A 55,641-nucleotide genomic window follows, 5' to 3' on the forward strand; every position below is an offset into this window, starting at 1 on the left:
CCTGCGCCCGGGTGGCCACCCATGAGTACGGCAGAGCCTTCCACAAGACCGCCGCCCAGTACCCGGTCGAATTCCTGCATGCCGGTGCTGATGCGGGCCTGTTCGGCCAGGCTGACTTCGTCCAGGCTTTTGACTGCCGACAGGCTGCCGGCGTAGCCTTCGAACCTGGCGCTACGGGCGCCTTTACCCGGGCCGGATACCCCGCGCACTTCGCTGATGGTGTTCCATTCATGGCAGGCCGTGCACTGGCCCTGCCACTTGGAATAGTCCGCACCGCATTCGGTGCAGACGTAGGCGGTTTTTACCTTTGCCATCAGGCCAGCTTCTTGTACTTCATGCGCTTGGGCTGCATGGCAGAATCCCCTTTGCGCTTCTTGAAGTCGGCATCGTAGTCGGTGAAGTTGCCTTCGAAGTAGACTACTTCGCCGTCGTCTTCGAACGCCAGGATGTGGGTGGCCACGCGGTCCAGGAACCAGCGGTCGTGCGAGATTACCAGGGCGGAGCCCGGGAAATTCAGCAACGCTTCTTCCAGGGCGCGCAGGGTTTCCACGTCCAGGTCGTTGGTGGGTTCGTCCAGCAGCAATACGTTGCCGCCCTGTTTCAGCAGCTTGGCCAGGTGCAGGCGGTTGCGCTCACCACCGGACAGGTCGCCCACCCGCTTCTGCTGGTCGGTGCCCTTGAAGTTGAAACGGCCCACGTAGGCGCGGGATGGCGTCTCGTAGTTGCCTACCTTGATGATGTCCTGGCCATCCGACAGTTCTTCCCACACGGTCTTGCTGCCGTCCAGGTCGCGCATCTGGTCCACATAGGCCAGTTCCACGGTTTCGCCCACGGTGATGGTGCCGGAGTCCGGCTTGTCCATGCCCGCGATCATCTTGAACAGGGTGGACTTACCGGCGCCGTTACCGCCGATAATGCCGACAATGGCACCGGCCGGTACGTTGAGTGAGACGTTTTCATACAGCAGACGGTCACCGAAGGCCTTGCTGATACCGTCTACTTCGATCACCTTGTCGCCCAAGCGAGGTCCGGGCGGGATGTACAGTTCGTTGGTTTCGTTGCGCTTCTGGAATTCCTGGGAGCTCATTTCCTCGAAGCGTGCCATGCGGGCCTTGCTCTTGGACTGGCGGCCCTTGGCGTTGGAGCGAACCCACTCCAGCTCCTGTTTGATGGCCTTCTGGTGCGCGGCCTCCTGCTTGGATTCCATCTCCAGGCGCTTCTCTTTGTTCTCCAGCCACTGGCTGTAGTTGCCTTCGAACGGAATGCCCTGGCCACGGTCCAGTTCCAGGATCCAGCCGGCTACGTTGTCAAGGAAGTAACGGTCGTGGGTGATGGCAACCACGGTGCCATCGTAATCGTGCAGGAAGCGCTCCAGCCAGGCTACGGATTCGGCGTCCAGGTGGTTGGTAGGCTCGTCCAGCAGCAGCATGTCCGGGCCGGACAGCAGCAGGCGGCACAGGGCCACGCGGCGGCGCTCACCACCGGACAGTACTTTCACCTTCTGGTCCCAGGCCGGCAGGCGCAGGGCGTCTGCAGCGACTTCCATCTTGCGTTCGATATCGTGGCCGTCGGTGGCCTGGATGATCGCTTCCAGCTCGCCCTGTTTCTTAGCCAGCTCGTCAAAGTCGGCATCCGGCTCGGCGTAGGCGGCGTATACCTTGTCCAATTCAGCCAGGGCGTTGTGAACATGGGCTACGGACTCGTCCACGATTTCCTTTACGGTCTTCTCTTCATCCAGCTCCGGCTCCTGGGGCAGGTAGCCCACATTGATTCCGGGCTGGGGCCGGGCTTCGCCGATGTAGTCCTGGTCCACGCCCGCCATGATACGCAGCAGGGTCGATTTACCGGAGCCGTTCAGACCCAGCACGCCAATCTTGGCGCCCGGGAAGAAGCTCAGGGAAATGTCTTTAAGAATCTCCCGCTTGGGCGGAACCACCTTGCCCACGCGGTTCATGCTAAATACGTACTGGGCCATCTTGGCTTAAACCTCTTTTTGCTGGGTTTTGCCACGGAAGAACACGGAAGGACACGGAAAAATTAAAGACAAATACTTTTTGCCACGAAATCCACGAAAGAACACGAAAATTAACTGCATAAAAGAAAAGCTTTTTATCTTTTCCTTTCGTGTCATTTAGTGGATTTCGTGGCAAAACTATCTTTAATCTTCTTTCCGTGTCCTTCCGTGGATTCCGTGGCAAAAGTCACTAAGGCAGGTCCACTCACAACCTGCCTGAAAACAGAACCCCGTAAGGTATCTAAACCCCAAAGGGATAGCAATTGAGCAAAAACCGGGATCACCGGTGTGCCGGTATCTGCGGACGGCATAAAGGATGATTTTTAACCCGCATTCGCGATAGAATAGCGGCCCAAAATTTCAGGGGTTACGGCATGCACAGGGGCAGCGCCGGGCCAGCATACAGACAGGGGCAGCACATCCATGTTTAATCGTGATATGAAAATCGCCGGATTCGATGACGCATTGTGGAACGCCATGCAGGCGGAAGAGAAGCGTCAGGAAGCGCACATCGAGCTGATCGCATCCGAAAACTACACCAGCCCTCGGGTGATGGAAGCCCAGGGCAGCGTGCTGACCAACAAATACGCCGAAGGCTACCCCGGCAAGCGCTACTACGGTGGCTGCGAGTTTGTCGATATTGCCGAGCAGCTGGCCATTGACCGTGCCAAGGAACTGTTTGGTGCCGCCTACGCCAACGTGCAGCCGCACTCCGGCTCCCAGGCTAACTCCGCCGTATTCATGGCGCTGCTCAAGCCCGGCGACACCGTTCTGGGTATGAGCCTGGCCCACGGCGGTCACCTGACCCACGGTGCCAGCGTGAACTTCTCCGGCAAGATCTACCACGCCGTCCAGTATGGCCTCAACCCGGAAACCGGCCTGATCGATTACGACGAAGTGGAAGCCCTGGCCGTTGAGAACAAGCCGAAGATGATCATTGCCGGTTTCTCTGCCTACTCCCAGGAGCTGGACTTTGCCCGCTTCCGCGCCATTGCAGACAAAGTGGGCGCCTACCTGTTCGTAGACATGGCCCACGTGGCTGGCCTGGTTGCCGCTGGCGTGTATCCGGACCCGGTGCCCCACGCCCACGTAGTGGCGACCACTACCCACAAGACCCTGCGCGGTCCCCGTGGCGGCCTGATTCTGGCCTGCGACGACGAAGACCTGCACAAGAAACTGAACTCCGCCGTATTCCCTGGCGGTCAGGGTGGCCCGCTGATGCACGTCATCGCCGCCAAGGCTGTGTGCTTCAAGGAAGCCATGAGCGACGAATTCAAGGCCTACCAGCAGCAGGTAGTCAAGAACGCTGCCGCCATGGCCGAAGTGTTCATCGAGCGCGGCTTTGACGTGGTTTCCGGTGGCACCAAAAACCACCTGTTCCTGGTCAGCCTGATCAAGCAGGACATCACCGGTAAAGATGCCGACGCCGCCCTGGGCCGCGCCCACATCACCGTGAACAAGAACGCCGTTCCGAACGATCCGCGTTCGCCGTTCGTCACCTCCGGCCTGCGTATCGGTACCCCGGCGGTTACCACTCGCGGCTTTGGTGAGCAGGAGTGCCGTGACCTGGCCGGCTGGATGTGCGACATCCTCGACAACCTTGAAGACGACGCCGTGATCAGCCGCGTGCGTGAACAGGTTGAAGCGGTGTGTGCCCGCTTCCCGGTTTACGGCTGAAACGCACGGTAGTGTGCCTGCCCGGGTGCTCCGCAAGGACCACCCGGGTTCTTCCTTTCCGGAGCCTGTGAATTATGCATTGTCCTTTCTGTGGTGAAGCCGATACCAAGGTGATTGATTCACGTCTGGTGGCCGAGGGCGACCAGGTGCGCCGCCGCAGGGAGTGCTTGTCCTGCCACGAGCGTTTTACCACCTTTGAAACCGCCGAACTGGTGATGCCCCGGGTGGTCAAGCAGGACGGCACCCGTCAGCCCTTTGATGAAGAAAAACTGCGGGCAGGGCTGATGAAGGCACTGGAAAAACGGCCGGTGAGCATCGAGCAGATCGATGCTGCCCTGAACCGGATCAAATACCGCCTGAGAGCCACCGGCGAGCGTGAAGTAAAATCCATGCAGCTGGGCGAAGAAGTAATGACCGAACTGCGCCAGCTCGACAAAGTGGCCTATGTACGCTTTGCCTCGGTATATCGCAGCTTTCAGGACATCAACGAGTTCAAGGAAGAAATCGAGCGCTTGTCTCAGGGCAATGGCGATGCCGCCGTGGATGTTGCCCGTGTGCTGGCGGATAACCAGTCAGACAAAGGCAAAGAATGATTTCAGACCGTGACCGGGCAATGATGGCCCGGGCCATCCAGCTGGCCTGGCGCGGCCGTTATTCCACCCATCCGAACCCCAGGGTTGGCTGCGTGATCGCCAGGGGTAACCGGATTGTTGGTGAAGGCTGGCACGAGCGGGCCGGCGAGGCCCATGCGGAAGTGCGGGCCCTGAGCCAGGCCGGGTATGAAGCCCGGGGCGCTACGGCCTACGTTACCCTTGAGCCCTGCAGCCACTACGGCCGCACGCCGCCCTGTGCGAAGGCGCTGATAGAGGCCGGAGTTGCCCAGGTGTTTGCGGCAACGACAGACCCCAACCCCTCGGTGTCTGGCCGGGGGCTGGATATGCTGCGGGACGCCGGTATCCGGGTTACTGAAGGCCTGATGGGGGATGAAGCCGCCCGCCTGAATCCGGGTTTCATGAAACGTATGCGCACCGGACGGCCCTGGGTACGGCTTAAGATGGCCGCGAGCCTGGATGGCCGCACCGCTATGGCTTCCGGTGAAAGCCAGTGGATTACCGGGCCCGAGGCACGGCAAGACGTGCAAAGGCTGCGGGCCATGAGTGATGCTATTCTGACAGGTGTCGGTACGGTTTTGGCCGATGATCCGTCCCTGACGGTGCGTCGGGACGAAATGGGCGATATCGGCGAAGCCACTGATCCGTCGCGTCAGCCGCTGCGGGTGATTGCAGACCGCGATGCCCGTACACCGTCCACAGCCCGGATTCTTCGGGGTGGTAACGTGCAGGTGTTCTGTGCCAGCTCCACCCTGGCCACCGGCCCGGCGCAGGATTTGGCGGCACTGGGTGTTCGCCTCACCGGCGTGGCCTGGAAAGACAACGGCGTGGATGTCTCCGAGTTGCTGGATGCCCTGGGTGAGCTGGGCATCAACGAATTACTGGTAGAGGCCGGCCCGACACTGGCAGGCACCTTTATCAACGAGAACCTGGTAGACGAACTCTGGCTCTACCAGGCACCGGTTTTTCTGGGCAGTACCGGGCGCCCGACCGCCCACCTGCCCATCGAAGTCATGGCAGACAAAGTGCAATGGAAGGTGCTGGATCGCCGCCAGGTAGGAGAGGATCAGCGATTGATCCTGGCCCGCCACTAAACATTCAATTCATTCCTCCGTGCCTTCAATGGTGAGGGCAGGAGTGACAGGGTGCGGAACCGTATGGCACTGAACAGTATTGAAGAGATAATCGAAGATATCCGTCAGGGCAAGATGGTTATCCTGATGGACGACGAAGATCGCGAAAACGAAGGCGACCTGGTAATGGCAGCAGAACACTGCACGCCGGAAGCCATCAACTTTATGGCGAGGTTCGGCCGCGGCCTGATCTGCATGCCCATGACCCGGCAGCGTTGCGAACAGCTGGGCCTGCCACTGATGGTTCAGCAGAACGCCTCCGGCTTCGGCACCAAGTTCACGCTGTCTATCGAAGCCCGTGAAGGCGTCACCACCGGCATCTCGGCCGCTGACCGCGCCCGCACCGTACAGGCTGCCGTAGCGCGCGATGCCAAGGCGTCTGACCTGGTTCAGCCGGGCCATATCTTCCCGCTGATGTCCGATCCCGGCGGTGTATTGAGCCGTGCCGGCCACACCGAAGCCTCCTGTGACCTGGCCGCCCTGGCCGGTTGCGAGCCAGCCGGTGTGATCTGCGAGATCATGAACGACGATGGCTCCATGGCCCGCCGTGAAGACCTGGAACGCTTTGCCGAAGAGCACGGACTTAAGGTCGGCACCATCGCAGACCTGATCCACTACCGCACCATGAACGAGAAAACCGTGGAGTGTGTGGAAGAGCACGAGCTGGATACCGAATATGGTGTGTTCAAGTTGCGCACCTACCGGGACAATGTTCAGGGTGCCACCCACCTGGCCATGGTGATGGGCGACATCAGCCCGGATGAGCCGGTGTTTGTGCGGGTACATATTACCGACACCCTGCGCGACCTGCTGGGTGCCCGGCGCAAGGATTCCCGCAGCTGGCCGCTGCACCATGCCCTTGAAAAAGTGGCCACTGAAGGGCGCGGCGTGGTGGTTCTGCTCAACAGCGCGGAAGACACCTACAACCTAGAAGACCGTATCCAGGAATTCTACGACCAGGGCCCGAAGTCAGCAGGCAAGGGCAGCTCCGGTGTGTACTTTACCGTGGGTACCGGTTCGCAGATTCTGCGTGACATCGGCGTGGGCAAAATGCGCCTGCTGAGCCCGCCGGTGAAATTCTCCGCCATCTCCGGTTTCGACCTGGAAGTGGTGGAATACGTACCCTATACCCACGAATGATCAACCCGGCTGCCGCCCTGATTCCGGCAGCCCGAGAAGGAGCCCGAGATGGCAGATATCAAAGTAATTGAAGGTGATTTTACCCAGTGCAGCGGCCGTTACGCGCTGGTGGTTGGCCGGTTTAACGGCTTTGTTGTAGAAAGCCTGGTGGAAGGTGCGGTAGATACCCTGCGCCGCCACGGTATTGCCGATGACGACATCACCATTATCCGCGTACCGGGTGCCTACGAAATGCCGCTGGCGGTCAAGCGTGTGGCGGAAACCTCCGACTACGACGCCATCATCGCCCTGGGCGCAGTGATTCGTGGTGGTACTCCACACTTTGAATACGTAGCCGGTGAAGCCTCCAGTGGCCTGGGCGCTGTCAGCCTGGAAACCGACGTGCCGGTCACCTTCGGTGTACTGACCGTGGATTCTATCGAGCAGGCCATCGAGCGCTCCGGCACTAAGGCCGGTAACAAAGGTGCGGAAGCTGCGATTACTGCCCTGGAAATGGTCAGTCTGTTCAAAAAGTTGGGTGAGTAATGAGCGAAGCGGGTGATACCTCTCCCCAACCGGGGAAAACCAGCCAGCCAAAAGCCGGCGACCGCCGCCGGGCACGGGCCCTTGCTATGCAGGGCCTGTATCAGCGGCACTTCAGCAAGTCTCCGATCTCTGATATTGAAGCCGAGTTCATGGTTGATAACGACATGAGCAAGGTGGATATCATGTACTTCCGCGACCTGCTGCGGGGCGTACACCGGGAGCAGGCTGAACTGGACAGGCTGATCGAGCCGTTCCTCGACCGTCCCCTGAAAGAAGTGGACCCGGTTGAACTGGCCATCGTGCGCCTGGGTGCCTACGAGCTGAAATGCCGTATCGATGTGCCCTATAAAGTGGTGATCAACGAAGGGATCGAAATGACCAAGCGCTTTGGCGGTACTGAAGGCCACAAGTTCGTGAACAGTGTGCTGGACAAACTGAGCCGCCGCCTGCGGCTGGCCGAAACCCGTCCACGCTGATTCATGGGTGAATTCGAGCTGATCCGGCAATACTTCCAGCCGCTGGCAAGCAACGCCAGGAACGATCAGCTTGTGCTTGGCCCCGGCGATGACTGCGCCATCCAGCGGGTGCCGCCGGGCCGCGACCTGGTGTTTTCAGTGGATACCCTGGTAGAGGGTGTCCACTTCCCCCCTCACTATGCTCCTTCCCACCTTGGTTGGCGGTCACTGGCAGTAGCCGTCAGTGACCTGGCGGCCATGGGCGCCGAGCCTGTTTGCTTTACCCTGGCCCTGAGCCTGCCGGAAGCAGATTCCGACTGGTTGGCGGGCTTTGCCGAAGGGCTGTCCCGGGCCAGCCAGGCGTTCAGTATTACCTTGGCCGGCGGTGATACCACCCGAGGCCCGTTAACGATCACTATCCAGGTTCATGGCACCGTAAAGGCCGGCCAGGCTTTGTTGCGCTCCGGCGCCCGAGAGGGTGACCGGGTATGCGTAACCGGCCCGCTGGGCAATGCCGGTGCTGCGCTGGACTATCTTGACGATCCGGAACCGGGCGCACGGCAAAAAGCCCTGCTGGCCAGTTACCATAGCCCGCAACCCCAACTGAAACTCGGGGCAAGCCTGGCCGGTAAGGCCAGCGCAGCTATCGATATTTCTGACGGCCTGCTGGCAGACTTACAGCACATTCTGGAGGCGTCTGGTGTGGGCGCCGAACTGGATGTGGCCAGCATTCCGATGTCGGAAGAGCTCAGGCAGTTGCAGGGAGTGCGGGCGCTGGACCTGGCCCTGACCGCCGGTGACGACTACCAGCTGTGCCTGACCATCGCCCCGGAAGCACTGGCCGCGCTGCCTGCGCGAGTCCGTGAACAACTGACGGTGATCGGCCGGATTGTGCCGGAGCCGGGGCTGACGTTAGCAGGCGCGCCTGCCGGCTACCAAACCCAGGGATATGACCATTTCGGGAGGTCTGATTGACAGACGATAACTTGATGCATGAACCGGATGCTCCGGCCGCCATCCTGCCGCCGGGCTTTCTGCGCCATCCGGTGCATTTTCTGGCCTTCGGCTTTGGCAGTGGTGCTGCGCCAAAGGCACCTGGCACCTGGGGTAGCCTGGCCGCTATTCCTGTTTGGTATGCGTTCGCCTGGTTGCCACCGATGGCCTACTGGCTGGTGGTATTGGCTGCATTTGTGGTGGGGATCTGGCTGTGCGGTAAAACCGCCGACGACCTGAAGGTGCACGACCACGGTGGCATTGTATGGGACGAGTTTGTGGGTATGTGGATTGCCCTGGGGCTGTTCCCGGACCAGATTTACGGCGTGCTGATGGCGTTCATGCTGTTCCGCTTCTTTGATGTGCTCAAGCCCTGGCCTATAAACTGGCTGGATACCCGGCTACCCGGCGGGCTGGGAATTATGGTGGATGACGTCGTCGCAGGCATCATGGCGCTGGCCTGCCTGTGGGGAATCGACACCTGGGTGATGCCCTATATCGTCTAACGGTGCTGTTCAGTGCAGCTGCGGCTCGTCTGGCAGCATACGCACCACGTGCAGGAACCGCTTCAGCCCGATTTCCGCTCGCTCACGGGTGGCGAAGGGGCCGCTGTCAAAGCCTTCCCGGGTGGTGAAATACCACTTGCTGCCAACACAGAAAAATCGGCTGCTGCGAAAGGGTGGTGGTCCGTCTTCTCCGGTTCTTCGCTGGGTGTCCATGGTAACCTCCCGAGCTTTGATTGCGCAGTTTAAGGTTTGACGTTCTTGCCCTGAGCCCCGAGTATGTTCAGAATGCTTGGCAGTTGTCAGTCACGTGTCCTGGCCCACTGAAGGGCCGTCCTATGGAAAAGGAGCTAAATGAGTATGTGTCACGTTCGCGGGTTTTTCAAGCTGGTGGTTTTAATGCTCAGCGTCACCCTGGTGGGCTGTGCTTCCTCCCTTGCGCGCATTGATACCTGGCAGGGTGATCCCGCCGAAGCTGCAGATGCTGCGGTGCTGAAGTCGCCCGGAGAAATCACCGTTGTGCAGGTGAACGGTCGCGAAATGACCAACTTTCTGATGGACGACCTGGCGCTGGATTACGGCTTGCTGCCGGGCCAGAATCAGGTGGTGTTTACCTATAAAACCATCTGGGCCAAGGCCGGCGTGGTTGATAACGGCGAGTCCAAGGTGCACATCGTTGAAAGCAAGCCGCAGCAGGTGAGCTTTAATGCGGTAGCCGGCGAAGAATATCGGTTCAGTTTCACCAGGCCGTCCAGTCGCCAGGAAGCCGAGACGCTGATGGAAGACTTCTCAGCCGATCTGGTGAATCGCAGCGGCGAAGTGGTTGCCAGTTCAGGCGAGTGGGATGCGCAGGCCGCACGCAAGGCTGCCCGCACCCCGGTTCCGGCGGGTAGTGGCGTGAGCGGTGATGCGCAATCCGGATCAACGCTGGACCGGATGAAGGCCCTGTGGGGCGACGCCACTGAAGAAGAAAAGCGTGAGTTCCTGCGCTGGGCGTTCGAATAAGTTCGCAAAAGGCCGGGCACAGTTCCCGGCCTTTTCACTTAGCGTTTGAAGCGCTTCAGACCATTCTTCAGAAAACCTTCCATGTAGTTCATCAGTTCGTCAGTCAGGCTCTGGCTGCCGCTCGCCGGCAACTCGTTACCTTCATCCGGGCCCAGTGAGGCGACCGCCTCTTCTATGCTGGCCAGGCTTTCCTCGGTTAACGCTTTAAATGCATCGCCATCCGCCACCACATCCGGGCACAGGGTGAAGTTGAGGGTCAGCTGGCCCTGATAGCTCACCGCAACAATTACCAGCCCCATGCTGTCGAACAGCGGTGCACTGTTGAACTGCTGTACCAGCCTGGCGCCTTGCAGGAACAGTGGCACCTGTGGGCCAGGTACATTGGTAATGGGCAGGTTGAACAGGGGCTGGTAGCGCTGGGCCACCTGCAGTTCCGAATACAGCCGGGCCGAGAGCGCCAGCAGGGTAGAGGGCAGCAGTTCGGTGAGCCGGTCGGCGGCAATGGCTTCGCGGTAGGGTTCCGAATCCACCGCGTTGCGGTGAATGCGGCGAATCCGCGCTGCCGGGTTTGGCTCGGTGGTGGCCAGGTCCAGCAGCATGGCAGACATCTGGTTGCCGGTAGCCCGTCGCAGACTACTGGAGCGCACGGAGATGGGGGTCATGGCAACCAGTGAGCGGTCGGTGCCGTTATCCTGCGCAAGCAGGTAGCGGCGCAGGATTTCGGCACACAGGCCCAGAACCACATCGTTCAGGGTTACGTCAGCCAGGCTGGATTTGATGGCTTTCAGCCGGGACAGACTTACCTGGGTGGAAACCAGCCGCCGGTTGGCGGTGATCTGCCGGTTAAACGGGCTGTGGGGTGCGGTGAACAGGGGTAGCGGCAAGGGCAGCTTGCGAAGCTGCCTGTGGACGAGCCCGCGAGCGGTGACTTCGGCGGCATTGTAAGCCAGCGAGGCAAACTGCATCGGGGTTTTCAGCATATTGGCGCCGGCCTGCAGAAATACCCGTTCTTCAGACGGTTCCGGCCGGGGCAGCCAGGGCCGGGGCTGGGGAATGGCGCGCGGCTCTGGCGTGTATTCCAGCAGCTTGCCCATGATTTCCTCGCCACTGAAGGCATCGATAGCCGCGTGGTGCAGCTTTACGATCAGGGCAAAGCCTTCTTTCTCGCCTTCCCGGTCGTCCAGCTTGAAGCCATCCACGAAGGTGATATGCCACAGCGGGCGGTCCCGTTTCAGGGGTTCTTCCAGGATTTTGGAGGCCAGCGACATCAGGCTCGACTGCTTGCCATGTTCGCCCAGGTTCACATAGGCCAGGTGCCGCTCGATGCTGAAATCCGGGTCATCAATCCAGTAGGGGCGCCCCAGGCGCAGGGGGATTTCCTTGAGCTTCTGGCGGAACAGGGGAACCACGTGCAGGCGGCTGCTCAGATACGCGACAAAGGTGCTGAATGCCAGGGGGTATTGCAGGTCGCTGGCGTCGAACAGATACACGCCGCCAATATGCATGGGCGTGGTTTCCGACTCCAGGTACAGGAACGAGGCATCCAGTTCCGACAGCTGACGCATTGAGCGCACTCCCTTGTGTGTCACTTTTAAAGATGCGGGTGGCCGAGTATATCGCAAACACCCGGGCTGCCGGTTGGCCAGGCTGCCCGGGATTTATTCCGGCTGAAGCCAGTTCTGGATGCCGTTGTCATTGCCCAGGTAATCCCAGAACCACATCAGGGCCTTGCCCTTGTCTTCGCTGTGCCGAGCCAGGTGGATGGCAATGGCCGGCCTTGGTTCGTGCACTTCCTTGGCAACCAGTGAACCACGGGCAAGCTGTTCTCGGATGCGGGGCACCGGTAACCAGCCTACCCCCAGTTCGGCCTCTTGGGCCGCAATTTTCTGATCAATATTACTGACCGTAAGCGTTCGCTGCCTGCGGAAAATACCCGCATGGCCGGGTGGTAGTGACAGGGAAGTATCTGCCGCAACGGCGGCCGGATACGGTGCAATATCCGCCTCTGCCAGAGGCTCTTTCGCGTTTGCCAGCGGATGGTTGGCGGCCACCGCAAACACAAACGGCACCTCGCCCAGCGCCTTGGTAGTAAAACTGCCGGCCGGCTTGCTGAGCTGGTCTGCACCCACAATCATATCCACCCGCCGGCTTTGAAGGGCATCCCAGGCACCGGCGAAAACCTCTTCCACAATCTGCACATCCACCGGCACGCCCAGCTGGTAAAAGGCCTCGATGGCGGGAAACAGGCAGTCTGCCGGCATCAGTGAGTTAAACCCGATCCGCAACCGCGTTTCCCAGCCTTCAGCCACCTGGCGGGTGGAGTGGGCCAGGTTCTCCGCTGCCTCAAGCAAAGACCGTCCTTCCTCCAGAAGGTAACGCCCCGCCGGAGTCAGCACAGCTTTGTGGCCGCTACGGTCAAAGATACTGACGTTGAGATCTTCTTCGAGCTTCTGAACCGTGTAACTGATGGCCGAAGGCACCCGGAACAACTCCCCCGCCGCCCCGGCAAAACTGCCCTTGCGGTCAATGGCGTCCAGTACTTTAAGTGCGTCTATGGTGATGGCTGTATGCATGTTCGAATAATCTGAAAGTGTTTGCCAGAAATGCTTGCTATCAGCGTAGCAGGGCAGGGGTTAGTCTGTCCTCAGGTTGTAGAAATTCTTTGCCACGGAATCCACGGAAGGACACGGAAAAAAGAAAAATGATTTGCCACGAAATCCACGAAAGAACACGAAAGGAAAGGACAAAGACTTTATGTGCTTTTAGTCAGTAATCTTTGTTCGTGTTTTTTCGTGGATTTCGTGGCAAAAAAATCTTTAAGTCTTTTCTTTCCGTGTCCTTCCGTGGATTCCGTGGCCAAAAACAAGGAGTCCCATATGGGCTTACTAGTAGACGGCAAATGGCACGACCAGTGGTACGACACTGGCAAAACCGGCGGCAAGTTCGAGCGTGAGGCTGCCCGCTTCCGGAACTGGGTCACCGCAGACGGCTCCGCCGGGGCGGTAGGTGAGGGTGGCTTTGCCGCCGAGAGTGGGCGTTATCACCTGTATGTGTCCATGGCCTGCCCCTGGGCGCACCGGACCTTGATCTTCCGCAAACTCAAGGGCCTGGAGCCGCACATCGGTGTGTCTGTGGTACACCCGGATATGGTCGAGAACGGCTGGGAATTCCGGCCCGGGGATGCGGAGCATCAGGACCACCTGTACAACTCGGATTTCATGCACCAGATATACACCCGCGCGGCGGCAGATTATTCAGGGCGGGTGACGGTGCCGGTGCTGTGGGATAAGCAGCAGGAAACCATCGTCAGCAATGAATCCGCCGATATCATTCGCATGTTCAATTCGGCGTTTAATGAGCTGGATGGCGTGAATGCCGAGCTGGACCTGTATCCTGAAAGCCTGCGCAGTGAAATCGACGCAGTAAACGAGCGGGTGTACGACACGGTCAACAATGGCGTATACAAGGCCGGTTTCGCCACCGCCCAGGATAAATACGAAGAGGCCTACAAGGCGCTGTTTGAATCACTGGACTGGCTGGAAGCGAAACTGGAGAGCCAGCGCTATGTCACTGGCAGCCAGATCACCGAAGCTGACTGGCGCTTGTTCACCACGCTGATCCGGTTTGATGCGGTGTATTACAGCCACTTCAAATGCAATCGCCAGCAGATTCGTGATTATCCGAAACTGTCCGGCTATTTGCGGGAGCTGTATCAGGTGCCGGGCGTGGCGGAGACCGTGGACATCCGCCAGATCAAGCAGCATTACTACGTGAGCCAGCGCACCATCAACCCCACCCAGATCGTGCCGGTGGGGCCGGAGCTGGATTTTAGTTCGCCGCATGGGCGTGATGGTTTGAACTGAGCTTACTGAGAAATAAGCGCGTGGGGCTCTCGCAGCTCAGCTGACCCGGGCAACAGCCACTTCGGTCAGCAGCTCCAGTGATTGCCGGTGCTCGGTCTCCGGCAGGCAGGCCAGCAGGTCTTTCGCGATCTGCGCCTGCTCTTTCGCTTTCGCCATGGTGTATTCAATGGCGCCGGAGGCCTTCACGATGTCCAGAACCTTCGGCAAGTCGTCCAGTCCACCCTTGCGAATAGCCTGGCGAATCAGCTGTCGCTCTTCGTCGCTGCCGTTGGCCATGGCGTAAATCAGGGGCAGGGTGGTCTTGCCTTCGGCCAGGTCATCGCCCACGTTCTTGCCCATGGCTTCGGCATCGCCCAGGTAATCCAGTACGTCGTCCACCAACTGGAATGCCAGGCCCAGGTGCTTGCCGTAGTCTTTCAGGGCGGCTTCCTGTTCCGGGTCCGCTCCGGCCAGCAGTGCGCCGGTGTGGGAAGAGGCTTCGAACAGCATGGCCGTCTTGTTATGGATAACCACCATGTACTGGTCTTCGGTGAGGTCCGGGTTCTTCACGTTCATCAGCTGCATCACCTCGCCCTCGGCAATCACCGCCGTGGCGTGGGACAGCACGTTCATGATCGGCAGGCTTTCCAGCTCCACCATCATCTCGAAGGCCCGGGCATACAGGAAATCACCTACCAGCACGCTCGGGGCGTTGCCCCACTTGGCGTTGGCGGTACTGCGGCCCCGGCGCATGTCGGAGGTGTCCACAACGTCGTCGTGCAGCAGGGTGGCGGTGTGCAGGAATTCAATGACAGCTGCCAGCTTCAGATGGTCGTCCTGGCCGTAGCCCGCGGCCCGGCTGGACAGCAAAACCAGTAAGGGCCTCAAACGCTTACCGCCACTCTCAATAATATAGTGGGCGATTTTCTCCACCATCGGGACATCCGAGGCAAGCCGCTTGATAATCAGGTCATTAACGCGGCTGAAGTCATCCGCCACGGTGTCATGGATACGCTGGGCTGTCATCGGGCTGAAACGTCCCTTGCTGGTGTTTTCGTTGAGTTTTCGGGCAGGTCGCGGCAATGCTAGGTATTGCTGCCTACAGTGTCAACTTGAACCGGAATCCGGCTTGTATTGCCCGGCGGCTTTTCGTACAATCACGCGCCCAACTCATCCCAACCTGCGCTCCCTGCAATAGGGTCGCCAGAGCGCTTCCCTTAGAACCAGGTGGATAAGAGCAGGGATGGGTCAATCGCGGAGACTATGAATGTACGCAGTTATTGTTAGCGGTGGTAAGCAGCACCGTGTAAAGGAAGGCGAAACTCTGAAGCTGGAAAAGCTGGAAGTTGAAACCGGCGGCTCTGTTGAGTTCGATCGTGTTCTTCTGGTTGCCAACGGCGACGACGTAAAAGTTGGCGCTCCGGTAGTTGAAGGCGCCAAGGTTACCGCTGAAGTGGTTAGCCATGGTCGTCACGACAAGATCAACATCATCAAGTTCCGTCGTCGTAAGCACCACATGAAGCGTCAGGGCCACCGTCAGTGGTTTACTGAAGTAAAGATCACGGGTATCCAGGGCTAAGCTCTCGAATAACCCCTTAATGAAGGAGGCTGGTAATGGCTCATAAAAAGGCAGCAGGTAGTACCCGTAACGGTCGCGATTCCGAGTCTAAACGACTTGGTGTCAAGCGCTACGGCGGCGAGACTGTAACTGCAGGCAGCATCATCATCCGTCAGCGTGGCACTCGTTTCCACGCTGGCAGCAACGTAGGCATTGGCAAGGACCACACCCTGTTCGCGAAAGCGGAAGGTCAGGTGAAGTTCGAAACCAAAGGCCCGCAGAACCGCAAGTTCGTAAGCATCGTTCCGGCTGCGTAAGCAGCGGCGATCCGGTTCTGTCGAACCTTGGGTTTGCCTGATATGCTGATCTGATCAGCCCTCAGGTGAATCCGGAGCCCCGCAAAGCTTCCATGAGGCTGCGGGGCTTTTTAGTTTATGCAAAGGCAATTGGCGTATGAAATTTGTAGACGAAGCCACCATCATTGTTGAAGCCGGCAAGGGCGGCCATGGCTGCCTGAGTTTCAGGCGGGAAAAATACGTGCCGAAAGGCGGCCCGGACGGCGGCGACGGCGGGGATGGCGGTTCCGTCTATCTGGAAGCAGACAGCGCCCTGAACACGCTGATCGATTACCGCTTCCAGCGCAAACACAAGGCCCAGAACGGCGAGCCCGGCTCCGGCCGCAACTGCACCGGCACCAAGGGCGAAGACCTTGTGTTGCCGGTACCGGTTGGTACTACCGTGGTGGATATGGACACCCACGAAGTTCTGGGTGACCTCACCAAGGAAGGCCAGCGCCTGAAAGTGGCGCAGGGTGGTTTTCACGGCCTGGGCAATACCCGCTTCAAGTCATCGGTTAACCGCGCGCCGCGCCAGACCTCCAAGGGCTCTGAAGGCGAGTTGCGCAACCTGCGCCTGGAGCTGAAAGTGCTGGCGGATGTTGGTTTGCTGGGTTTGCCCAATGCCGGTAAGTCCACCTTTATTCGCTCTGTTTCTGCGGCCCGTCCGAAAGTGGCGGATTATCCGTTCACCACACTGGTTCCCAATCTGGGCGTGGTCAGTGTGCAGGCGCACCAGAGTTTCGTGATTGCCGATATTCCGGGCCTGATTGAAGGTGCCGCTGAAGGTGCCGGCCTGGGTATCCGATTCCTGAAACACCTGGTGCGTACCCGCTTGCTGTTGCACCTGGTGGATGTGGCTCCCTATGACGGCTCCTCGCCGGTTGAAGCGGTAAGGGCCATCGCCCACGAGCTGGAAAAGTTCAGCGAAACCCTGGCCAGCCGCCCGCGCTGGCTGGTGCTGAACAAAGTGGACATGGTGCAGGAAGAAGACCGCGAAGCGCACTGCAAGGCTATCGTGGATGAGCTTGGCTGGGATGGCCCGGTGTTCTGGATTTCCGCGTTGACCGGAGAAGGCACCAAACCCCTGGTTCAGGCGGTGATGCGCTGGATTGAAGAACAAGCAGAAGCCGAGGCCGAAAACCCGGACTTCGCCGAGCAGGAAGCGGCCCGTCGTCGCCGTATGGACGAAGAAGCCCGCGCCAAGATTGAAGCAGACCGCAAGGCTCGTCGTGCTGCCCGTGAAGACGATGAGGATGACGACTTTGACGACGACGATTACGACGTTGAAGTGGTCTACGCCCCCGAGTAACAATCTGAAGAGACAGTACCGCTACCATGAGTGAACGCCTCCAGCTCCGAAAGGCCCGTCGCCTGGTTATCAAGATCGGCAGTGCCTTGCTTACCAACGACGGAAAAGGGCTGGATGTGGCAGCCCTGGGGCTGTGGGTAGACCAGATCGCTGAACTGATCGGCGAAGGTGTCGAAGTGGTGGTGGTGTCTTCCGGTTCGGTGGCCGAAGGCATGAGTCGTCTGGGCTGGGCAACCCGGCCTCAGCACCTGCATGAACTACAGGCTGCCGCGGCAGTCGGCCAGATGGGTCTGGTGCAAACCTGGGAAGCCCAGTTCAAGCGCCACGACATCCATACCGCCCAGATTTTGCTCACCCACGACGATCTTTCCGACCGTAAACGCTACCTGAACGGCCGCAGCACCCTGCGCACCCTGCTGGATTACGGCGTGGTGCCCATCGTGAACGAAAACGACACGGTGGTGACCGACGAAATCCGTTTTGGTGACAACGACACTTTGGGCGCGCTGGTGGCTAACCTGATCGAGGCGGATGGGCTGATCATCCTGACCGACCAGCTGGGCCTGTTCAACAAAGACCCCCGCAAGCACGAAGACGCCGAGCTGGTAACCGAGCGCAAGGCCGAAGACCGGGAGCTGGATGCCATGGCTGGCGGCGGTGCCGGTGCGCTTGGGCGTGGTGGCATGCTCACCAAGTTGCGGGCGGCAAGGCTGGCGGCCCGTTCCGGTGCCTTTACCGTGATTGTCGGTGGTCGTATCGAGCACGCCATTGCCCGCCTGCGCCAGGGCGATGTGATCGGTACCCTGTTGCTACCGGAGCAGGGCAGAATGGCCGCCCGCAAACAGTGGATTGCCAGCCACCTGCAAACCCGGGGCAAGCTGACCCTGGATGACGGTGCGGTAAAGGTGTTGCGCCAGGGCGGCCGCAGTTTGTTGCCGGTCGGTGTGAAAGCCGTCACCGGGCAGTTCCGGCGGGGCGAGATGGTGTCTTGTGTTGATCTGAATGGTAAAGAGATTGCCCGTGGGCTGGTCAATTACGATGCGGACGAAGCTAGGGCGATTGCCGGTCGCTCAAGTGATCGCATTGCCGAGGTGCTGGGTTACATCTCCGATGAAGAGATGATTCACCGGGATAACCTGGTGGTGGTCTAGTGTCCCGTCTGGCTAATTCCTTAATCTACTGAGCTTCTGAGAAGCCGAAGAGCTAGGCGTGCTGGTGAAGGTTTGGTGGTTCCAAATCGAGACAGCAGAACGACGCTTTTCGGCTTCTCAGAGTCCTCAGAGGCAAGCAGTAGATTAAGGAATTAGCCAGACGGGACACTAGGCTTTTCCGGCGCTTCAGCCGGATTCCAGGCACAAAAAAACCGGCGCGAGGCCGGTTTTTTTATGAGCGCAAGATTCAGGCAGCTTTCAGGGCCTTGATCTTGGCGTTCAGGCGGCTCTTATGACGAGCAACCTTGTTCTTGGCGAAGATGCCTTTGTTAACCATGCTGTCCAGAACGGGCTGGGCCTGCTTCAGGGCGGCCTGGGCACCTTCGTAGTCGCCAGCTTTGATCTGGGCGTCTACTTTCTTCATGTAAGTACGTGCCATGGAACGCAGGCTGGCGTTGTGCTTGCGGTTTTTCTCGTTCTGACGAGCGCGCTTTTTGGCTTGCGGGGAATTTGCCACCGTAAAACTCCTGAAATTCGTTGCTAAAAAATCGAATATGTTTAGATCGCGGGCGCGCCAAAACCAGCGCGTCGAAATAAATGACGCGGAACTATGCCGCTGAACGCCCGAAATGTCAAGGCCGAAGCCGCCGGTAATCCCTCTGCTCCGGAGGCCTGTGGTACACTCCCGCATCGTCTCACGGGGCCTGGGCCCGCAACAAGCCCCGCCTTGTGGATTACCGAAACGCCAGCCCGGCGCGAACCCAGAATTCCGGACCCCAAAACCATGCCTTCGGAACCCCGACCAACAGAACAGCAGCCTTCCGTTCAGGAACCCCCGAAAGCGCCGGGCTTACTGCGCTCGTCCGGCGTGGTCGGTATTATGACCATGCTGTCCCGGGTGCTGGGGCTGGTGCGGGATATGGTGATTGCCCGCTATTTCGGAGCGGGAGCCGGGGCCGATGCCTTCTTCGTGGCGTTCAAGATTCCCAATTTCCTGCGCCGTTTGTTCGCTGAAGGGGCGTTCTCCCAGGCCTTTGTGCCGGTGTTGTCGTCCTACCGGGAGAACCAGGATATCTCCGAGGTAAAGCGCCTGGTGGATGCCGTGGCCGGCTCCCTCGGGCTGGTGTTGCTGGCGGTCACGCTGGTGGCCATGCTCGGTGCGCCGGTACTGACCGCGGTGTTTGCGCCGGGGTTCCTGGATGATGACGTCAAATTCGCCCTGACCAGCGACATGCTGCGCATTACCTTTCCGTACCTGTTGCTGATTTCACTGACCGCCTTTGCCGGCGGCATCCTGAACAGTTACGACCGGTTCGCGGTACCTGCGTTTACCCCGGTGTTGCTGAACCTGGCCATGATCGCTGCCGCCATTTTCCTGACTCCGGTAATGGATGAGCCGGTAATGGCGCTGGCCTGGGGTGTGTTCATTGCTGGCGCCCTGCAGCTGTTCTTCCAGTTACCGTTCCTGATGCGCCTGGGCCTGCTGCCAAGGCCCCGGGTGGATTACAAACACGAGGGTGTCAGCCGGATTCTCAAGTTGATGGCCCCGGCGCTTTTCGGTGTGTCGGTCAGCCAGATCAACCTGTTGCTGGACACGGTGCTGGCGTCGTTCCTGCAAACCGGCAGCGTGTCCTGGCTGTATTACTCAGACCGGCTGTCTGAGCTGCCGCTGGGTGTGTTCGGTATTGCCATCGCTACGGTCATTCTGCCCAGCTTATCCCGCAAGCACGCAGCGGCTTCGGAAGACCAGTTTGCCGCCACCCTCGACTGGGCCGTGCGGGCCGTTCTGCTGATCGGCCTGCCGGCGGCGGTGGCCCTGGCCCTGCTGGCGGAGCCCCTGATCGCCACGCTGTTCCATTACGGCGAAGTGACCGACCGGGATGTGGCGATGTCGGCCCAGAGTCTTCGAGCGTATTCGGCGGGGCTTTTGGCCTTCATGTTGATCAAGGTGCTGGCGCCGGGCTTTTTCTCCCGGGAAGACACCAAAACCCCGGTAAAAATCGGGGTGATTGCCATGGTGGCGAATATGGCCTTCAATCTGGCGTTGATCGTGCCGCTGGCGCATGCGGGCCTGGCCCTGGCTACCTCGTTGTCAGCCTGGTTAAACGGCTACCTGCTCTGGCGCGGCTTGCGCAAGGAAGGTGCATGGAAGAGCCAGCCCGGCTGGCCGAAGTTTCTGTTACAACTTGCTGTCGCCAATGGCGCGCTGGCCGCAGTCATTCTCTGGCTGAATGTTCCAGTCAGCCAGTGGCTGGCCCTTGGTGGCCTGCAAAGGGCTACGGAAATGACCATTCTGGTGGCCGCGGGTGTGCTGGCTTATTTTGTGGCGTTGGCCGTTGCCGGCGTGCGGATACGGCAATTCCGCCAGAAGTAAGGCGCTGTGATTTCTACCACACCCGCTCCTGGGGTATAATCGCGCGTTTTCTCACCAGCGTATCGCCTCTCGGGCCGGTGCGCCAAAAAGCCAGCTGGCAAGTTAAGGTTCGCAGTACATGCGTCTGATTCGAGGCCTGACCAATCTTAAGCGCCTGTCCGGGCAAGCGGGTTCCCCGCTGGCCGGCGGCTGCGTGGCCACCATCGGCAACTTCGATGGCGTGCACCTGGGCCATAAAACCATTATTGATCAGGTCAAACAGAAAGCTTCGCAGCTGGGCGTGCCTGCGGTGGTGATGATTTTCGAACCGCAGCCCCGGGAATTCTTCGAAGGCGCGGAAGCGCCGCCCCGGTTGATGCCGTTTCGCCAGAAGTTCGAGGCCCTGCTGGCCGAAGGCGTGGATGTGGTGCTGTGCATCCGGTTCGATGAAACCTTCCGCAGCTATTCCGGCATGGGCTTTATTGAAGATGTGCTGATCAGCGGTCTGGGCGTTCGCCACCTGGTGGTAGGCGACGACTTCCGATTCGGTTGCGACCGGGCTGGCGACTTCAAGCTGCTGGAAAGTGTGGGGCAGGAGCGGGGCTTTACGGTGGAGAACACCCGTACAGTGACCGTTGATGGCGAACGTGTCAGCAGTACCCGGGTGCGCAATGCCTTGAATGTGAATGGCCTGGAAGAGGCCGAGCGCCTGCTTGGGCATCCTTACCGCATCCATGGCCGCATTGTTTATGGCCGCCAGTTAGGCCGGCAACTCAACGCGCCCACCGCCAACATTTTGCTGAACCAGATGCCGGCACTGCGGGGCGTTTACGTGGTGCGGGCCCGTCTGGAAACCGGCGAATGGTGCGATGGTGTAGCCAACATCGGCCTGCGCCCCACGGTCGACGGCAAGCGGCCGTCGCTGGAAGTGCACCTGTTCGACTTTGCTGGCACACTTTATGGCCAGCACCTGGAAGTGGTGTTCCGCCATGGCCTGCGGGACGAAGTGAAATTCGACTCTGTTGACGAACTCCGCCAACAGATCGCCCGGGATTTTGACAATGCCCGGGCCTGGCTGGCGGATAACCCCGCCACGCCGGAAACCTGATTCAACTGACCAACCAAGAGTACGCACAAAGACATGAGCGACTACAAGCATACCCTGAATCTGCCGGAAACCGCGTTTCCCATGCGCGGTAACCTGGCCAAGCGCGAGCCGGACATGCTCAAGCACTGGCAGGACCTGAACGTATACGGCAACCTGCGCAAGCAGCGCGAAGGCCGGGAAAAGTTCATCCTGCACGATGGCCCTCCCTACGCCAACGGCAGCATTCACATCGGGCATGCGGTCAACAAGATCCTGAAAGACATGATCGTGAAATCCCGCAGCTTTATGGGCTTTGACGCACCCTACGTGCCCGGCTGGGATTGCCACGGTCTGCCCATCGAACACAAGGTAGAGCAGGAAATCGGCAAAGCCGGTGTGAAGGTGGACTATAAAACCTTCCGCCAGGCCTGTCGCGATTACGCCTCCAAGCAGATCGAAGGCCAGAAAGCCGACTTTATCCGCCTGGGCGTGATGGGCGAGTGGGACAAGCCCTACCTGACCATGGACCCGAAAGTAGAAGCGGGCATCGTGCGGGCGCTGGGCAAGATCGTGGCCAAGGGCCACCTGGTGCGTGGATTCAAGCCGGTTTACTGGAGTGTGGTTGGTCAGTCCGCACTGGCAGAAGCCGAAGTTGAATACCAGGACAAAACTTCTACCCAGATCGACGTGCGTTTCGCCGCCGTGGATCAGGACGCCGTGCTGAACACCTTCGGAACCAGCGAAGGCGAGGGCGATGTCTCCCTGGTGATCTGGACCACCACCCCCTGGACCATCCCCGCCAACCAGGCGGTGTCCATCGGTGCCGATATCGAATACGCACTGGTACAGGTCGATGTGGGCCACGGCGCCGAGCGCATGATCCTGGCCACCGACATGGTGCAGGGCATCATGTCTCGCTGGGGCGTGGAAGACTACAAGGTGCTGGCCAACGTGGCCGGTTCTGCCCTGGAAAACCAGCTGCTGCACCATCCGGTGTACGACAAGCAGGTGCCGGTGCTGTTGGGCGACCACGTCTCCCTGGACGCCGGTACCGGTGCGGTACACACCGCGCCAGACCACGGTATGGAAGACTTCGTGGTGGGCAAGGAATACGGCATTGGCACCCTCAACCTGGTGAAGGCTGACGGCACCTACACCGAAGCCGCTGGCGAATTTGCCGGGGTGCACGTGTACAAGGCCGACGAGCCGGTTTGTGCCGCCCTGGAGCGTGAAGGCAAACTGGTGCGCTCCGAGAAATTCCGCCACAGCTACCCGCACTGCTGGCGTACCAAGACCCCGCTGATCTACCGGGCCACCCCTCAGTGGTTCATCAGCATGGACAAGCTCAACCTGCGCGCCGATGCCCTGGAAGCCATCAAGGGCATCCGCTGGGTGCCGGGTTGGGGCCAGAACCGTATCGAAGCCATGTTCGAGCAGAGCCCGGACTGGTGTATCTCCCGTCAGCGCACCTGGGGTGTGCCGATCACCCTGTTTATCCACAAGGAAACCCAGGAGCTGCACCCGAACACCCAGGAGCTGATCGAGAAAGTCGCCCAGGCGGTGGAAACCGGCGGCATCGACGCCTGGTACGACATCGACCAGAACGAACTGCTGGGCGCAGACGCCGACCAGTACGAAAAAGTCCTGGATACCCTGGATGTCTGGTTTGATTCCGGCGTCACCCACGACTCCGTACTCCGGGTACGCGAAGAACTGGGCCAGTTCCCGGCCGATATGTACCTGGAAGGCTCTGACCAGCACCGTGGCTGGTTCCAGTCGTCCCTGAAAACCTCCATCGCCATGAATGGCGTGGCCCCGTACAAGCAGGTGCTGACCCACGGCTTCACCGTGGACGGCAAGGGCCACAAGATGTCCAAATCCATGGGCAACGTAATCGCCCCCCAGGAAGTGATGAACGAACTGGGCGCAGACATCCTGCGTTTGTGGGTATCTGCCACCGACTACAGCGGCGAGATGACCGTTTCCAAGGACATCCTGCGCCAGACGGCAGACGGCTACCGCCGTATCCGGAACACCGCCCGCTTCCTGCTGAGCAACCTGACCGGGTTTGATCCCGAACAGCACATGGTAGCTCCGGAAGACATGATTGCCTTGGACCGCTGGATGGTAGACCGTGCCCTGCAGCTTCAGAACGAACTGCACGAAGACTACGGCAACTATGCCTTCCTGCGGATTTACCAGAAGGTGTACAACTTCTGCGAAGCCACCCTGGGCGGCTTCTACCTGGACATCATCAAAGACCGCCAGTACACCACCCAGGCCGACAGCCTGGCGCGGCGGTCCTGCCAGACCGCGCTGTACCATGTGGCCGAAGCCCTGGTGCGCTGGATTGCCCCGATCCTGAGCTTCACCGCCGACGAAATCTGGCAGCACCTGCCGGGCAAGCGTGGCGACACCGTGTTCTACGAAACCTGGTACGAAGGCCTGACGGCGCTGCCGGAAGACTTCGAGCTGGGCCGCGACTACTGGCGTGAGATCTACGCCGTGAAAGAAGCGGTTAACAAGTGCCTGGAAGAGGCCCGTGCCCGTGGCGAGATCAAAGGCTCTTTGAGTGCGGAAGTCACCCTGTACTGCGAAGGTAGCCTGGCCGAGCGCCTGAACCACCTGGGTGAAGAACTGCGCTTTGTGCTGATCACCTCCGAAGCCACCGTGAAGCCGGTGAGCGAAGCGGCCGGCGTGGAGCAAACCAACGTGGAAGGCCTGCTGGTGAAAGTAATCCCGGCTTCCCACGCCAAGTGCGAGCGCTGCTGGCACCACCGTGAAGACGTGGGCCAGAACGAGCAGCACAGCGACCTGTGTGGCCGCTGCGTCACCAACGTGGAAGGCCCGGGCGAAACCCGCGCCTACGCCTGATGGACGCTGTCATGACTGAGGGCAGGGCAGGCAGCAAACTGAAGTGGTTGTGGCTGGCGGTACTGGTGGTCGCCATCGACCTGGGTACCAAGGCCATGGCCACCGCCATGCTCACCTACGGTAACCCGGTACCGGTGCTGCCCAGCTTCAACCTGACCCTGCTGCACAACACCGGCGCCGCGTTCAGCTTCCTGGCAGACGCCGCCGGCTGGCAGCGCTGGTTCTTCGTGACCCTGGCTGTTGTGGTCAGCGTGGTGCTGGTGGGCTGGCTGAGAAAACTCAAAGCCCATGAAACCTGGACCGCCATCGCCATCGTATTGATCCTCGGTGGCGCCATCGGCAACGTATACGACCGGGTGGTGCATGGCTACGTGGTGGACTTCCTGCATTTCTACTGGCAGGACTGGCACTTCCCGGCCTTCAACCTGGCCGACACTGCCATCACCATCGGCGCTGCCATGATGATCATCGACGCATTCCGCAAACCCGCTGACAACAGCGGCGATGCCGACAGGAGCAACTGATTCCCATGAAAGAACTGCCCATCGACAAGGGAACCCGTGTAAAACTGCACTTCGCCCTCAAGTTTGAAGACGGCGAAACCGTGGACACCACCTTCGACAAAGAACCGGCCACCCTGGAAATCGGCGACGAAAACCTGCCGGAGAACTTTGAAGCCTACCTGATGGGCCTGAAAGCCGGTGACCACAAAACCTTTGAAGTACCGCCGGAAAAAGCCTTCGGCCAGCACAACCCCAGCAACGTGCAGACCTTCAAGCGCCATGAATTCAGCGCCGACATGGTGCTGGAGCCAGGCGTAGTGGTCTCCTTCGCCGACGCCCGCCAGCAGGAACTGCCCGGCGTGGTCAAACGGGTGGAAGGTGACCAGGTGGATGTGGACTTTAATCACCCGCTGGCAGGGCATACACTGCAGTTTGAAGTGCAGATTATCGACGTTGAACCAGCAGGGCCGACACACTGACTATGCAAATCCGACTCGCTAACCCCCGTGGCTTCTGTGCCGGCGTAGACCGCGCCATAGAAATCGTAAACCGCGCGCTGGACGTGTTCGGGGCGCCCATCTACGTGCGCCACGAAGTGGTCCACAACAAGTTCGTGGTGAGCAACCTGCGGGAGCGCGGCGCGATCTTTGTGGACGAGTTGGACGAAGTGCCGGATGACAAACTGGTGATCTTCAGTGCCCATGGCGTCTCCCAGGCGGTACAGAACGAAGCCGCCCGCCGCGGCCTGAAAGTATTCGACGCCACCTGCCCGCTGGTCACCAAGGTGCATATGGAAGTGATGCGCTACAGCCGCGACGGCCGCGAATGCATCCTCATCGGCCACCATGGCCACCCGGAAGTGGAAGGCACTATGGGCCAGTACGACCACAGCAACGGCGGCGACATCTACCTGGTAGAAGACGAAGCGGACGTACAAAAGCTGGAAGTGAAAGACCCCAGCCGCCTCGCCTACGTCACCCAGACCACCCTCTCCATGGACGACACCGCCCGGGTAATCGACGCCCTGCGGGCCAAGTTCCCGCAAATCGAGGGCCCCCGCAAGGACGACATCTGCTACGCCACCCAGAACCGCCAGGATGCAGTGAAACAACTGGCCAACGACTGCGACCTGATGCTGGTAGTGGGCTCCCCCAACAGCTCCAACTCCAACCGCCTGCGGGAGCTGGCCGAACGCATGGGCACGCCCGCTTACCTGATCGACGAAGCCTCGCAGATTGACCCGCAATGGCTCGAAGACAAATTTGCCATTGGCGTGACCGCCGGCGCCTCCGCCCCGGAAGTACTGGTGGCTGAAGTGATTAGCCGCCTGAAAGAACTGGGCGGAGAAGAGCCCCATGAAGTGGAAGGGCGAGAGGAGAATATTGTGTTCTCCATGCCCCGTGAGCTGCGGATTGATGCCGTCGAGGTTGAATGACCTCGGCGGTGAGGCGGTTTTGATCCGCATCACAAATCTGTAACTTTCCCTGTCGTTTATCGCCCCTGAACGTCCTTTTGTCCGAATAGCCTGGCATTGGTTAAAACTGACCGGCTATTCTCTTCTCGTATGCTGAAAAGGAAAATTTCCAAGGTGCAAATCCCTATGCAGTCCAAACCTGCCCGGAAAAATAGTGGTTTCACGTTAATAGAGTTGATGATCACCCTATTGGTACTGGCCATTGTTGCGTCAATTGCTCTACCGAGCATGAGTTCTTTTTTTGATCGGCACCGCGTTATCTCCGCCGCTGAAGAGTTATACGGTTTGGTGCAGCAAGCCCGAACCGAGTCTCTGGCCCGGTCAACACCGATTTACCTGGTTTTCTCGGCGGATGGTACTGACAACTGGCGTTACGGCATGAGCCAAACCCAGGGGTGTGATCCGTCAGTCGCAAGCCATGACGGTACAGACGCTTGTGTCATTGTCGTGAGTGATGGTGACGGCAATCTGGACCCGGGCGATGGATCGGTGGACACCGGCGACCTGATGCTGATGGTATTCGATAACCAGGATCACCAAGGGGTATTGATGAGCATTGTTGGTGGCGGTAGTAGCGAAGAAATGGAAATCTCCAATCGCCGGGGAGTGATAGAGGACGCCTGGGGAAATAGCCCCTACGCTCTTGAATTTACGTCACCTCAGGGAAAGAACCTGCGAATACAGGTGGGTAAGCTTGGCCAGGTTCGTTTGTGTACACCTGATGACTCAGTGGGAGGGTACTCCTCATGCTGAACAAACAACCTGTAAATTTTTGCACCTCACTCTCCCTAGTCCGCCAAAAAGGTCTGACACTTATAGAACTAATGGTGGGGCTGATCGTCGGCCTAATTGTTATTGGCGGCGTGATGACGGTTTACCTGGCGGTCATAAGTAGTAGCGGTACTACCCTGAAGAGCAGCAAGCTAAATTTGGAGATGGGTGCTGTGATGTCGGTGATGACAAACGATATTCGCCGGGCAGGTATTTGGAATAGAAATTTCGCTGACGAGGGTGTGTCCCTTGAGGACAACCCTTTCTCGGAGGTGTCTTCATCTCCCAATGCCAAAGATGGCACCGCTCTGGAGGTGCATGACTCAATGGCTGATGACAATAATCAGGTTGAAACCGTGAATTTAGCGGACAACCCCGATGACATATATCGACCAAATGGATCAGGCAGTTGCATCGTTTATGCCTATGATTCTGAGGAGGACGATTCAGTCGATAATTCCGACCTGTTCGGTTTCCGGCTCAACAATGGCGCCGTTGAAATGCGCGAAGAAGGCGACACAAGTGGCGACATAAATAGCTGCACGAACGGCACTTGGGCTGCCATGAACGACACCAATGTTGTGACTATTACCGAACTCACTTTTGACTTGCAGCCAGGCTCCACCTGCTTGGTGTCTAACGAGCCCAATGAGCATGATGAAGATGGCAATGGCACGCTGGATAATCCCGAGGAGCTGGATTGTTATCAGACATCCCCCAACGAATCTCTCGGTGGCACCAACGACGAGTTTTATGTCACAGCGGAAACCCGCGTAGTCACCATCACCATGGTGGGGGAGCTTGTGGATGACGAGGAAGTACGGGCAAGCCTAACTCAAAGAGTGCGTGTGCGTAACGATCTGGTGAGGTCATTTGAATGAATAAGCTCAATAGGAACGCCTTACGTTCACAGCGTGGCGCCGCCACTTTGCTGATCACCGTAACCATTCTGGTGTTGATCACGCTGGTAAGCTTTTACACCAGCCGCAGCGTGCTGATGGAGCAGCGGATCACCAATGCGGATGCTCGCAGCAAAGAAGCCTTCCAGGCGGCTGAAGCGGGCATTCGCCGGGCGATGGCGTATCTGACTGAAGATATGGACCGGGATGATAACGGGGAAGTCGACCCGTTGGTGATTGGCTCGGATGGCGAGAATCCGGGTACTTCTAACGTGCTACCCCTGGAAAGTGGTGCAACGACAACCATCACGCTCTTCGGGCCAGATGATGACTTAAGTGGCTCACCCTCCGTAATCCCTACAGACGATGACGATTTTCGTGTAACTATACGGTCAGTTGGGTTAGCGGCAGACGGTTCCGCCACCAGAACGGTCTGGCAAACCATTGCCAAAATCGACCCGTTGCCGAATGTGCCGAATAACCCTCTGACAACAAAAGGCACCGCAGTGATTGGCGGTGCGGCAAAAGTCACTAACCCTGAAGGCCATTCAACCATCTGGGCGGGTGGGAATGTTGATTTAAGCCAGAACAACGCCAGCGAAACAAACATCGCTAACCCGACTAACCCGGATTACCCAGCTTGTATGGATGATGTCGGGGGCTGCAAAGACAGCAGTGGAGATCCTGATGTCATTCAATCCTCTACCCGGGACGAACTCGGCCTGGATGTTGTTGAGTATGATTCCAACCTTTCGTCGCTCTCAGAGGTAGAGTTTTTCCGGAACTTTTTTGGGATGAGCCCAAAAGATTATCGAAAAACGATGGTAACCAAGGATTTATTACCAGCTGAGGCTGGCACTACTGACGGCATGAAGAGCGAAGTAATCTGGATAGAAGGCGACCCAAGTTTTGGTTCAAACAGTGTCATTGGAACTGAGGATAAACCGGTCATTTTGATAATTGATGGTGAGCCTAGCTTCTCGGGTACGCCAGTGGTTAATGGAATTGTTGTGGTGTTAGGTGACGGGGATGTTTCCGGTAATGGTAATGTTTTGGTCAACGGAGCCTTCATAGCCAGCTCTGATTCAACGGATTTCACAGGCTCTTTGGAGGTCATGTATAACTCATCGGTTCTTCAGAAAACCCGAAATAGTGGCCCGGTAGCTGCCTCATCTGGCGGCTGGCGGGACTTTGAGAACAATTAAAGGGAGAAGACGCTATGTTTTTTTCGATGGATAAAAGCGGAGCTTCAAAAGGCTTCTCTCTGATTGAAGCGATGGTTGCGACAGCCGTGCTTGGCTTTGGTTTGATGGCGATTGCAACTTTTCATACCAAGCTGGTCTCAGGCAGTGGAGAAAACAAAGCGCGGTTAGAAGCGTTGGCGCTGGCTGAGGAGAAGATTGAGGAGTTCCGGGCGGAAACAAATCAGGACAACTTTGAGGACCTTTTGGTCAGTGACTTCGATCCGAGCAACCCGATTGATGGTGTTAATGCCGAGTTCTCGCGCTCTTGGGAGGTAGAGCAGCCAGGAAACTATTTTAATGTGGAAGTAACCGTGGCCTGGGAAGATCGAGCCGGTGAAGCAGATTCAGTAACATTAAACAGTGTTCTGACATTCGAAGATCCGACTCTGGCAGCTGCCGCTGCAGAACAAGAGCGTACCTCAGCTATTGCATCACCAACTGGTAAAGCTGTGTTGGGGGGAATCGAGTTTGATGGCGAAGTTGAAGCTACAAACCCGGATGGTATGAAAGAAGCTTTTGATGAGAATGACCGGTTGTTGCTTCGTGATAATGATGAGAACGATGGCTACGACGTCGTTCTCACTCTTCAGGAAGCTTGTAACGTTGACGGCGTCTGTTCAGATTTTGTGAAGATCAACGGCACTATTTATTTTGATGATGGTTTGAAAAATAATTTCAGCTATGACGAAGTGTTTGTCATTGCATCTGATGCGGCTTACTGTAATCGCTATGTAAAAGATGGAGATAGTGCATACTTGTTGGATGATTACTTGGAGGATAATTCGAATAGGTTGCCCGAACGAAATGGGCACAAGTATTTTAATTATACATGCTACCTGGGCGGTGGTTGGAGCGGTAATATTGGCGTGATCTCGCCGGATCCGATCGACGCCTGTATGGGCGATCCAAGCTATGCTGATAACTCTCCGTATGGCCCTCAACGAGCAACAAGGCGTGTTTACAGAGGGATGAAGTATCTCAAGGACGAAAACGGTAACATGGCGGTAGATCCGGATACGAATGTTGGAATCTATCGAACCGTTGGAATTAAAGATGGAGCAGTATTGCCGGCTAGTGATGATGAGCCGCCAATTTATCCCGGGCATGATTTTATGGTGGCAGACTTGGGCGGGAATAAGATCTGTAGAGGGGCGTTAACCAAAAAAGATGCTTCTTTATTTACTGGTGTTCCTGGCGCTTTTGTTTGTTTGAATCCTGACAACCTTGCATTTAATGAAGATTCAGAAGATTGGTCTCTCTACGGTGTTGAGGACAGCTGTCCGTTCAACCCGGCAACGCCCGCATCCAATAAATACACGCTCACCGCGACGGTTAGTATTGAGGGAGTTTCTGATCAAACCAAGCTCGCAAACTTTCGTCTGCGCACTTCTGCCATGACCTGGGAGCAAGCCTTAACGCGCGATCAGGCAGATTCGGTTGAATCTGGCCCAATGGAATTTACGCTCCCTTATTACACCACGACAGAAATAACCGGGAATAAAAACAACCAGACCTTCCAGGAGGTTGGCTGGGATGGGTCGGTAGAAGTGGGCTTCAGGGATGAAAACGGTGAGCCTGTGGATGTGGATGTTTCTTGCACGCCGGAACCGGATAATAGTATCAATTTCCCTGATGGACCGTTTGACTGGATAGGGGACAAAGCTGTCAGTTTCGTGTGCAATGATGATCCTCAGGAGAGTAATTAAATGAACATAAAGCAGCAGGGCTTCACCCTGATTGAGCTGATGATAGTGGTGGCGGTAATTGGCATTCTGGCCGCCATTGCCTATCCTTCCTATCAGAGTTATGTGGAAAAAAGCCGCCGGTCAGACGGCCAGACAACGCTAATGGACTTGCGTCTGGAAATGGAAAAATGGCGGGGGAACAATTCGTCGTATACGTCTGACCTTTCAGTTTCAGGTCTGGATTTTTCCAGTTCCAGCCCTGATGGCTACTATACCATCAGCATAGCAAGCGCCACGGGTAACAGTTACGTCATCGAGGCAGACCCCACCGGGGTCCAGGCGTCTGACACGGACTGTGATCCTCTGAAAATCACGGTGGATAATGCCAACCCATCCGGCTTGCGGGAGCCTGCCGACTGCTGGTAACAAAAATATAGGAACAAAGGAGCGCAAGGATGTGCTTACCCCTCAAAAGTCCAGGCTGCCGGAATTCGCAGCTTGGCTTCACCATGATCGAAGTGGTGGTTTCCCTTCTTATCTTGCTGATTGGCCTGATGGGTGTGATCAGCATGCAGTACCTGGCCCTCAAACAGATCAACAATACACATCTGAGGTCTCAGGTCGCCTTTCATGCTCAGTCCATGGCTGATCTGATTCGTGCCAATAACAGCAGGCCGCTTGGCGCTGACGACCTGAAGGCCTGGGAACAGCAACTGGCTCACGATATTCCTTCGGCGAAAGGCGAAGTTGTTTTTAATTCAGGTGCCGCTGTTTCTTCGGCCGTTATTTCGATCACGTGGCCGGAAAGACAACTCCACAACGATGTCGAAGAGCAAACCTTTACCGTAACCGCGAGGCTAGGTGAGTGATGCGGATCATTCATCGCGGTTTCACGTTAGTAGAGGTGATGATTGCGCTGACCTTGTCTTTACTTCTGGTGGCGGGCCTTACCCGTATTTTTCTGGCCAACAAGCAAACCTTTGATGTGGCGACAGCCAGTGCCCGCACTCAGGAAAACGGGCGCATGGCCCTGTCAGTTTTATCCCGTGCAATTCGCAACGCGGATTACTGGGGGTGCCAGGGATCAAAAGAGGTATTACAGGGCCGTGTCACGAGCCTGCTGAATGAGAACAGTGGGTCAGAATTCGGCTTGCTGTTACGGGGTCTGGATGGGGAGAACGGTACAGGGCCGGATCAGTCTGATCAGCTGATACTAGGTGGCCTTGCCAGTGGAAGTGGGGTGAGCGTGACTCAGCAGCCGAGCCCCACGGCAGCCAACCTGAAAGTACAGGATGCGAGTGGGTTCGCTGAAAACGACATTGTTGTGGTGACCAATTGTCACCGGGGACACATGTTTCAGGTAACCAACGTGAACAGCAACAATGGCGTTCTGGTTCACAACACCGGCAATGTCAGTGAAGGGCCAGGTAATGCCACGAAGACCATCACTCCTTCCTATAACGACGATCCCCGGGGGGCGATGGTTTATTTGCCCGACCAAAAAATATTTTACCTCAGAGACAACACCAGAACGGGGCACCGTGAATTGGTGTTGGACGGTGTGTTGCTTGACCCTGTTGCGCTGTTGGAAGGCGTTCGGGACTTCCAGTTTGAATTGGGGCGCGATGCCAATGGCGATGGGCGCGTGGATGTCTGGTCTCCGCCAGGCGATCCGGATCACGCTGATCAGGCCGTTGTTATCAGGATGAGCTTTTTAGTCCGCTCCGGAATCCAGGGGCTGACCGATGGCGATCAAAGTTATTGTTATCCAGGTTGGCTGGATTGCTTGGCTGACCCGTCGCTGGAGACAACAAGCGGCGAGAATGACACCTTTCTTTATCGCGTGTACACCGCAACAACGGCATTACGAAATCGGATTTAAGGATGCAAACCAACAGGATGTTGATCGGTGGGCGGGAATCTGGCGCAGCGTTGATTCTCTCCATGTTGCTATTGCTTGTTCTCACACTACTGGCGTCTTCCACCATGCAGAGCAGCATTATGCAGCAACGAATGGTGGCTGGAATGGCTGGTGGGATCGCCTCGATTGAGATTGTCGAGTCCGGTTTGCACGATGCCGAAAAGTTCCTTGAGGGTATCGGCACGCTGGCCGTTTTTGACGGGACGGATGGGCTGTATGGCCCTTCAGACACGGCGCCGGGGGCTTTAACCCATGATTGGGAAAGCGGCGTTGGCGTGCGCAGCGCGACAGCTATTTCTGGCACTGCTCCGAAATACTTTATTCAGCATGTGGGTGACTTGACCAGAACAGATGCTGTCACTGGTCTTGCGGTTGAAGGGTACGGCCATACCCGGCCGCAGGTGAATGCACAGGCCTTTCGGATTGTGGTGTGGACAGCTGGCGCAAACGAGAAAGGCCAAAGGCTGATAGAGAGTTATTACGCAAGAGAGATGTGATTGAACGTCCCAGGAGATTAAGAACGTAAGGAATGGTTATGAGTAAATGGACTTTATGGCTGGCCACGGGAATGGCCGTTGCTTCCGGATTTGTGCAGGGGGCTGAAGCGTTAACCATGCCGCAGAAGCCGCTTTATTTGGCAGATACGCAAGGTGTGCCGGGAGCCGTTGTGTTTGCACCGATGGCTGGTGGCGAGAGTTTTCTTCATGGTGGTGCTTACAGCAGTGATGCCGTTTTTACCGGATACTTTGATCCAGGCAAGTGCTATCTCTATCACTTCGAAGAACGGGAGTCTGGGCGGCACTTTCACCCTGCCAGGCGGGCTGAAGATCGCTATTGTGGTGGTGATGGTGAGTGGAGTGGCAATTTTCTTAATTGGGTGACAGCGACACCCGCAGATCATTATCGACAGACCTTGACGGGCGGTAATCGGGTTCGGGATGAGGATGATGAAATCTGGCTACAGCCCGCGTTGGCCACAAACAATACAGTGGAGCATCAACGAACTATTCGAGGTACTCAAGTAGTTCAGGGTGCTGCGCCTTTTAAAACGGAGCTCGGCTACCCGGTGTCGGAACTTACGGTTCTGGCCAGTGGGGCCGGGCCCTCAATCATCGTGACCCCCGGTGTTTCTGGCAGTGAGGCGGAGCGGCCCGTGCAGGACTTTAATCCGGAAGAGTATCCCTATGCCGATGGCCAGAACGAAGCAGACCAATATTCTTACCGAATCAGTGCCAGGGTGAAAGTGTGTGACGCAAGCGTTGGTCTGGAAGACAATTGTGTTACCGGTAACAGCCTTTCAGAGCCGGAAGGGTTGATTCAGCGCCATGCCGGGTTTCTGGGTTATAGCGCGGTGGTTGCCGGTGAAAGTGGCACAGGGCCGGTTGCTCAAGGGCTCGGCAGGGTTATTGATTACTTGAACGAGGCTGACTGGCATGCCGGTAGTGGGGCTTTTGGGGAGCTTCAGGCACTGGCGCTTCGGTTGTTTCAAAATACCAGCGGGACTGACGATCCGGTTCAGTACAGGTGCCAGGCGAATGCCATTGTTGCATTCGGCGGAGCCCGGTCAGCCGAATCGCCTGTGGTGCAGCATCCCGATCCTGCTGTGGTTGGCCGCATAGAGGATGTTCGTCCTGATCTTGAGGGTGAGCAACCCGTTACCATTTATCGAATTGATGGCCAGGAAAATATCGGTGAGCGTCTTGCCGGCGCATTTAAGCATCTTCTGGCAAATAATGAGGCAAGCGAGTCGGGGCTGACATCTGGTTCCACCACTACCGCACCCGACTCAGCCTTGTTCGGAGCCAGTTTTAACCCGTCTCACTGGACCGGTAGTTTGAAAGCAACGGATGCCTCGGAGATAGGTTACGAGCCGAATCAAGCCAGTGTTCATCTTTGGCAGGCAGGGGAAGTGCTGGATAGCCGTGATTTGCAAGCAAATCCCAGGGCTCTTTATACCTACAACGGCGATACTGGTAACGGTGTCGCTTTTGCGCCGGCAAGTATTTCTGGCTTTAGCAATCGCATGCGAGATGATTTGAACCAAGGGGATTTCACCGCAGCTGAACGTGTCAGGTATTTTCAAGGGCATGCCGTAGCAGGCTTGCGCCAGCGCGAAAGTTTGCTTGGGGACATGGTTCATTCCCGGCCGGTTTACGTTCAATCTCCGTCCCTCCCATGGCCGGGCAATGGCCCCTTTGCGGGCTACAGTAAGTTTCGGGGCCAATACGATGGTCGGCAGGCCATGGTGTATGTGGGGGCTAATGACGGCATGCTCCATGGTTTTTCCGCCGATACCGGGGAAGAGCTGTTTGCTTATATTCCCGAGTTTTTGGCGTCTTCCGCGGATGATCGTGGTCTCCACTATCTGACTAACCCCGGGTATCAGCACCGCTATTATGTGGATCTCACGCCCGTAGTCTCAGATGTTCATACCCGTGGTGCCAGTGATGGCTTTAAACGTTGGCGCACCGTTTTGGTGGGTGGTGCTCGCACCGGGGCCAAGGGCATTTTTGCTTTGGACGTTACAGAGCCCAAGATCTTTGCAGATGTTGCAGCCGGCCTTCCCATGTGGGAATTCAGCTCAACGGATGACGCCCGCATGGGCTATCAGCTTGAGCCACCGAAAATAGGCCTGGCCGATTGGGGTAAGGGCGAGAAGCGGTGGACCGTGTTTTTGCCTAATGGTTATGGCGCCGAGTCGCCGGCAACCGGTTTATTCATGCTGGACATTGAAGGCGGATTATCCGGGACCTGGCAAGAGGGCGTGAACTACCGTTTTATCGCTTTTGAAACGGGCGAAGGCGCAACCGGGTTGTCGCCGATACGGCAAGTTGATCTGGATGGCGACAGCATTATCGACCGGGTTTATGCCGGTGACCTGGAGGGTAATCTCTGGGTTGCGGCTCAGAATGGCCAGAAAGCCTGGGCAAATGCTTATAAAAAGCCTTTGCTGACTGCTCGCGTTGATGGTGCTGCTCAACCCATTACATCGCCACCTGCGGTTATCCGGTATCCGGAACGGCAAACAATGGTGCTGTTTGGAACAGGCAAATACCTGCATCAAGGTGATATTGCTGACAGTACGGTGCAGAGTTTTTATGGGATTTTTGATAAGCACGCCGGGATAACGCGCTCTGACCTGGCTCGCCGTGATTTGATCAGGACGTCGCTGAGTATTGATGGCAATACACAGAAGGTAAGGACTTCTAATGGAGACAGTTTTGATGCCGCCAAGTACGCAGGATGGTACGTGGATTTGCCGGCGCCTGGAGAGCGGATTGTGCAAGCGCCCCAGGTCAGGGGGCGAACGGTTTTTGTGAATACGCAAACACCAGACGCCGATCCTTGTGATAACGGTGGTGAAAGCTGGTTGATGGCATTCGGTCTGGATGGCACAACTCCGGATCAGCCGGTTTGGGCAAAGCTGGAGGATTCCTTTGTGGGTATACAAGTCAGGGGTGGTAAAGTCTCTGAAGCAAGCATTATTGGCTCGGATGCGTTCATGCCGCGTTGGGATGGCAAGCTTTGGAAGGAACGGGTAGAGACTGGCCGGGCTCAGGGCCAACTGGGAAGGCAAAGCTGGCAGGAGCTCTATGAATAAATCTTGTTGCGGTTTTACTCTGATTGAACTGATGTTCGTTGTTGCCATCATCGGTATTGTTGCTGCTATCGCTTACCCGAACTATCAAGGCTACGTAGAAAAAGCCCGACGTGGTGACGCCCAGGGGGTGCTTATGCAGTTTGCCAGTGCCATGGAGCGTTACTACACCCAGAACAACACCTATGCAGGTGCAGATGACGGCAATGGAGTGCCAAGCGCTCCACCGAGCGATCTGTTTCCCGATGAGGCGCCCCTGGATGGTAACGCCAAGTTTTACGATCTCACCATTCAGGATTTACAGGCTAATTCATTCACGTTGCGGGCAACGCCTAAAAACGGCCAGTCGGGCGACGGCTTTCTGCAGCTCCACTCCAACGGCGTGCGCGAATGGGATGCGGACAACTCCGGAAGCATCGGTGCGGGCGAGAATACCTGGTTTGAATGATTAACGGACCTGCAGGATGTCAACTGCAGGTCACCGCATTACCGCTGGCGTCTTCCAGAAGGCCGTCACCGTCTTCATCCTCGGAAAGCCTCGGTCGGCCACCCATGTTAACGACAATCTGTGCAGCCAGGTGGCTGTCGTTATCATCCGGGCACCAGACCAGATTGCCGATCGCGTAACTGGCCATGCCGGAAGCAAAGAATCGAAAATACGGCCGGTTAGCGGTATTCCCCTCCCAGCTGCCGCCTTTCGCGAGATGGGTGATACGCACGATATCGTCTTCGTGAGCAAGAACCCGATCAGCGTTTGGGTCCCGAAAGGCGGTGATTGGTAGTGTATTCCAGCTGTCAGTGCACTGATTGGCTGAATCTAGCGGGCAAACGGTGACGGTTTGCTGATCCATGATGGCCGTGTTTCGGGCCAGGTTAATCAGTGTGATCATGTCGCTGACTGCGGAATGCCGGCGGGAGTTTTCGATGAGGCTTCCCATGGAGGGAATCGCGTAGCTGGCAATCACTGAGATGAGTACGATCACAATCATCAACTCCACCAACGTGAAGCCAGCTGAAATCCGTGCAGGTGCCATAGACGGTTCCTTGTCTTGTATTCAATGGGCGAGCATCCGGCTCACACCGACTATAGCCCAAACTGGCGGGCAATCAATCCATCCCCAGCTTCTTCAACCGATACCGCAATGCCCGAAAACTGATGCCCAAACGCCGGGCCGCCGCCGTTTTATTCCAGCGTGTCGCTTCCAGCGCTTTCTCGATAGCCTGGCGTTCAATGCCCTCCAGAAAGTTTTCCAGATTCATTTCGCCATCGGGTATGGTGTTGGCGGGCGTGGTTTTGTTGTTTGATGTTGAAGTACCAGCGTTGGCTGGGTCAGCCGCCGGGGCTGGCATATCGGGCCCCACCCCGCCATTCAGGTGCAGATCTTCGGCGTCGATGGCATCGTCATCGCACAGGGTGAAGGCCCGTTCCAGGATGTTTTCCAGCTCCCGCACGTTGCCGGGGAAGTCGTAATTCTGCAGGCGGTTAACGGCATCGTGTGTCAGTGTCGCGGGCTCGCATTCGTATTCACGGGCAATGCGTTCGAGAATGTGGCGGGCCAGCAGTGAGATATCTTCGCTCCGATCCCGCAGTGGCGGTACCGCCAGTTCGATCACATTAATACGGTAGAACAGGTCCTGGCGGAAATTGCCGTACTGCACCAGCTCAGCCAGGTTTTTATGAGTGGCACTCAACACACGGATATCCACGGGGATTTCTTTGGTATCGCCCACCGGCCGCACGGCTTTTTCCTGAATGGCGCGTAGCAGTTTAACCTGCATGGCCAGGGGCAAGTCGGCCACTTCGTCCAGGAAAAGAGTGCCGCCGTCGGCGCTGCGGAACAGGCCGGGTTTATTGTCAATGGCGCCGGTGAAGCTGCCTTTCTTGTGGCCGAAGAATTCGCTTTCCATCAGTTCCGACGGTATGGCTCCGCAGTTGACGGCGATGAACGGGCCGTCGGCTCTCGGGCCTTGCAGGTGGATCATCCGGGCAACCAGTTCTTTACCGCTGCCGGATTCGCCGCTGATAAACACGGGGGCCTGGCTGCGAGCCAGTTTGCGGGTCTGATTGCGCAGTTTGCGGATTTGCGGGGATTCTCCCAGCAGCAGGCCGGGCTCGTCGTTCTCTTCGGCCGGCTGTAGTTTTGGCTCGGACAGCTTCAGGGCGCTGTTTACCAACTCCCGCAGCCGGGGCAGTTCCACCGGTTTGGAGACAAAATCAAAGGCGCCGGCTTTTAGCGATTCAATGGCAGTGTCCATGCTGCCGTAGGCGGTAATCACGGCTACCGGGGTGCAGGGGCTGTGTTCCTGAATCCACTGCACCAGTTCTATGCCGTTGCCATCCGGCAGGTTCATGTCGGTCAGGCACAGGTTAGGCTGGTGCCGGGCCAGTAAACTCCGGGCGCTGGCCAGGTCGGGCGCGGTGTAGGCCTCTATGCCCATGCGGGTGAGGGTGATTTCCAGCAGGTCCCGGATATCCGGTTCGTCGTCTACGATCAGCGCGGTCTGTTTTGTCATTATCTGTGTTCAGTTCTTTGATGAATGGCAGTGCGTTGGCAGCCCGGCGGTCAGATCATCCGGCCCGGATGGGCGAAGGTGATCCGGAAGCGGCAGCCGGGTTCGCCATCTTCCACCAGCGACAGGTGCGCCTGGTTGGCTTCACACAGTTCCCGGGCCAGGTACAGGCCAAGGCCGGTGCCGCTTTTGTCGGTGGTGAAAAACGGCTCGAACACGGAGTTGCGGTGTTCCGGGGCAATACCGGGGCCGAAATCCTTAACATCCACAAAGGCCCGCTCGCCATCGGCACTGGTGCCTGCGGCTAATTGTATCCTGTTTTGGCCGCTGTGCTGTTTGCTGTACCGCAAACCATTGTCACACAGGTTTACCAGCACCTGTTCAACCTGGCTTTTATCGAACCGGGCGGCGGGTATGGCGTCATCGCAGAAGAGTTCAATCTGTACGGGGGTGTCGTCGTCCAGGGTTTGCAGGAAGTCCTGGCGGAACTCTTCAAGCCAGCTGGCCACATCCACCAGTTCGGTATCGGCTGCCCGGCGGCGGGACAAGTCCAGTACGTTTTCGATAATGCCGTTCACCCGCCGGGAATGCCGGCGAATGATATCCAGCATCTGCTGGTCGGCTTTGTCCAGGTGGGGAGATTCTTCCATCAGCTGGGCCGCGTGGCTGATGGCGCCCAGCGGGTTGCGGATTTCATGGGCGATGCCGGCGGTCAGGCGGCCCAGTGAGGCCAGCTTCATTTGCTGGGCCTGCTGGGTAACCTTGCTCATGTCTTCGATGAACACCAGTATCAGGTCGCCTTGCTCCTGATCCAGCTGGGTCAGGCTGGCTTGCAGCAGCGGTGATGTGGATGATGGCTGGAAGGGTTCTATTCGCCGGTCGGGGTGCCTCAGCCACAATTCCAGGCCTTTTTTCAGGGGCGGGGGTAATTCCCGGTGGTTGTGCGCTGTACCGTTTTCATGGGTAGCTGTGCCGAACAGCAGTTCCTCGGCCGCCGCATTTGCCAGCCGTATATACCCGTGCCGGTCCAGTACCAGAATGCCGGTGCGCATGCGCTGGATGATCTGCTGGTTGATCTGCTCCAGCTCGGCAATGCTCCTGGCCCGGCTGCTGGCCAGGGCTTCACTGCGGATCACCCGTTTGGAAATGCCCTGCAGAATGACCGCCGTGGCGAAATACAGGATGCCCAAAGAACCGGCCCGAACAATGTCGTCGGCACTTTCGTTGATGGTGATCACTGCCCAGCCGGAGATGCCCAGCGAGCAGATGGCCGCCAGTGCGGCGTAGAAGGTGCCCATGCGGGTGGGGGTCAGGATGTTGCCGGCGGCCACGGCCACAATCACCAGGTTGGCCAGCCCGTTGGTAATGCCGGAACTGGCCAGCAGCAAGCCGTGCATCACCAGGATGTCTGCCAGTATGGACAGGATGATGTGCCGCTGCCGGGGCTGGAAGCCGGCCAGCAGAAGCAGGGCGATAAAGCCATTCAGGGCCAGGTACGAAACCACCCCGGCCTGGTAGTAATCCAGCCAGCGGAAACGGGTGTCTGCGGTGAAAGGGTCTACAAACAGCAGGGCAACCAGCAGCAGGCTGATGACTACCCGGTAGTGGTTGTAGATCCGGAACAGGCGCGCCTGCTGGTATTTTGCCGGTGGCCCGAACGGGGAGCGGGCATGGGTTGTGTTGGTAAGCTCGGTTGCCATGAAGGGGTTATTGCCTCTGCCCGGAAGAAATCCTTGCCTTTGCGGGGTTATAATAGCCTTTTCATGGCAACAAGTTACAGGAGCCTTTGCATGGCCACACCCGGAACCGCATCCGCCGATTCAGACTCCCCCCGCAAGCTGCGGGTGGTTATGGCCCAGCTGGACTTTCTGGTTGGCGACATTCCGGGTAATACCGAGTTGGTACTGAAGGCCACCCGGCAGGCGCACGAGCAGCACAAGGCCGATATCGTGCTGTTTCCGGAGCTGTGCCTGACCGGCTATCCGCCGGAAGACCTGCTACTGAGGCCGAGCCTGGACCTGCGCATTGCCGAGGCCCTTGAACGTTTGCAGCAGGCCAGCCTGGAACCGGCCATGGTAATCGGTGCCCCGGTGCGCACCGGCGGCTTGTTGTATAACGCCGCGGTGGTTGTCGAGAAAGGCGAAATCCGCGGCCGGTATTTCAAGCGTTGCCCGCCCAATTACCAGGTGTTTGATGAAAAGCGCTACTTCGCCGAAGGCCGCGATACTCTGGTGATGGAGTTCAAAGGCGTGCCCGTGGGCATCACCGTGTGTGAGGACATCTGGAAAGATGGCCCGCTGGAAGATGCCGCAGCCGCCGGTGCGCAACTGATTCTGAACCTGAATGCTTCCCCCTACGACATCGACAAACAGGCCCGGCGCAAGGCGCTGCTGGAACGCAAGGCGGCGGATAACCGGGTGAGCATTGTGTACACAAACCTGGTGGGCGGGCAGGACGAGCTGGTGTTTGATGGTGGCTCCATGGTGGTTGACCACGCCGGTGCGCTGGCGGTGGAGGCACCCCAGTTTGCCGATGGCCTGTTTCCGGTGGAATTCCTGTGTGAGCACCACTGCCAGCCAATCTCTCAGCCCTTGCCGGAGGAGCCTTCCCTGGAAGCCAATGTGTACAGCGCACTGGTGACGGGTGTTCGGGATTACGTGAACAAGAACGGCTTTAAATCCGTGGTGCTGGGTTTATCCGGCGGTATCGATTCTGCTGTGACCCTGGCGGTGGCTGCCGATGCCCTGGGCAAGGACCGGGTAAGGGCGGTGATGATGCCGTTTCGTTATACCTCCAGCGCCAGCCTTGAGGATGCCGAGGCCCAGGCCAGTGCCATGGGCGTTCAGTACGATGTGTTCTCCATCGAGCCCATGTACGACGTGTTCATGCAAACCCTGGCCAAGCCCTTTGAAGGCACGAGGCCGGATACCACGGAAGAAAACCTGCAGGCCCGCCTGCGGGGCGTGTTGCTGATGTCACTGTCCAACAAGTTCGGTTCTCTGGTGCTGACCACCGGTAACAAGAGCGAGATGGCAGTGGGTTATTCCACCCTGTATGGCGATATGGCGGGCGGTTTTGATGTGCTGAAAGATGTGCCGAAAACCCTGGTGTTCCGCCTGGCCTGGTATCGCAACAGCCTGTCGCCGGTCATTCCGGAGCGGGTGATTACCCGGCCGCCGTCCGCAGAGCTGGCGCCGGACCAGAAAGATGAAGACAGCCTGCCGGGGTACGACATTCTGGACCAGATCCTGAACCTGTACGTGGAGCGGGATTACAGTGCCGAGGCCATTGTCGCGGAAGGTTTTGAGCGGGCGGATGTCGAGCGGGTGGTAAGGCTGGTGGATATCAACGAATACAAGCGCCGGCAGGCACCCATCGGGGTGCGCATTACCGAGCGAGGGTTTGGCAAAGACCGCCGGTATCCGATTACCAACGGCTGGAAAATTGGCAAGTAAGGCCGCCGGCCTTACTCGTCGCCCATCAGGCCGAAGGTGACCACGTTGGTGAGGGACCGGTTCTGGCGGCGCAGGCGGTCAGACTGGAACTCACCGTTCTCATCAAAGGCTTCGCTGTCGGGGAAGTTCTGGCGCAGGGTAGCGATGGCATCGCTCGCGCCTTTCTTCAGGTCCATAAAGCGGAAAGTGTCGGCCAGCAGAATCAGGGCTTCTTCAACCGCCGGGGAAGACGGGAAGTTCTCCACCACATACCGTGCCCGGTTGTTGGCCGCCACAAAGGCCTCACGCTTGATGTAGTAGCGGGCTGCGTGCAGTTCCAGTTCGGCCATGCGGTTGCGGATGGCGATCATGCGCTGGCGGGCATCCGGGGCGTATTCGCTGTCCGGGAAACGGTTCAGCAGCTGGGAGAAGTCCCGGAACGCCTGCAACTGTTCACCCGGGCTGCGGGCCGCTACATCAATCGGGAAATAACGGGCAGCCAGGCCCATGTCCAGGTTGTAAGACGCCAGGCCACGCATGTACATGGCGTAGTCCAGGTGGTCGCTCTGGGGGTTCAGGCGCATAAAGCGGTCAGCTGCCGCCCGTGAGCCTTCCAGGTCCAGGTTCTGGTAGCGGGCGAACATCAGGTCCAGCTGGGCCTGTTCGGCGTAGCGGCCGAACGGATAATAGGTTTCCAGGGCGTCCAGGTTTTCTTCGGCTTCGTTGAAGTTGCCGGAGTTCATGGCCTGGCGGGCGTTGTCGTAGTACGTCTCTTCCGGCAGTACTTCCACTTCACGATTAGAGGCGCAGCCGCTGGCCAGCGCAATGATAGTGGAAATTAGCAGTAATCGGACAACTGATCTCATGCCGGAATCCCGTATAATGGTCGCAACTTGAATGAACCCCGCATTGTAGCAAAAAGAGGCCGAATGTCTTCCGATAACCGTATTACCGGACATTACACCATCCCCCCGGAACTGAGCGACCGGCGGCTGGATCAGGCTGCGGCCGAACTCATGCCCGAGCATTCCCGCTCGCGCCTGCAGTCCTGGATCAAAAGCGGGGCGCTCACGGTGAACGGCGAAGCCCGCAAGCCCAGGGACAAAGTCATGATGGACGACGTTCTGGAACTGGGCGCCGAGCCGGAAGTGCAGGTTACCTGGGAAGCCGAGCCGATTACGCTGGATATCGTATACGAAGACGAGCACCTGCTGGTGATCAACAAGCCCGCCGGGCTGGTGGTGCACCCGGCGGCGGGCCATGCCGACGGTACCCTGGTGAATGCGCTGCTGAACTATGCGCCGGAAGTGGAAAACCTGCCTCGGGCCGGCATTGTGCACCGGCTGGATAAAGACACCTCCGGCATTATGGTGGTGGCTCGCAGCCTGATTGCCCACACCTCGCTGGTTAACCAGCTGCAGGAACGCACCATGGGCCGGGAATACGAGGCCGTGGTAGTGGGTTCTCTTACCGGTGGCGCTACGGTGGATGCGCCCATTGGCCGGCACCCGCAGGATCGCAAGCGCATGGCTGTGGTGTCGTCCGGTAAGCCGGCAGTGACTCATTACCGGCTGATTGAGCGCTTTGCCGCCCATACCCATGTTCGTTGCAAGCTGGAAAGCGGCCGCACGCACCAGATTCGGGTACACATGACCCACGTGCGCCATCCGCTGGTAGGTGATCCTGTTTATGGCGGTCGTCTGCGTTTGCCCAAAGGCACCACCGAAGAGTTGCGGGATGTGCTGGCGGCATTCCATCGCCAGGCCCTGCACGCCCGGCAGCTGACCCTGGAGCATCCGGAAACCGGTGAGATTCTGAGCTGGGAAGTGCCCCTGCCAGAAGACATGGTTCACCTGATCGAAACCCTGCGCAAGCATGCCCGGGAACTGGAAGAGAATGATTACTGAGCACGACGTACTGCGCCCGGACTGGCCTGCGCCACGCCGGGTGCGGGCCTTGTGTACTACCCGTAAAGGTGGCGTCAGCCGGCCGCCCTGGCGCAGCCTGAATCTGGGCGACCACGTGGGTGATAATCCTGGCCATGTGCAGGAAAACCGCCAAACCCTGGCCCGCTTCGCCGGGCTGGACAGCAACCGCATTGGTTGGCTGAACCAGGTGCATGGCACCGAAGTGGTTGAATTAACGCCTGCCACCGTGGGTTCCCGCCCGGATGCAGACGCCAGCTTTACCCGTATTCCCGGAATGGCCTGTGCCATCCTGACGGCCGACTGCCTGCCGGTGCTGCTGGCGGACCGCAAGGGCACGGTGGTGGGCGCGGCCCACGCCGGCTGGCGCAGCCTGTGTGGCGGTGTACTGGAAAACCTGGTGGCCGCCATGGCGGTGGAGCCTTCGGAGCTGGTGGCCTGGATGGGCCCCGCCATAGGCCCGAAGCAGTTCGAAGTGGGCCCGGAAGTGCGCGAAGCCTTTATCGAGCAGTCCCCGGAAGCCGCTAATGCCTTCAAATCAGCCGGTGCCCGCCCCGGCCATTTCATGGCCGATATCTACCACCTTGCCCGCCAACGCCTGCAGCGCACCGGGGTTAGCTCGGTATCCGGTGGTAGCCTGTGTACCGTGCGCGACCAGGACTGGTTTTTCTCCTACCGCCGAGATGGCCAGACTGGCCGTATGGCGTCGATTATCTGGCTGGGCTGACCGGCCGAAGCTGACGGCCGTCAAGTTTTCGTCGAAATAGTCAGCCCCCAGCTTGAAGTCCCCCTACCTGCCCCTACATTAAATGTCAAAGCAATCGGAATACGCCGAAGGCAGCGTGCCGTGTTGCGTATTCGCAAAAAATTCGGGGAACTGAACTCATGAGAATCGACAAGCTGACCAGCAAACTGCAGTCCGCTTTGGCGGATGCGCAGTCGATCGCGGTAGGCAAAGACCATAATTTTATCGAGCCGGTGCATCTTATGCAGGCACTGCTCGATCAGCAGGGCGGATCGGTAAAGCCGCTGCTGCAACAGGTGGGTGCAGAGGCTGGCCGGGTGCGCCAGGCCGTCGCCCAGGAAATTGAAAATCTGCCGGAAGTGCAGGGCAACGCCGGCGATGTGTCGGTGTCGAACGATCTGGGCCGGCTGCTGAATATGGCAGACAAGCAGGCCCAGAAGCGGGGCGACCAGTTTGTTTCCAGCGAGTTGATCTTGCTGGCGGCGCTGGAAGACCGGGGTTCTCTGGGCCGCATTCTGCGGGAGCAGGGCGTAGACAAAGCCGCCCTGGAAAAAGCTATTGATCAGGTGCGTGGTGGTGAAACCGTGAATGATGCAGGTGCAGAAGAAAATCGTCAGGCGTTGTCCAAGTACACCATCGACCTGACCGAACGGGCCGAACAAGGCAAGCTGGACCCGGTGATTGGCCGGGACGATGAAATCCGCCGTACCATCCAGGTGCTGCAGCGCCGGCGCAAGAACAACCCGGTGCTGATTGGTGAACCGGGTGTGGGTAAGACTGCCATTGTGGAAGGTCTGGCCCAGCGCATTGTGAACGGCGAAGTGCCTGATGGCCTGAAAGACAAGAAGGTGCTGTCCCTGGATATGGGCTCGCTGATTGCCGGCGCCAAGTTTCGGGGCGAGTTCGAGGAGCGCCTGAAGGCGGTGCTGAACGAGCTGTCGAAGCAGGAAGGCCAGATCATCCTGTTCATCGACGAGATTCACACCATGGTGGGCGCCGGTAAGGCGGAAGGCTCCATGGATGCCGGCAACATGCTCAAGCCGGCCCTGGCCCGGGGTGAGCTGCACTGCGTAGGTGCCACTACCCTGAATGAATACCGGGAAAACATTGAGAAAGACGCGGCCCTTGAGCGCCGGTTCCAGAAGGTGCTGGTCTCCGAGCCCAGCGAGGAAGACACCATTGCCATCCTGCGGGGCCTGAAAGAACGCTACGAAGTGCACCACGGGGTTGAGGTAACTGACGGCGCCATCATCGCTGCCGCCAAGTTGTCGCATCGCTACATCACCGACCGCCAGTTGCCGGACAAGGCTATCGACCTGGTGGATGAAGCGGCCAGCCAGATCCGTATGGAGATGGATTCCAAGCCGGAAGCCCTGGACCGCCTCGAGCGCCGGCTGATTCAGCTGAAGATCGAGCGCGAGGCCCTGAAGAAAGAGAAAGACGACGCCTCCAAGAAGCGACTGGCGGAGTTGTCGGATGTGATTGCCGGCGTGGAACGGGAATACTCGGACCTCGAAGAAGTGTGGAATGCCGAGAAAGCGGCCCTGCACGGCTCCCAGAAGATCAAGAGCGACCTGGAGCAGGCGCGCATTGACCTGGAAACCGCCCGCCGTTCCGGTGACCTGGGGCGGATGTCGGAACTTCAGTACGGCAAGATTCCGGAACTGGAACGCCAGCTGGAAATGGCCGGCCAGGCCGAGATGCAGAAGATGGAACTGCTGCGTAACCGGGTAACCGATGAGGAAATCGCCGAAATCGTTTCCAAGTGGACCGGTATTCCGGTGTCCAAGATGCTGGAAGGCGAGCGCGACAAGCTGATGCGCATGGAAGAGGTGCTGCACGGCCGGGTGATTGGCCAGGAAGAAGCGGTGGAAGCAGTGTCTAACGCCGTGCGCCGGTCCCGGGCCGGGTTGTCAGACCCGAACCGCCCCAACGGTTCCTTCCTGTTCCTCGGCCCCACGGGTGTGGGCAAAACCGAACTGTGCAAGGCGCTGGCCTCGTTCCTGTTCGATACCGAAGAAGCGATGGTGCGCATCGATATGTCCGAGTTCATGGAGAAGCACTCCGTGGCCCGGCTGATTGGTGCGCCTCCCGGATACGTGGGTTACGAAGAGGGTGGTTACCTGACCGAAGCGGTGCGCCGCCGGCCCTATTCCGTGCTGTTGCTGGATGAGGTAGAGAAAGCCCACCCGGATGTCTTTAACATCCTGCTGCAGGTGCTGGACGACGGCCGCCTGACCGATGGCCAGGGCCGCACCGTGGACTTCCGCAACACGGTGATTGTGATGACCTCCAACCTGGGCTCTCACATCATTCAGGAGAAGGCGGGCGAGGAGAACTACGAAGACATGAAGTCTGCGGTGATGGAAGTGGTGGGTACCCACTTCCGCCCCGAGTTCATCAACCGTGTGGATGAAGTGGTGGTGTTCCATCCGCTGGCGGAAAACCAGATCCAGGGCATTGCCCGCATCCAGATCGCGAACCTGGCGCAGCGCCTGAAGGATCAGGACATGAAACTGGAGATCGCCGAAGATGCCATGCAACTGCTGGCCGAGGTGGGCTACGATCCGGTCTACGGTGCCCGTCCGCTGAAGCGGGCGATCCAGCGGCTGATCGAAAACCCGTTGGCGCAGAAGCTGCTGAAAGGGGAGTTTATGCCGGGGGATACCATCGTGGCGACGGTTCAGGACAACGCCGTGGTGTTTGCCAGCAAGTAATTGCTGCGCAGTGCCGGGGCTTCGTGGCCCCGGCTGGCTTTTTTTGGCTCAGCGCTGTTCGGCGGGTTCTTGCTGTTCTTCTCTTTCTTCCATAGGCCCGCAGTTTTCCGCTGCCACTTCTTCGAATTTCTTGCGCTGCTCTTCAATCTCTTCCGGCGTGAGATAGCGCATCTCGCCGTTTTCTTCTACCCGGATCCTGGCGTTGCTGTTGATCACATCCAGGTTGGAGCGGGCGGTGGCGCAGTTGGCTTCACGCTGTTTGCGCAGGGCTTCTTCCTGGGCCGTTTCCTGGCGCTGCTGGGTTTCAGCCTGCTGGCGCTCCTGGATTTCCTGAACCTGCTGTTGCGGGCTCACCCGGGACGCCTGGCCGCCGGAACTCTTGCCGGTGCGCACGTTAACAATCTCTGCAGATGCACCATTAGGCTGGCGATCCCCGAAGTGGGTTACGCCGCTGTCGTCGGTCCATTTATATACGGAGGCACCGGCGGCGAAGCCAGGGGCGGCGGCCATGATCGCGGCCAGCATCAGGATTTTTCGGTTCATAGGTCCACTCGTTATTCGATTACTGCCTGGTGACATGATGCCACCCCGAATGCGGATTTTCTTCTGTCTGGTTCAAATCTCTTGCACCATTATTGGCCAACCGGGGCCCTGTGTCTAAGAAAATGGTGGCAATTAAGCCACAGCGCCTATTGACAGTGAGTTTCCCGCTGTCAGAATTGCAGATTGCCTGAAGACTGGGGTCAATACGGCAGGCAATCCCGAGCGAGTATCCCCCGTTAATCACCACACTGCGTTCGCCACCCGCTGGCGGGCACTGGTTGTTGCTTACGTGCAACCCGTTGATTGGTCGTTCTCCGCAACCCTCAGGAGGGCGGCTGGCCAGGAGACAACCTCTTAAAAATGGTGTGGAGGAGTACGCCGGTTCCGCTTTCACAAGAAGCAGGGAAACCGAGAATCCAGGCAACCGGGGCGTAACCCGGCTCATTCACTCGTAGAAGAGGGTAGAAATCGTGGAGTTATTGTCTGGCGCCGATATGCTGATCCGCTCCCTGCAGGATGAAGGGATCGAATACATATACGGCTATCCGGGTGGTGCAGCCCTTCATATTTATGATGCGCTGTTCAGGCAGGACAAAGTCAAGCATATTCTGGTGCGGCACGAACAGGCGGCGGTCCACATGGCCGACGGCTACGCCCGTGCAACCGGAAAACCAGGTACCGTACTGGTGACCTCGGGTCCTGGAGCCACCAACACTATTACCGGCATTGCCACCGCATTCATGGATTCCATCCCCATGGTGGTTCTGTGCGGCCAGGTTGCATCTACACTGATTGGTGAAGATGCCTTCCAGGAAACCGACATGATCGGTGTTTCCCGCCCGGTGGTTAAGCACAACCTCAGTGTGCGCCATCCGGAAGAAATTCCTGAAGTGATCCGCAAGGCTTACTACATCGCCTCTACCGGCCGCCCCGGCCCGGTTGTGGTGGATATCCCCAAGGATATGACCACCCCGAACGAGCGCTATGAGTATGCCTATCCGAAGAAGGTCAAGCTGCGCTCCTATAACCCGGCAGTTCGTGGCCATGCCGGCCAGATCAAGAAAGCCGTAGACATGCTGATGGCGGCCAAGCGCCCGATCATCTATGCCGGCGGCGGTGTGATCCTGGGCAAGGCCTCAAACCAGCTGACCGAGCTGACCCGGACCCTGGGCTTCCCCATCACCAACACCCTGATGGGCATCGGCTGCTATCCGGCGACCGACAAGCAGCATTTGGGCTGGCTGGGCATGCACGGCACCTATGAAGCCAACATGGCGATGCACCATTCAGACCTGATTCTCTGTGTGGGCGCGCGCTTTGATGACCGCGTAACCAACGCCACCGAGAAGTTCTGCCCGGGTGCGCGCATTATCCATATCGATATCGACCCGGCGTCTATCTCCAAGACCGTAGATGCAGACGTGCCCATTGTTGGCCCGGTGGATGCGGTACTGAAAGAAATGCTGTCGCTGGTCAAAGAGTCGAAGGACAAGCCGGATGCCGAAGCGCTGGGGTCCTGGTGGAAGCAGATCGAAGAGTGGCGCGCGTTCCACGGTATGCGTTACGAAACCAGCCCGGATGTGATCAAGCCGCAGGAAGTGGTCGAGATGCTCTGGAAGCTCACCAACGGTGATGCCTTCGTAACCACCGATGTGGGCCAGCACCAGATGTTTGCTGCCCAGTACTACAAGTTCGACAAGCCTAACCGCTGGATCAACTCCGGTGGCCTCGGCACCATGGGCTTCGGCCTGCCGGCAGCCATGGGCATCAAGCTGACCCATCCGGAGGATGAAGTATTGTGCTTCACCGGTGAAGGCAGTATCCAGATGAACATCCAGGAGCTGTCCACCTGCAAGCAGTACAACCTGCCGGTGAAGATCATCAACCTGAACAACCAGGCCCTGGGCATGGTCAAGCAGTGGCAGGACATGAACTACGAGTCCCGTCATTCCCAGTCTTACATGGAGTCTCTGCCGGACTTCATCAAGCTGGCTGAAGCCTACGGCCATGTTGGCGTGCGCATTGATCGCAAGGAAGACCTGGAGCCCAAGCTCAAGGAAGTCCTGGCGATGAAAGACAAGCTGGTATTTGTGGATATTTACGTGGACCGCTTCGAGCATGTGTACCCGATGCAGGTTGCCCGTGGTTCCATGAAAGATATGTGGCTCAGCAAAACGGAGAGGGTGTGATCATGCGTCGAATCATTTCTGTTTTGCTTGAAAACGAGCCGGGCGCACTGTCCCGCGTGGTTGGGCTGTTTTCCCAGCGCAACTACAACATCGAAACGCTGACCGTGGCGCCGACCGAAGACGAGACCCTGTCTCGCCTGACCGTCACCACCAGCGGTTCCGACAAGGTTATCGAGCAGATCACCAAGCAGCTGAACAAGCTGATTGAAGTGGTCAAGCTGGTAGACCTGACCGAAGGTGCCCACATCGAGCGTGAGCTGATGCTGGTCAAGCTTAAGGCAACCGGTTCCCAGCGTGCGGAAATCAAGCGCACCGTGGATATCTTCCGGGGCCAGATTGTCGACGTAACCAGTTCGGTTTATACCGTTCAGCTGGCCGGCGACAGCAGCAAGCTTGATGGCTTTATCCAGGCTGTAGGCACGTCTGGCGTGCTGGAAGTGGTGCGTACCGGTGTATCCGGCATCGCCCGTGGCGAAAAAGTTCTCAGCCTGTAAGGGCTGCCCGAAAAATTTGAACACTATGGCCCCGAAGGGCTGTTACTGATAACAGAGGTTTCTCATGCAGGTTTATTACGATAAGGATTGTGATCTTTCCATCATCCAGGGCAAGAAAGTTGCCATTCTGGGCTTCGGCTCCCAGGGCCACGCGCACGCGTGCAACCTGAAGGACTCCGGTGTAGACGTAGTGGTTGGCCTGCGTGCCGGCTCTTCCTCCATCGCCAAGGCTGAAGCCTACGGCCTGAAGACCAGCGACGTGGCTTCTGCCGTTGCTTCCGCCGACGTTGTTATGGTGCTGACTCCGGACGAGTTCCAGGCCCAGCTGTACCGCGACGAAATCGAGCCGAACCTGAAGCAGGGCGCAACCCTGGCCTTCGCTCACGGCTTTGCTATCCACTACAACCAGATCGTTCCGCGTAAAGACCTGGACGTGATCATGGTTGCTCCGAAGGCGCCGGGCCACACTGTACGCACCGAGTTCACCAAGGGCGGCGGTATTCCTGATCTGATCGCGATCTTCCAGGACGCTTCCGGCAACGCCAAGAACGTAGCCCTGTCCTACGCCAGCGGCATCGGCGGCGGCCGTACCGGTATCATCGAAACCACCTTCAAAGACGAAACTGAAACCGACCTGTTCGGTGAGCAGGCGGTTCTGTGTGGTGGCGCGGTTGAGCTGGTTAAAGCCGGTTTCGAAACCCTGACCGAAGCGGGCTACGCTCCGGAAATGGCGTACTTCGAGTGTCTGCACGAGCTGAAGCTGATCGTTGACCTGATGTACGAAGGCGGCATCGCCAACATGAACTACTCCATCTCCAACAACGCTGAGTACGGCGAGTACGTAACTGGCCCGGAGGTGATCAACGAGCAGTCCCGCGAAGCCATGCGTAACGCACTGAAGCGCATCCAGAGTGGTGAATACGCCAAGATGTTCATCTCTGAAGGTGCCCTGAACTATCCGTCCATGACGGCTCGTCGTCGCCAGAACGCGGCTCACGAGATCGAGACTGTGGGCGAGAAGCTGCGTTCCATGATGCCGTGGATTTCCGCGAACAAGATCGTGGACAAAGAAAAGAACTGATCCGGAATTTCCGGTACGGTTTGAAAGCGCGGCCCTAGTGGCCGCGTTTTTCGTATATACTCCGCCCAAATGCTTTCCGGAGTTTATGGAATGACTGAAGAGAATAAATCTGTCGACAAGCCTGAACCGAACAAGGCTGCAGAGCTGGACCTTGAAAGTGGCGAGGTTGTCGAGGAAGAGTTGGTTGAGGGGGCAAAGGTGCGCCGTAAGGGCATCTACCTGCTGCCCAATGCCCTGACCACCGCATCCCTGTTTTCCGGGTTCTATGCCATTGTCTCTGCCGCCAACGGCGTGTTCGATAACGCCGCCATCGCTATTTTCGTGTCGATGGTTCTGGACGGCCTGGACGGCAGGGTGGCCCGGATGACCAACACCCAGAGCAAGTTCGGTGAAGAGTATGACAGCCTGGCCGATATGGTGGCCTTCGGCGTGGCTCCGGGTATGGTGGCCTTCTTCTGGGCCCTGAACGGTCTGGATAAAGTGGGCTGGGCCATCACGTTCATCTACGTGGCCGGCGCGGCATTGCGGCTGGCTCGCTTCAACACCCAGATTGGCTCTGTTGATAAAAAGTTCTTTGTGGGTTTGCCGAGCCCGGCTGCAGCCGCTTGTGTGGCAGGCCTGGTCTGGTGCTTCCATCAGTTTGAACCGTCCGCCTGGCTGACCTTGCTGTCTATTGTGGTCGTCGGCGGTGCCGGGGTGCTGATGGTGAGCAACGTGCTTTACCGCAGCTTCAAAGACCTGGATTTGCGGGGGCGGGTGCCTTTCGCCGCTATCTTGCTGGTGGTTTTGATACTGGTAGTGATCGCTGTAGACCCGGCCACCGTATTGTTCACTGCGTTCCTGATCTATGCGTTGTCGGGTCCGGTCCGCGCCTTGTTCCGCAAAAAGCCAAAGCGCGCCTGACGACAACTGCTTCCCGCCCGGATCCTGCCCGGGCGGGAATTTCTCCGGGAATGTTCGGTCTATCTGTTAACCGCGAACTCTGGAGCCTCCGATGTTTATCAAGCAACGCCCTTCCTGGTCTGTCCCTGAATCTGAAGTAACCCCGGAATCCGTTTACCTCAACCGGCGCAAGTTCATGACCGGTGCTATTGCTTCAGCCGCTGCGCTGTCGATTCCGGGACTGGTTCGGGCGGAAGATACCCGGCCGGGAACGGTTTTGGACTACAAGGCTGCGCCGCAATTCTCCACCGACGAGAAACCGGCCCCGTACGAGGCCATCACCACGTACAACAATTTCTATGAATTCGGCACCGGTAAGCAGGACCCATCCCGCTATGCTTCGGAAATGTCTGTGGACCCCTGGTCCGTTGAAGTAGAGGGGGAGTGTGCGAACCCCGGCAAGTACGCGCTGGAGGATTTGCTGAAGCCTCATCAGTACCAGGAGCGGATCTACCGGTTGCGGTGTGTGGAGGCCTGGTCAATGGTGATCCCGTGGGTGGGTGTACCGCTGGCGGAGGTGATCAAACGCCTGGAGCCGAACTCGGATGCGAAATTCGTCTATTTCGAAACGCTGGATGCGCCGGAGCAGATGCGGGGGCAGCGATCCCTGTTCAGTACCATCGACTGGCCCTATCGGGAAGGCCTGCGTATGGATGAGGCGATGAACGAGTTGTCGTTTCTGGCGGTAGGTCTGTATGGAAAGACCTTGCCCAACCAGAACGGTGCGCCGATCCGCCTGGTGGTGCCCTGGAAATACGGTTTCAAGAGTATCAAGTCGATTGTGCGTATCCGCTTTATGAAAGAGCAGCCGAAATCCAGCTGGGAAATGATTGCGCCAAGCGAATACGGCTTCTACGCCAACGTGAACCCGGAAGTGGATCACCCGCGCTGGAGCCAGAAGATGGAGCGCCGTTTGCCTTCGGGCGTGTTCCGGCCGAACTGGATCGAGACTGAAAAGTTTAATGGCTACGGCGAGCAGGTGGCCGGCCTTTACAAGGGCATGGACCTGTCCAGGTATTACTGATGGCATCTGCCGTGGCAAATAGGTGGCGCAGTATTGCCGGAAAGTGCCTGGTGTTTGGTTTGGCCCTGCTGCCGCTGGGCTTTCTGGTTGTTGATATTGTTAATGCCAATCTGGGGCCGGACCCCGGGCAGGTGATTACGGAGGCGCTTGGCATTGCCGCATTCCAGCTGCTTCTGGTTACGCTCGCTATTACCCCATTAAAGAAAGTAACCGGCTGGTCGGGCTGGTTGCGTTACCGGCGGATGCTGGGGTTGTTTGCCTTTTTCTATGCCGCGTTGCATCTGCTGGCCTTCCTGCAGCTGATTCTGGGCTGGATGGATCTTTGGGCGACCTTTACCAAGCGCCCTTACATTATTGCCGGTGCTGCCGCATTTCTGGCGATGGTGCCCCTGGCGATTACATCTACCCGGAGAATGATGAAGCGTACCGGGCGGTGGTGGAAGCCGTTGCATCGTTTGATTTACCCGGCAGCGATACTCGCGTGGGTGCACTTCCTCTGGCAGGCAAGAAGTGACATTACCGAAATGGTGGTTTACGCGGTAATTCTGGCGGGATTGTTGGTGGTGCGAGCCAGGTGGTTTGGTGTTTCGTCCCTGGTGCCACTAAAAAGAACTTGAAATACGTCACAAAACGGACAATAAATAGTCGTTGTGGTGAGTGATTGATCATGCGTGTAGGTGGAAACCGAAGCCCGCAGGTTTTTTTCGGAAAAGGGCGTTGACAGTTTTTCTTACGCCTGTAGAATGCGCACCACTTCTGAGGGACAAGCCGCTTACGGCAACTTTCGGAAGGAATGCAACCGATTGAAAGTATTCGAAAAATTGCTTCAGAAATTATTCGAAATCAACGGTTGACAAGGCGGCGGAACGATGTAGAATACGCGGCCTTGATTGAGCAACAGCTCAAACGCTCTTTAACAAGTTAACCAAGTAATTCGTGTGGGCGCTGGCCGAGGTATTTCGGATACGAAATATCAGGACAGTGACTCGTCGAAAATTGAGTTTTGTCTTGAGCAAGAATTAAGAACTTTCGGGTTCTTGTATGATTTAAACTGAAGAGTTTGATCATGGCTCAGATTGAACGCTGGCGGCAGGCTTAACACATGCAAGTCGAGCGGTAACAGGGGGTGCTTGCACCCCGCTGACGAGCGGCGGACGGGTGAGTAATGCTTAGGAATCTGCCCAGTAGTGGGGGACAACAGTCGGAAACGGCTGCTAATACCGCATACGCCCTACGGGGGAAAGCGGGGGATCTTCGGACCTTGCGCTATTGGATGAGCCTAAGTCGGATTAGCTAGTTGGTGGGGTAAAGGCCTACCAAGGCGACGATCCGTAGCTGGTCTGAGAGGATGATCAGCCACATCGGGACTGAGA

The 55,641-nt window shown here is 58.0% G+C and carries 52 protein-coding genes and 1 rRNA gene (1 of these 53 only partly in view); 41 read left to right on the forward strand and 12 right to left on the reverse strand.

Features of this window, described 5'->3' with window-relative positions; translation table 11 throughout:
- A protein-coding gene (gene radA, locus LWH94_RS05980; protein ID WP_022987737.1) for a DNA repair protein RadA crosses the window boundary here: on the reverse strand, positions 1-314 show its start. Its footprint begins 1,063 nt before the window's first position; only the first 314 of its 1,377 coding nucleotides appear in the window; it begins with the start codon at positions 312-314; its stop codon lies off the left edge, out of view.
- Positions 314-1,975 (reverse strand): energy-dependent translational throttle protein EttA, encoded by a 1,662-nt coding sequence (gene ettA / locus LWH94_RS05985; RefSeq protein WP_058341532.1) that lies wholly within the window; start codon positions 1,973-1,975, stop codon positions 314-316. The genes radA and ettA overlap by 1 nt, the downstream gene beginning before the upstream one ends.
- A 462-nt stretch (positions 1,976-2,437) precedes the next feature.
- Here ettA and glyA point away from each other — a divergent pair, with 462 nt between their 5' ends.
- The 8 genes from glyA (at position 2,438) to LWH94_RS06025 (ending at position 9,054) form a co-directional block, all read left to right on the forward strand.
- The gene (gene glyA, locus LWH94_RS05990) at positions 2,438-3,691 is read left to right on the forward strand and encodes a serine hydroxymethyltransferase (RefSeq protein WP_232901540.1); all 1,254 of its coding nucleotides are present in this window, start codon (positions 2,438-2,440) and stop codon (positions 3,689-3,691) included.
- A 74-nt stretch (positions 3,692-3,765) separates the two neighbouring features.
- A complete protein-coding gene (gene nrdR / locus LWH94_RS05995) occupies positions 3,766-4,284 on the forward strand; it encodes a transcriptional regulator NrdR (RefSeq protein ID WP_058341534.1) in 519 nt (172 codons plus the stop codon).
- On the forward strand, positions 4,281-5,396 hold the full coding sequence (ribD, locus tag LWH94_RS06000; protein ID WP_232901541.1) for a bifunctional diaminohydroxyphosphoribosylaminopyrimidine deaminase/5-amino-6-(5-phosphoribosylamino)uracil reductase RibD: 1,116 nt from the start codon (positions 4,281-4,283) through the stop codon (positions 5,394-5,396). Before nrdR ends, ribD begins: the two co-directional genes overlap by 4 nt.
- A 63-nt stretch (positions 5,397-5,459) precedes the next feature.
- Positions 5,460-6,575 (forward strand): bifunctional 3,4-dihydroxy-2-butanone-4-phosphate synthase/GTP cyclohydrolase II, encoded by a 1,116-nt coding sequence (ribBA, locus tag LWH94_RS06005; RefSeq protein WP_022987742.1) that lies wholly within the window; start codon positions 5,460-5,462, stop codon positions 6,573-6,575.
- A 48-nt stretch (positions 6,576-6,623) separates the two neighbouring features.
- Positions 6,624-7,100 (forward strand): 6,7-dimethyl-8-ribityllumazine synthase, encoded by a 477-nt coding sequence (ribH, locus tag LWH94_RS06010; protein ID WP_022987743.1) that lies wholly within the window; start codon positions 6,624-6,626, stop codon positions 7,098-7,100.
- A complete protein-coding gene (gene nusB, locus LWH94_RS06015; RefSeq protein WP_232901542.1) occupies positions 7,100-7,576 on the forward strand; it encodes a transcription antitermination factor NusB in 477 nt (158 codons plus the stop codon). Before ribH ends, nusB begins: the two co-directional genes overlap by 1 nt.
- A 3-nt stretch (positions 7,577-7,579) precedes the next feature.
- On the forward strand, positions 7,580-8,530 hold the full coding sequence (gene thiL / locus LWH94_RS06020; RefSeq protein ID WP_232901543.1) for a thiamine-phosphate kinase: 951 nt from the start codon (positions 7,580-7,582) through the stop codon (positions 8,528-8,530).
- Positions 8,531-8,544: 14 nt separating this feature from the next.
- On the forward strand, positions 8,545-9,054 hold the full coding sequence (locus LWH94_RS06025) for a phosphatidylglycerophosphatase A family protein (protein WP_232901573.1): 510 nt from the start codon (positions 8,545-8,547) through the stop codon (positions 9,052-9,054).
- Positions 9,055-9,063: 9 nt separating this feature from the next.
- Here LWH94_RS06025 and LWH94_RS06030 read toward each other — a convergent pair whose 3' ends face one another.
- Positions 9,064-9,267: a DUF6316 family protein gene (locus LWH94_RS06030; protein ID WP_022987747.1), complete on the reverse strand. Its 204-nt coding sequence runs from the start codon at positions 9,265-9,267 to the stop codon at positions 9,064-9,066.
- 138 nt (positions 9,268-9,405) lie between these two features.
- Between LWH94_RS06030 and LWH94_RS06035 the strand changes: the two genes are divergently transcribed.
- Positions 9,406-10,056, forward strand: a complete 651-nt coding sequence (locus tag LWH94_RS06035; protein ID WP_036218822.1) for a DUF2057 family protein — start codon at positions 9,406-9,408, stop codon at positions 10,054-10,056.
- 38 nt (positions 10,057-10,094) lie between these two features.
- On the opposite strand, the gene LWH94_RS06040 is transcribed toward LWH94_RS06035, so the two are convergent.
- Together LWH94_RS06040 and LWH94_RS06045 are read right to left on the reverse strand one after the other, a co-directional pair.
- A complete protein-coding gene (locus LWH94_RS06040) occupies positions 10,095-11,621 on the reverse strand; it encodes a WS/DGAT/MGAT family O-acyltransferase (protein WP_232901544.1) in 1,527 nt (508 codons plus the stop codon).
- Between the two features lie 93 nt (positions 11,622-11,714).
- The gene (locus LWH94_RS06045) at positions 11,715-12,629 is read right to left on the reverse strand and encodes a LysR substrate-binding domain-containing protein (protein ID WP_232901545.1); all 915 of its coding nucleotides are present in this window, start codon (positions 12,627-12,629) and stop codon (positions 11,715-11,717) included.
- A gap of 303 nt (positions 12,630-12,932) precedes the next feature.
- Here LWH94_RS06045 and LWH94_RS06050 point away from each other — a divergent pair, with 303 nt between their 5' ends.
- Positions 12,933-13,919 (forward strand): glutathione S-transferase family protein, encoded by a 987-nt coding sequence (locus LWH94_RS06050; protein WP_232901546.1) that lies wholly within the window; start codon positions 12,933-12,935, stop codon positions 13,917-13,919.
- Positions 13,920-13,955: 36 nt separating this feature from the next.
- Here LWH94_RS06050 and ispB read toward each other — a convergent pair whose 3' ends face one another.
- Positions 13,956-14,924 carry an octaprenyl diphosphate synthase gene (gene ispB, locus LWH94_RS06055; protein ID WP_232901547.1) on the reverse strand — a complete coding sequence of 323 codons (969 nt, stop codon included), beginning with the start codon at positions 14,922-14,924 and terminating at the stop codon, positions 13,956-13,958.
- Between the two features lie 241 nt (positions 14,925-15,165).
- Between ispB and rplU the strand changes: the two genes are divergently transcribed.
- The 4 genes from rplU to proB all read left to right on the forward strand — a co-directional run bounded on the left by rplU (position 15,166) and on the right by proB (position 18,254).
- Entirely contained in the window at positions 15,166-15,477 is a 312-nt protein-coding gene (gene rplU, locus LWH94_RS06060) for a 50S ribosomal protein L21 (protein ID WP_094625716.1), read from the forward strand.
- Between the two features lie 35 nt (positions 15,478-15,512).
- Positions 15,513-15,773 (forward strand): 50S ribosomal protein L27, encoded by a 261-nt coding sequence (gene rpmA / locus LWH94_RS06065; protein ID WP_022987754.1) that lies wholly within the window; start codon positions 15,513-15,515, stop codon positions 15,771-15,773.
- A gap of 136 nt (positions 15,774-15,909) precedes the next feature.
- Positions 15,910-17,103 carry an Obg family GTPase CgtA gene (cgtA, locus tag LWH94_RS06070; protein WP_232901548.1) on the forward strand — a complete coding sequence of 398 codons (1,194 nt, stop codon included), beginning with the start codon at positions 15,910-15,912 and terminating at the stop codon, positions 17,101-17,103.
- Positions 17,104-17,129: 26 nt separating this feature from the next.
- Positions 17,130-18,254, forward strand: a complete 1,125-nt coding sequence (gene proB / locus LWH94_RS06075) for a glutamate 5-kinase (protein WP_232901549.1) — start codon at positions 17,130-17,132, stop codon at positions 18,252-18,254.
- A 247-nt stretch (positions 18,255-18,501) separates the two neighbouring features.
- Here the strand turns inward: proB and rpsT are convergent, their stop codons facing one another.
- Entirely contained in the window at positions 18,502-18,771 is a 270-nt protein-coding gene (gene rpsT / locus LWH94_RS06080; protein ID WP_022987757.1) for a 30S ribosomal protein S20, read from the reverse strand.
- 267 nt (positions 18,772-19,038) lie between these two features.
- On the opposite strand from rpsT, the gene murJ reads away from it, so the two are divergent.
- The 16 genes from murJ (at position 19,039) to LWH94_RS06170 (ending at position 37,111) form a co-directional block, all read left to right on the forward strand.
- On the forward strand, positions 19,039-20,628 hold the full coding sequence (gene murJ / locus LWH94_RS06085) for a murein biosynthesis integral membrane protein MurJ (RefSeq protein ID WP_269802496.1): 1,590 nt from the start codon (positions 19,039-19,041) through the stop codon (positions 20,626-20,628).
- 118 nt (positions 20,629-20,746) lie between these two features.
- Positions 20,747-21,715: a bifunctional riboflavin kinase/FAD synthetase gene (gene ribF / locus LWH94_RS06090; RefSeq protein ID WP_232901550.1), complete on the forward strand. Its 969-nt coding sequence runs from the start codon at positions 20,747-20,749 to the stop codon at positions 21,713-21,715.
- A gap of 33 nt (positions 21,716-21,748) precedes the next feature.
- Positions 21,749-24,568, forward strand: coding sequence for an isoleucine--tRNA ligase (gene ileS / locus LWH94_RS06095; RefSeq protein WP_232901551.1), 2,820 nt, complete (start codon positions 21,749-21,751; stop codon positions 24,566-24,568).
- The gene (gene lspA / locus LWH94_RS06100; protein WP_232901552.1) at positions 24,568-25,092 is read left to right on the forward strand and encodes a signal peptidase II; all 525 of its coding nucleotides are present in this window, start codon (positions 24,568-24,570) and stop codon (positions 25,090-25,092) included. Before ileS ends, lspA begins: the two co-directional genes overlap by 1 nt.
- A gap of 5 nt (positions 25,093-25,097) precedes the next feature.
- Positions 25,098-25,550, forward strand: a complete 453-nt coding sequence (gene fkpB / locus LWH94_RS06105) for an FKBP-type peptidyl-prolyl cis-trans isomerase (RefSeq protein WP_022987762.1) — start codon at positions 25,098-25,100, stop codon at positions 25,548-25,550.
- Positions 25,551-25,552: 2 nt separating this feature from the next.
- The gene (ispH, locus tag LWH94_RS06110; protein WP_232901553.1) at positions 25,553-26,506 is read left to right on the forward strand and encodes a 4-hydroxy-3-methylbut-2-enyl diphosphate reductase; all 954 of its coding nucleotides are present in this window, start codon (positions 25,553-25,555) and stop codon (positions 26,504-26,506) included.
- A 165-nt stretch (positions 26,507-26,671) separates the two neighbouring features.
- The gene (locus LWH94_RS06115; protein WP_232901554.1) at positions 26,672-27,298 is read left to right on the forward strand and encodes a pilus assembly FimT family protein; all 627 of its coding nucleotides are present in this window, start codon (positions 26,672-26,674) and stop codon (positions 27,296-27,298) included.
- Positions 27,292-28,197, forward strand: coding sequence for a PilW family protein (locus tag LWH94_RS06120; RefSeq protein ID WP_232901555.1), 906 nt, complete (start codon positions 27,292-27,294; stop codon positions 28,195-28,197). The genes LWH94_RS06115 and LWH94_RS06120 overlap by 7 nt, the downstream gene beginning before the upstream one ends.
- Complete coding sequence (locus tag LWH94_RS06125; RefSeq protein ID WP_232901556.1) at positions 28,194-29,420, forward strand: pilus assembly PilX family protein; 1,227 nt, start codon at positions 28,194-28,196, stop codon at positions 29,418-29,420. The genes LWH94_RS06120 and LWH94_RS06125 overlap by 4 nt, the downstream gene beginning before the upstream one ends.
- A 14-nt stretch (positions 29,421-29,434) precedes the next feature.
- The gene (locus LWH94_RS06130; RefSeq protein WP_232901557.1) at positions 29,435-31,165 is read left to right on the forward strand and encodes a type IV pilus modification PilV family protein; all 1,731 of its coding nucleotides are present in this window, start codon (positions 29,435-29,437) and stop codon (positions 31,163-31,165) included.
- Positions 31,166-31,570: a type IV pilin protein gene (locus LWH94_RS06140; protein WP_269802497.1), complete on the forward strand. Its 405-nt coding sequence runs from the start codon at positions 31,166-31,168 to the stop codon at positions 31,568-31,570.
- A gap of 29 nt (positions 31,571-31,599) precedes the next feature.
- Positions 31,600-32,013, forward strand: coding sequence for a type IV pilus modification PilV family protein (locus tag LWH94_RS06145; RefSeq protein WP_232901558.1), 414 nt, complete (start codon positions 31,600-31,602; stop codon positions 32,011-32,013).
- Positions 32,013-33,026 (forward strand): PilW family protein, encoded by a 1,014-nt coding sequence (locus tag LWH94_RS06150; RefSeq protein WP_232901576.1) that lies wholly within the window; start codon positions 32,013-32,015, stop codon positions 33,024-33,026. Before LWH94_RS06145 ends, LWH94_RS06150 begins: the two co-directional genes overlap by 1 nt.
- Before the next feature lie 2 nt (positions 33,027-33,028).
- Positions 33,029-33,562, forward strand: a complete 534-nt coding sequence (locus LWH94_RS06155; protein WP_232901559.1) for a pilus assembly PilX family protein — start codon at positions 33,029-33,031, stop codon at positions 33,560-33,562.
- A gap of 38 nt (positions 33,563-33,600) precedes the next feature.
- Positions 33,601-36,666 (forward strand): pilus assembly protein, encoded by a 3,066-nt coding sequence (locus LWH94_RS06160; RefSeq protein WP_232901560.1) that lies wholly within the window; start codon positions 33,601-33,603, stop codon positions 36,664-36,666.
- Positions 36,659-37,111 carry a type IV pilin protein gene (locus tag LWH94_RS06170; protein WP_269802498.1) on the forward strand — a complete coding sequence of 151 codons (453 nt, stop codon included), beginning with the start codon at positions 36,659-36,661 and terminating at the stop codon, positions 37,109-37,111. The genes LWH94_RS06160 and LWH94_RS06170 overlap by 8 nt, the downstream gene beginning before the upstream one ends.
- A gap of 19 nt (positions 37,112-37,130) precedes the next feature.
- Here LWH94_RS06170 and LWH94_RS06175 read toward each other — a convergent pair whose 3' ends face one another.
- From LWH94_RS06175 to LWH94_RS06185, 3 genes are all read right to left on the reverse strand, one after another.
- On the reverse strand, positions 37,131-37,697 hold the full coding sequence (locus tag LWH94_RS06175; RefSeq protein ID WP_232901561.1) for a GspH/FimT family pseudopilin: 567 nt from the start codon (positions 37,695-37,697) through the stop codon (positions 37,131-37,133).
- Positions 37,698-37,770: 73 nt separating this feature from the next.
- Positions 37,771-39,177: a sigma-54-dependent transcriptional regulator gene (locus LWH94_RS06180; RefSeq protein ID WP_232901562.1), complete on the reverse strand. Its 1,407-nt coding sequence runs from the start codon at positions 39,175-39,177 to the stop codon at positions 37,771-37,773.
- A gap of 50 nt (positions 39,178-39,227) precedes the next feature.
- A complete protein-coding gene (locus tag LWH94_RS06185; RefSeq protein WP_232901563.1) occupies positions 39,228-40,874 on the reverse strand; it encodes a sensor histidine kinase in 1,647 nt (548 codons plus the stop codon).
- Between the two features lie 90 nt (positions 40,875-40,964).
- Between LWH94_RS06185 and LWH94_RS06190 the strand changes: the two genes are divergently transcribed.
- On the forward strand, positions 40,965-42,629 hold the full coding sequence (locus tag LWH94_RS06190; RefSeq protein WP_232901564.1) for an NAD+ synthase: 1,665 nt from the start codon (positions 40,965-40,967) through the stop codon (positions 42,627-42,629).
- A gap of 11 nt (positions 42,630-42,640) precedes the next feature.
- On the opposite strand, the gene LWH94_RS06195 is transcribed toward LWH94_RS06190, so the two are convergent.
- Entirely contained in the window at positions 42,641-43,474 is an 834-nt protein-coding gene (locus LWH94_RS06195) for an outer membrane protein assembly factor BamD (RefSeq protein ID WP_232901565.1), read from the reverse strand.
- Positions 43,475-43,537: 63 nt separating this feature from the next.
- On the opposite strand from LWH94_RS06195, the gene rluD reads away from it, so the two are divergent.
- The 3 genes from rluD to clpB all read left to right on the forward strand — a co-directional run bounded on the left by rluD (position 43,538) and on the right by clpB (position 47,995).
- A complete protein-coding gene (gene rluD, locus LWH94_RS06200; protein WP_232901566.1) occupies positions 43,538-44,515 on the forward strand; it encodes a 23S rRNA pseudouridine(1911/1915/1917) synthase RluD in 978 nt (325 codons plus the stop codon).
- Positions 44,505-45,260, forward strand: a complete 756-nt coding sequence (gene pgeF / locus LWH94_RS06205; RefSeq protein ID WP_199458083.1) for a peptidoglycan editing factor PgeF — start codon at positions 44,505-44,507, stop codon at positions 45,258-45,260. Before rluD ends, pgeF begins: the two co-directional genes overlap by 11 nt.
- A gap of 158 nt (positions 45,261-45,418) precedes the next feature.
- Positions 45,419-47,995: an ATP-dependent chaperone ClpB gene (gene clpB, locus LWH94_RS06210; protein ID WP_232901567.1), complete on the forward strand. Its 2,577-nt coding sequence runs from the start codon at positions 45,419-45,421 to the stop codon at positions 47,993-47,995.
- A gap of 48 nt (positions 47,996-48,043) precedes the next feature.
- On the opposite strand, the gene LWH94_RS06215 is transcribed toward clpB, so the two are convergent.
- Positions 48,044-48,538: a DUF4124 domain-containing protein gene (locus tag LWH94_RS06215; protein ID WP_232901568.1), complete on the reverse strand. Its 495-nt coding sequence runs from the start codon at positions 48,536-48,538 to the stop codon at positions 48,044-48,046.
- A gap of 470 nt (positions 48,539-49,008) precedes the next feature.
- Here LWH94_RS06215 and LWH94_RS06220 point away from each other — a divergent pair, with 470 nt between their 5' ends.
- The 7 genes from LWH94_RS06220 to LWH94_RS06250 all read left to right on the forward strand — a co-directional run.
- Positions 49,009-50,727, forward strand: a complete 1,719-nt coding sequence (locus LWH94_RS06220; RefSeq protein ID WP_232901569.1) for an acetolactate synthase 3 large subunit — start codon at positions 49,009-49,011, stop codon at positions 50,725-50,727.
- 2 nt (positions 50,728-50,729) lie between these two features.
- Positions 50,730-51,221 carry an acetolactate synthase small subunit gene (ilvN, locus tag LWH94_RS06225; RefSeq protein WP_036218832.1) on the forward strand — a complete coding sequence of 164 codons (492 nt, stop codon included), beginning with the start codon at positions 50,730-50,732 and terminating at the stop codon, positions 51,219-51,221.
- A 64-nt stretch (positions 51,222-51,285) separates the two neighbouring features.
- On the forward strand, positions 51,286-52,302 hold the full coding sequence (gene ilvC, locus LWH94_RS06230) for a ketol-acid reductoisomerase (protein ID WP_058341567.1): 1,017 nt from the start codon (positions 51,286-51,288) through the stop codon (positions 52,300-52,302).
- Positions 52,303-52,392: 90 nt separating this feature from the next.
- Entirely contained in the window at positions 52,393-53,205 is an 813-nt protein-coding gene (pssA, locus tag LWH94_RS06235) for a CDP-diacylglycerol--serine O-phosphatidyltransferase (protein ID WP_022987781.1), read from the forward strand.
- 91 nt (positions 53,206-53,296) lie between these two features.
- Positions 53,297-54,268 (forward strand): protein-methionine-sulfoxide reductase catalytic subunit MsrP, encoded by a 972-nt coding sequence (gene msrP / locus LWH94_RS06240; protein ID WP_232901570.1) that lies wholly within the window; start codon positions 53,297-53,299, stop codon positions 54,266-54,268.
- Positions 54,268-54,885: a sulfite oxidase heme-binding subunit YedZ gene (locus LWH94_RS06245; protein ID WP_232901571.1), complete on the forward strand. Its 618-nt coding sequence runs from the start codon at positions 54,268-54,270 to the stop codon at positions 54,883-54,885. The genes msrP and LWH94_RS06245 overlap by 1 nt, the downstream gene beginning before the upstream one ends.
- Before the next feature lie 431 nt (positions 54,886-55,316).
- A 16S ribosomal RNA gene (locus LWH94_RS06250) occupies positions 55,317-55,641 on the forward strand; the annotation flags it as partial.

Origin of the sequence: Marinobacter sp. G11 (assembly GCF_021282325.1) — a bacterium.
Taxonomy (GTDB): Bacteria; Pseudomonadota; Gammaproteobacteria; order Pseudomonadales; family Oleiphilaceae; genus Marinobacter; species Marinobacter vinifirmus.

Bases quoted from the DNA above. Each gene is read 5' to 3' on its own strand.
- ettA (WP_058341532.1), bottom strand. From the start codon at position 1,975: ATGGCCCAGTACGTATTTAGCATGAACCGCGTGGGCAAGGTGGTTCCG.
- glyA (WP_232901540.1), top strand. From the start codon at position 2,438: ATGTTTAATCGTGATATGAAAATCGCCGGATTCGATGACGCATTGTGG.
- nrdR (WP_058341534.1), top strand. From the start codon at position 3,766: ATGCATTGTCCTTTCTGTGGTGAAGCCGATACCAAGGTGATTGATTCA.
- ribD (WP_232901541.1), top strand. From the start codon at position 4,281: ATGATTTCAGACCGTGACCGGGCAATGATGGCCCGGGCCATCCAGCTG.
- ribBA (WP_022987742.1), top strand. From the start codon at position 5,460: ATGGCACTGAACAGTATTGAAGAGATAATCGAAGATATCCGTCAGGGC.
- ribH (WP_022987743.1), top strand. From the start codon at position 6,624: ATGGCAGATATCAAAGTAATTGAAGGTGATTTTACCCAGTGCAGCGGC.
- nusB (WP_232901542.1), top strand. From the start codon at position 7,100: ATGAGCGAAGCGGGTGATACCTCTCCCCAACCGGGGAAAACCAGCCAG.
- thiL (WP_232901543.1), top strand. From the start codon at position 7,580: ATGGGTGAATTCGAGCTGATCCGGCAATACTTCCAGCCGCTGGCAAGC.
- LWH94_RS06025 (WP_232901573.1), top strand. From the start codon at position 8,545: ATGCATGAACCGGATGCTCCGGCCGCCATCCTGCCGCCGGGCTTTCTG.
- LWH94_RS06030 (WP_022987747.1), bottom strand. From the start codon at position 9,267: ATGGACACCCAGCGAAGAACCGGAGAAGACGGACCACCACCCTTTCGC.
- LWH94_RS06035 (WP_036218822.1), top strand. From the start codon at position 9,406: ATGAGTATGTGTCACGTTCGCGGGTTTTTCAAGCTGGTGGTTTTAATG.
- LWH94_RS06040 (WP_232901544.1), bottom strand. From the start codon at position 11,621: ATGCGTCAGCTGTCGGAACTGGATGCCTCGTTCCTGTACCTGGAGTCG.
- LWH94_RS06045 (WP_232901545.1), bottom strand. From the start codon at position 12,629: ATGCATACAGCCATCACCATAGACGCACTTAAAGTACTGGACGCCATT.
- LWH94_RS06050 (WP_232901546.1), top strand. From the start codon at position 12,933: ATGGGCTTACTAGTAGACGGCAAATGGCACGACCAGTGGTACGACACT.
- ispB (WP_232901547.1), bottom strand. From the start codon at position 14,924: ATGACAGCCCAGCGTATCCATGACACCGTGGCGGATGACTTCAGCCGC.
- rplU (WP_094625716.1), top strand. From the start codon at position 15,166: ATGTACGCAGTTATTGTTAGCGGTGGTAAGCAGCACCGTGTAAAGGAA.
- rpmA (WP_022987754.1), top strand. From the start codon at position 15,513: ATGGCTCATAAAAAGGCAGCAGGTAGTACCCGTAACGGTCGCGATTCC.
- cgtA (WP_232901548.1), top strand. From the start codon at position 15,910: ATGAAATTTGTAGACGAAGCCACCATCATTGTTGAAGCCGGCAAGGGC.
- proB (WP_232901549.1), top strand. From the start codon at position 17,130: ATGAGTGAACGCCTCCAGCTCCGAAAGGCCCGTCGCCTGGTTATCAAG.
- murJ (WP_269802496.1), top strand. From the start codon at position 19,039: ATGCCTTCGGAACCCCGACCAACAGAACAGCAGCCTTCCGTTCAGGAA.
- ribF (WP_232901550.1), top strand. From the start codon at position 20,747: ATGCGTCTGATTCGAGGCCTGACCAATCTTAAGCGCCTGTCCGGGCAA.
- ileS (WP_232901551.1), top strand. From the start codon at position 21,749: ATGAGCGACTACAAGCATACCCTGAATCTGCCGGAAACCGCGTTTCCC.
- lspA (WP_232901552.1), top strand. From the start codon at position 24,568: ATGGACGCTGTCATGACTGAGGGCAGGGCAGGCAGCAAACTGAAGTGG.
- fkpB (WP_022987762.1), top strand. From the start codon at position 25,098: ATGAAAGAACTGCCCATCGACAAGGGAACCCGTGTAAAACTGCACTTC.
- ispH (WP_232901553.1), top strand. From the start codon at position 25,553: ATGCAAATCCGACTCGCTAACCCCCGTGGCTTCTGTGCCGGCGTAGAC.
- LWH94_RS06115 (WP_232901554.1), top strand. From the start codon at position 26,672: ATGCAGTCCAAACCTGCCCGGAAAAATAGTGGTTTCACGTTAATAGAG.
- LWH94_RS06120 (WP_232901555.1), top strand. From the start codon at position 27,292: ATGCTGAACAAACAACCTGTAAATTTTTGCACCTCACTCTCCCTAGTC.
- LWH94_RS06125 (WP_232901556.1), top strand. From the start codon at position 28,194: ATGAATAAGCTCAATAGGAACGCCTTACGTTCACAGCGTGGCGCCGCC.
- LWH94_RS06130 (WP_232901557.1), top strand. From the start codon at position 29,435: ATGTTTTTTTCGATGGATAAAAGCGGAGCTTCAAAAGGCTTCTCTCTG.
- LWH94_RS06140 (WP_269802497.1), top strand. From the start codon at position 31,166: ATGAACATAAAGCAGCAGGGCTTCACCCTGATTGAGCTGATGATAGTG.
- LWH94_RS06145 (WP_232901558.1), top strand. From the start codon at position 31,600: ATGTGCTTACCCCTCAAAAGTCCAGGCTGCCGGAATTCGCAGCTTGGC.
- LWH94_RS06150 (WP_232901576.1), top strand. From the start codon at position 32,013: ATGCGGATCATTCATCGCGGTTTCACGTTAGTAGAGGTGATGATTGCG.
- LWH94_RS06155 (WP_232901559.1), top strand. From the start codon at position 33,029: ATGCAAACCAACAGGATGTTGATCGGTGGGCGGGAATCTGGCGCAGCG.
- LWH94_RS06160 (WP_232901560.1), top strand. From the start codon at position 33,601: ATGAGTAAATGGACTTTATGGCTGGCCACGGGAATGGCCGTTGCTTCC.
- LWH94_RS06170 (WP_269802498.1), top strand. From the start codon at position 36,659: ATGAATAAATCTTGTTGCGGTTTTACTCTGATTGAACTGATGTTCGTT.
- LWH94_RS06175 (WP_232901561.1), bottom strand. From the start codon at position 37,697: ATGGCACCTGCACGGATTTCAGCTGGCTTCACGTTGGTGGAGTTGATG.
- LWH94_RS06180 (WP_232901562.1), bottom strand. From the start codon at position 39,177: ATGACAAAACAGACCGCGCTGATCGTAGACGACGAACCGGATATCCGG.
- LWH94_RS06185 (WP_232901563.1), bottom strand. From the start codon at position 40,874: ATGGCAACCGAGCTTACCAACACAACCCATGCCCGCTCCCCGTTCGGG.
- LWH94_RS06190 (WP_232901564.1), top strand. From the start codon at position 40,965: ATGGCCACACCCGGAACCGCATCCGCCGATTCAGACTCCCCCCGCAAG.
- LWH94_RS06195 (WP_232901565.1), bottom strand. From the start codon at position 43,474: ATGAGATCAGTTGTCCGATTACTGCTAATTTCCACTATCATTGCGCTG.
- rluD (WP_232901566.1), top strand. From the start codon at position 43,538: ATGTCTTCCGATAACCGTATTACCGGACATTACACCATCCCCCCGGAA.
- pgeF (WP_199458083.1), top strand. From the start codon at position 44,505: ATGATTACTGAGCACGACGTACTGCGCCCGGACTGGCCTGCGCCACGC.
- clpB (WP_232901567.1), top strand. From the start codon at position 45,419: ATGAGAATCGACAAGCTGACCAGCAAACTGCAGTCCGCTTTGGCGGAT.
- LWH94_RS06215 (WP_232901568.1), bottom strand. From the start codon at position 48,538: ATGAACCGAAAAATCCTGATGCTGGCCGCGATCATGGCCGCCGCCCCT.
- ilvN (WP_036218832.1), top strand. From the start codon at position 50,730: ATGCGTCGAATCATTTCTGTTTTGCTTGAAAACGAGCCGGGCGCACTG.
- ilvC (WP_058341567.1), top strand. From the start codon at position 51,286: ATGCAGGTTTATTACGATAAGGATTGTGATCTTTCCATCATCCAGGGC.
- pssA (WP_022987781.1), top strand. From the start codon at position 52,393: ATGACTGAAGAGAATAAATCTGTCGACAAGCCTGAACCGAACAAGGCT.
- msrP (WP_232901570.1), top strand. From the start codon at position 53,297: ATGTTTATCAAGCAACGCCCTTCCTGGTCTGTCCCTGAATCTGAAGTA.
- LWH94_RS06245 (WP_232901571.1), top strand. From the start codon at position 54,268: ATGGCATCTGCCGTGGCAAATAGGTGGCGCAGTATTGCCGGAAAGTGC.